Source organism: Nonomuraea sp. NPDC052116 (assembly GCF_040680035.1).
Lineage (GTDB): Bacteria > Actinomycetota > Actinomycetes > Streptosporangiales > Streptosporangiaceae > Nonomuraea > Nonomuraea angiospora_A.
In genome coordinates, this window is record NZ_JBFAWA010000020.1 from 9,646 (window position 1) to 64,277 (window position 54,632).

Annotated in this window: 57 protein-coding genes and 1 pseudogene; 21 read left to right on the plus strand and 37 right to left on the minus strand. The window is 70.1% G+C overall.

Going from position 1 to position 54,632, the window contains the following annotated elements; genetic code table 11:
* Nucleotides 1-364: 364 nt before the first annotated feature.
* The gene (locus AB0L65_RS33655) at nt 365-1,081 is read right to left on the minus strand and encodes a demethylmenaquinone methyltransferase (protein WP_364253590.1); all 717 of its coding nucleotides are present in this window, start codon (nt 1,079-1,081) and stop codon (nt 365-367) included.
* Between the two features lie 107 nt (nt 1,082-1,188).
* On the opposite strand from AB0L65_RS33655, the gene AB0L65_RS33660 reads away from it, so the two are divergent.
* Nucleotides 1,189-2,394: a hypothetical protein gene (locus tag AB0L65_RS33660; RefSeq protein WP_350739831.1), complete on the plus strand. Its 1,206-nt coding sequence runs from the start codon at nt 1,189-1,191 to the stop codon at nt 2,392-2,394.
* Here AB0L65_RS33660 and AB0L65_RS33665 read toward each other — a convergent pair.
* On the minus strand, nt 2,391-2,609 hold the full coding sequence (locus AB0L65_RS33665) for a DUF4229 domain-containing protein (RefSeq protein ID WP_350739829.1): 219 nt from the start codon (nt 2,607-2,609) through the stop codon (nt 2,391-2,393). The genes AB0L65_RS33660 and AB0L65_RS33665 overlap by 4 nt on opposite strands.
* A 257-nt stretch (nt 2,610-2,866) precedes the next feature.
* Between AB0L65_RS33665 and AB0L65_RS33670 the strand changes: the two genes are divergently transcribed.
* On the plus strand, nt 2,867-3,088 hold the full coding sequence (locus AB0L65_RS33670; protein ID WP_026214226.1) for a BldC family transcriptional regulator: 222 nt from the start codon (nt 2,867-2,869) through the stop codon (nt 3,086-3,088).
* Between the two features lie 136 nt (nt 3,089-3,224).
* Here the strand turns inward: AB0L65_RS33670 and AB0L65_RS33675 are convergent, their stop codons facing one another.
* The gene (locus AB0L65_RS33675; RefSeq protein WP_350739826.1) at nt 3,225-3,467 is read right to left on the minus strand and encodes a hypothetical protein; all 243 of its coding nucleotides are present in this window, start codon (nt 3,465-3,467) and stop codon (nt 3,225-3,227) included.
* Between the two features lie 10 nt (nt 3,468-3,477).
* On the minus strand, nt 3,478-4,260 hold the full coding sequence (locus tag AB0L65_RS33680; protein WP_364253593.1) for a hypothetical protein: 783 nt from the start codon (nt 4,258-4,260) through the stop codon (nt 3,478-3,480).
* Nucleotides 4,261-4,674: 414 nt separating this feature from the next.
* On the opposite strand from AB0L65_RS33680, the gene AB0L65_RS33685 reads away from it, so the two are divergent.
* Complete coding sequence (locus AB0L65_RS33685; protein ID WP_185069979.1) at nt 4,675-4,965, plus strand: PLD nuclease N-terminal domain-containing protein; 291 nt, start codon at nt 4,675-4,677, stop codon at nt 4,963-4,965.
* 5 nt (nt 4,966-4,970) lie between these two features.
* Here the strand turns inward: AB0L65_RS33685 and ccsB are convergent, their stop codons facing one another.
* The 6 genes from ccsB to AB0L65_RS33715 form a co-directional block, all read right to left on the minus strand.
* Nucleotides 4,971-5,927, minus strand: coding sequence for a c-type cytochrome biogenesis protein CcsB (ccsB, locus tag AB0L65_RS33690; RefSeq protein WP_364253596.1), 957 nt, complete (start codon nt 5,925-5,927; stop codon nt 4,971-4,973).
* Nucleotides 5,917-7,479, minus strand: coding sequence for a cytochrome c biogenesis protein ResB (locus tag AB0L65_RS33695; RefSeq protein ID WP_364253599.1), 1,563 nt, complete (start codon nt 7,477-7,479; stop codon nt 5,917-5,919). The genes ccsB and AB0L65_RS33695 overlap by 11 nt, the downstream gene beginning before the upstream one ends.
* Entirely contained in the window at nt 7,479-8,201 is a 723-nt protein-coding gene (locus AB0L65_RS33700; protein ID WP_350739815.1) for a cytochrome c biogenesis protein CcdA, read from the minus strand. The genes AB0L65_RS33695 and AB0L65_RS33700 overlap by 1 nt, the downstream gene beginning before the upstream one ends.
* Nucleotides 8,194-8,760, minus strand: a complete 567-nt coding sequence (locus AB0L65_RS33705) for a TlpA disulfide reductase family protein (RefSeq protein ID WP_350739812.1) — start codon at nt 8,758-8,760, stop codon at nt 8,194-8,196. Before AB0L65_RS33705 ends, AB0L65_RS33700 begins: the two co-directional genes overlap by 8 nt.
* A 71-nt stretch (nt 8,761-8,831) precedes the next feature.
* Nucleotides 8,832-9,470 carry a histidine phosphatase family protein gene (locus AB0L65_RS33710; protein WP_363976749.1) on the minus strand — a complete coding sequence of 213 codons (639 nt, stop codon included), beginning with the start codon at nt 9,468-9,470 and terminating at the stop codon, nt 8,832-8,834.
* Between the two features lie 54 nt (nt 9,471-9,524).
* Nucleotides 9,525-10,445, minus strand: coding sequence for a LysR family transcriptional regulator (locus AB0L65_RS33715; RefSeq protein WP_364253602.1), 921 nt, complete (start codon nt 10,443-10,445; stop codon nt 9,525-9,527).
* Between the two features lie 184 nt (nt 10,446-10,629).
* Between AB0L65_RS33715 and AB0L65_RS33720 the strand changes: the two genes are divergently transcribed.
* Complete coding sequence (locus tag AB0L65_RS33720) at nt 10,630-11,490, plus strand: EamA family transporter (RefSeq protein ID WP_364253605.1); 861 nt, start codon at nt 10,630-10,632, stop codon at nt 11,488-11,490.
* On the opposite strand, the gene hemL is transcribed toward AB0L65_RS33720, so the two are convergent.
* The 7 genes from hemL to AB0L65_RS33755 all read right to left on the minus strand — a co-directional run bounded on the left by hemL (nt 11,487) and on the right by AB0L65_RS33755 (nt 19,075).
* Complete coding sequence (gene hemL / locus AB0L65_RS33725) at nt 11,487-12,776, minus strand: glutamate-1-semialdehyde 2,1-aminomutase (RefSeq protein WP_364253608.1); 1,290 nt, start codon at nt 12,774-12,776, stop codon at nt 11,487-11,489. The genes AB0L65_RS33720 and hemL overlap by 4 nt on opposite strands.
* Nucleotides 12,777-12,836: 60 nt before the next feature.
* Entirely contained in the window at nt 12,837-13,466 is a 630-nt protein-coding gene (locus AB0L65_RS33730; RefSeq protein ID WP_364253611.1) for a bifunctional DNA primase/polymerase, read from the minus strand.
* Nucleotides 13,467-13,669: 203 nt separating this feature from the next.
* On the minus strand, nt 13,670-14,653 hold the full coding sequence (gene hemB / locus AB0L65_RS33735) for a porphobilinogen synthase (protein ID WP_363976763.1): 984 nt from the start codon (nt 14,651-14,653) through the stop codon (nt 13,670-13,672).
* A gap of 39 nt (nt 14,654-14,692) precedes the next feature.
* Nucleotides 14,693-16,198 carry a bifunctional uroporphyrinogen-III C-methyltransferase/uroporphyrinogen-III synthase gene (locus AB0L65_RS33740; RefSeq protein WP_364253614.1) on the minus strand — a complete coding sequence of 502 codons (1,506 nt, stop codon included), beginning with the start codon at nt 16,196-16,198 and terminating at the stop codon, nt 14,693-14,695.
* Nucleotides 16,199-16,233: 35 nt separating this feature from the next.
* The gene (hemC, locus tag AB0L65_RS33745; protein ID WP_364253617.1) at nt 16,234-17,145 is read right to left on the minus strand and encodes a hydroxymethylbilane synthase; all 912 of its coding nucleotides are present in this window, start codon (nt 17,143-17,145) and stop codon (nt 16,234-16,236) included.
* The gene (locus tag AB0L65_RS33750) at nt 17,145-18,401 is read right to left on the minus strand and encodes a glutamyl-tRNA reductase (RefSeq protein WP_364253620.1); all 1,257 of its coding nucleotides are present in this window, start codon (nt 18,399-18,401) and stop codon (nt 17,145-17,147) included. Before AB0L65_RS33750 ends, hemC begins: the two co-directional genes overlap by 1 nt.
* Entirely contained in the window at nt 18,398-19,075 is a 678-nt protein-coding gene (locus AB0L65_RS33755) for a redox-sensing transcriptional repressor Rex (protein WP_350739785.1), read from the minus strand. The genes AB0L65_RS33750 and AB0L65_RS33755 overlap by 4 nt, the downstream gene beginning before the upstream one ends.
* Nucleotides 19,076-19,190: 115 nt before the next feature.
* On the opposite strand from AB0L65_RS33755, the gene AB0L65_RS33760 reads away from it, so the two are divergent.
* Nucleotides 19,191-19,427 (plus strand): glutaredoxin family protein, encoded by a 237-nt coding sequence (locus AB0L65_RS33760; RefSeq protein WP_192789467.1) that lies wholly within the window; start codon nt 19,191-19,193, stop codon nt 19,425-19,427.
* Here the strand turns inward: AB0L65_RS33760 and AB0L65_RS33765 are convergent.
* Nucleotides 19,417-20,904 (minus strand): antibiotic biosynthesis monooxygenase, encoded by a 1,488-nt coding sequence (locus AB0L65_RS33765; protein ID WP_364253623.1) that lies wholly within the window; start codon nt 20,902-20,904, stop codon nt 19,417-19,419. The two genes, AB0L65_RS33760 and AB0L65_RS33765, sit on opposite strands and share 11 nt — an antisense overlap.
* A 178-nt stretch (nt 20,905-21,082) precedes the next feature.
* Here AB0L65_RS33765 and AB0L65_RS33770 point away from each other — a divergent pair, with 178 nt between their 5' ends.
* Genes AB0L65_RS33770 through AB0L65_RS33780 form a run of 3 tightly spaced genes read left to right on the plus strand, consistent with a single transcriptional unit; the run spans nt 21,083 to nt 23,307 of the window.
* Entirely contained in the window at nt 21,083-21,721 is a 639-nt protein-coding gene (locus tag AB0L65_RS33770; RefSeq protein WP_350739779.1) for a sigma-70 family RNA polymerase sigma factor, read from the plus strand.
* Nucleotides 21,722-21,780: 59 nt separating this feature from the next.
* Nucleotides 21,781-22,413, plus strand: a complete 633-nt coding sequence (locus AB0L65_RS33775; RefSeq protein ID WP_364253626.1) for a DUF5667 domain-containing protein — start codon at nt 21,781-21,783, stop codon at nt 22,411-22,413.
* Nucleotides 22,414-22,431: 18 nt separating this feature from the next.
* Nucleotides 22,432-23,307 carry an HAD-IB family hydrolase gene (locus AB0L65_RS33780; protein ID WP_319711188.1) on the plus strand — a complete coding sequence of 292 codons (876 nt, stop codon included), beginning with the start codon at nt 22,432-22,434 and terminating at the stop codon, nt 23,305-23,307.
* A gap of 16 nt (nt 23,308-23,323) precedes the next feature.
* Here AB0L65_RS33780 and AB0L65_RS33785 read toward each other — a convergent pair whose 3' ends face one another.
* From AB0L65_RS33785 to AB0L65_RS33825, 9 genes are all read right to left on the minus strand, one after another.
* Nucleotides 23,324-24,340 (minus strand): LCP family protein, encoded by a 1,017-nt coding sequence (locus tag AB0L65_RS33785; RefSeq protein ID WP_364253630.1) that lies wholly within the window; start codon nt 24,338-24,340, stop codon nt 23,324-23,326.
* Between the two features lie 2 nt (nt 24,341-24,342).
* Nucleotides 24,343-24,921, minus strand: coding sequence for a sigma-70 family RNA polymerase sigma factor (locus AB0L65_RS33790; protein WP_364253633.1), 579 nt, complete (start codon nt 24,919-24,921; stop codon nt 24,343-24,345).
* A gap of 59 nt (nt 24,922-24,980) precedes the next feature.
* Complete coding sequence (locus tag AB0L65_RS33795) at nt 24,981-25,775, minus strand: SDR family NAD(P)-dependent oxidoreductase (RefSeq protein ID WP_364253636.1); 795 nt, start codon at nt 25,773-25,775, stop codon at nt 24,981-24,983.
* Nucleotides 25,776-25,844: 69 nt separating this feature from the next.
* The gene (locus AB0L65_RS33800; protein WP_355210228.1) at nt 25,845-26,747 is read right to left on the minus strand and encodes a lysophospholipid acyltransferase family protein; all 903 of its coding nucleotides are present in this window, start codon (nt 26,745-26,747) and stop codon (nt 25,845-25,847) included.
* Entirely contained in the window at nt 26,744-27,739 is a 996-nt protein-coding gene (locus AB0L65_RS33805) for an NAD-dependent epimerase/dehydratase family protein (protein ID WP_357751333.1), read from the minus strand. Before AB0L65_RS33805 ends, AB0L65_RS33800 begins: the two co-directional genes overlap by 4 nt.
* A 22-nt stretch (nt 27,740-27,761) precedes the next feature.
* On the minus strand, nt 27,762-27,860 hold the full coding sequence (locus AB0L65_RS33810) for an AURKAIP1/COX24 domain-containing protein (protein WP_018654693.1): 99 nt from the start codon (nt 27,858-27,860) through the stop codon (nt 27,762-27,764).
* Between the two features lie 184 nt (nt 27,861-28,044).
* Nucleotides 28,045-28,248, minus strand: a complete 204-nt coding sequence (locus AB0L65_RS33815; protein WP_026214222.1) for a helix-turn-helix domain-containing protein — start codon at nt 28,246-28,248, stop codon at nt 28,045-28,047.
* A gap of 312 nt (nt 28,249-28,560) precedes the next feature.
* Entirely contained in the window at nt 28,561-29,343 is a 783-nt protein-coding gene (locus AB0L65_RS33820; protein WP_364253641.1) for a phosphatase, read from the minus strand.
* Nucleotides 29,344-29,355: 12 nt separating this feature from the next.
* Complete coding sequence (locus AB0L65_RS33825) at nt 29,356-30,519, minus strand: acetoin utilization protein AcuC (RefSeq protein WP_350739760.1); 1,164 nt, start codon at nt 30,517-30,519, stop codon at nt 29,356-29,358.
* A gap of 102 nt (nt 30,520-30,621) precedes the next feature.
* Between AB0L65_RS33825 and AB0L65_RS33830 the strand changes: the two genes are divergently transcribed.
* The 4 genes from AB0L65_RS33830 (at nt 30,622) to AB0L65_RS33845 (ending at nt 34,104) form a co-directional block, all read left to right on the plus strand.
* Entirely contained in the window at nt 30,622-31,743 is a 1,122-nt protein-coding gene (locus AB0L65_RS33830; RefSeq protein WP_364253644.1) for a histidine kinase, read from the plus strand.
* Nucleotides 31,740-32,396, plus strand: coding sequence for a response regulator transcription factor (locus AB0L65_RS33835; protein WP_364253647.1), 657 nt, complete (start codon nt 31,740-31,742; stop codon nt 32,394-32,396). Before AB0L65_RS33830 ends, AB0L65_RS33835 begins: the two co-directional genes overlap by 4 nt.
* 80 nt (nt 32,397-32,476) lie before the next feature.
* A complete protein-coding gene (locus tag AB0L65_RS33840; protein WP_364253650.1) occupies nt 32,477-33,367 on the plus strand; it encodes an ABC transporter ATP-binding protein in 891 nt (296 codons plus the stop codon).
* Nucleotides 33,364-34,104, plus strand: a complete 741-nt coding sequence (locus AB0L65_RS33845) for an ABC transporter permease subunit (RefSeq protein ID WP_364253653.1) — start codon at nt 33,364-33,366, stop codon at nt 34,102-34,104. Before AB0L65_RS33840 ends, AB0L65_RS33845 begins: the two co-directional genes overlap by 4 nt.
* 2 nt (nt 34,105-34,106) lie before the next feature.
* On the opposite strand, the gene AB0L65_RS33850 is transcribed toward AB0L65_RS33845, so the two are convergent.
* The 5 genes from AB0L65_RS33850 to AB0L65_RS33870 all read right to left on the minus strand — a co-directional run bounded on the left by AB0L65_RS33850 (nt 34,107) and on the right by AB0L65_RS33870 (nt 39,227).
* Complete coding sequence (locus tag AB0L65_RS33850) at nt 34,107-35,291, minus strand: ABC transporter permease (protein WP_364253656.1); 1,185 nt, start codon at nt 35,289-35,291, stop codon at nt 34,107-34,109.
* Nucleotides 35,292-35,405: 114 nt separating this feature from the next.
* Nucleotides 35,406-36,089: an ABC transporter ATP-binding protein gene (locus tag AB0L65_RS33855; RefSeq protein ID WP_364253659.1), complete on the minus strand. Its 684-nt coding sequence runs from the start codon at nt 36,087-36,089 to the stop codon at nt 35,406-35,408.
* Complete coding sequence (locus tag AB0L65_RS33860) at nt 36,086-37,441, minus strand: HlyD family efflux transporter periplasmic adaptor subunit (protein ID WP_364253662.1); 1,356 nt, start codon at nt 37,439-37,441, stop codon at nt 36,086-36,088. The genes AB0L65_RS33855 and AB0L65_RS33860 overlap by 4 nt, the downstream gene beginning before the upstream one ends.
* Before the next feature lie 34 nt (nt 37,442-37,475).
* Nucleotides 37,476-38,270 carry a pyrroline-5-carboxylate reductase gene (gene proC / locus AB0L65_RS33865; protein WP_350739738.1) on the minus strand — a complete coding sequence of 265 codons (795 nt, stop codon included), beginning with the start codon at nt 38,268-38,270 and terminating at the stop codon, nt 37,476-37,478.
* Between the two features lie 75 nt (nt 38,271-38,345).
* Nucleotides 38,346-39,227, minus strand: a complete 882-nt coding sequence (locus AB0L65_RS33870) for a proline dehydrogenase family protein (RefSeq protein WP_364253665.1) — start codon at nt 39,225-39,227, stop codon at nt 38,346-38,348.
* A gap of 69 nt (nt 39,228-39,296) precedes the next feature.
* Between AB0L65_RS33870 and AB0L65_RS33875 the strand changes: the two genes are divergently transcribed.
* From AB0L65_RS33875 to AB0L65_RS33905, 7 genes and pseudogenes are all read left to right on the plus strand, one after another.
* A complete protein-coding gene (locus AB0L65_RS33875; RefSeq protein ID WP_364253668.1) occupies nt 39,297-39,749 on the plus strand; it encodes a hypothetical protein in 453 nt (150 codons plus the stop codon).
* 199 nt (nt 39,750-39,948) lie between these two features.
* Complete coding sequence (dnaK, locus tag AB0L65_RS33880) at nt 39,949-41,817, plus strand: molecular chaperone DnaK (protein WP_350739729.1); 1,869 nt, start codon at nt 39,949-39,951, stop codon at nt 41,815-41,817.
* Nucleotides 41,817-42,413, plus strand: a complete 597-nt coding sequence (gene grpE / locus AB0L65_RS33885; RefSeq protein WP_364253671.1) for a nucleotide exchange factor GrpE — start codon at nt 41,817-41,819, stop codon at nt 42,411-42,413. The genes dnaK and grpE overlap by 1 nt, the downstream gene beginning before the upstream one ends.
* Nucleotides 42,414-42,435: 22 nt before the next feature.
* Nucleotides 42,436-43,611, plus strand: coding sequence for a molecular chaperone DnaJ (gene dnaJ / locus AB0L65_RS33890; RefSeq protein ID WP_350739723.1), 1,176 nt, complete (start codon nt 42,436-42,438; stop codon nt 43,609-43,611).
* A 3-nt stretch (nt 43,612-43,614) separates the two neighbouring features.
* A pseudogene (locus AB0L65_RS33895) lies at nt 43,615-43,896 on the plus strand (helix-turn-helix transcriptional regulator); the annotation flags it as partial.
* A 74-nt stretch (nt 43,897-43,970) separates the two neighbouring features.
* On the plus strand, nt 43,971-46,541 hold the full coding sequence (gene clpB / locus AB0L65_RS33900) for an ATP-dependent chaperone ClpB (protein WP_364253675.1): 2,571 nt from the start codon (nt 43,971-43,973) through the stop codon (nt 46,539-46,541).
* A 234-nt stretch (nt 46,542-46,775) separates the two neighbouring features.
* On the plus strand, nt 46,776-47,483 hold the full coding sequence (locus tag AB0L65_RS33905) for a hypothetical protein (protein ID WP_364253678.1): 708 nt from the start codon (nt 46,776-46,778) through the stop codon (nt 47,481-47,483).
* A 127-nt stretch (nt 47,484-47,610) separates the two neighbouring features.
* On the opposite strand, the gene AB0L65_RS33910 is transcribed toward AB0L65_RS33905, so the two are convergent.
* Nucleotides 47,611-48,141: a tetratricopeptide repeat protein gene (locus tag AB0L65_RS33910; RefSeq protein ID WP_313044179.1), complete on the minus strand. Its 531-nt coding sequence runs from the start codon at nt 48,139-48,141 to the stop codon at nt 47,611-47,613.
* A gap of 166 nt (nt 48,142-48,307) precedes the next feature.
* Here AB0L65_RS33910 and AB0L65_RS33915 point away from each other — a divergent pair, with 166 nt between their 5' ends.
* Entirely contained in the window at nt 48,308-48,631 is a 324-nt protein-coding gene (locus tag AB0L65_RS33915) for a hypothetical protein (RefSeq protein ID WP_350739711.1), read from the plus strand.
* Here AB0L65_RS33915 and AB0L65_RS33920 read toward each other — a convergent pair.
* The 4 genes from AB0L65_RS33920 to AB0L65_RS33935 form a co-directional block, all read right to left on the minus strand.
* The gene (locus AB0L65_RS33920) at nt 48,628-49,191 is read right to left on the minus strand and encodes a TetR family transcriptional regulator (RefSeq protein WP_350739856.1); all 564 of its coding nucleotides are present in this window, start codon (nt 49,189-49,191) and stop codon (nt 48,628-48,630) included. The two genes, AB0L65_RS33915 and AB0L65_RS33920, sit on opposite strands and share 4 nt — an antisense overlap.
* A gap of 122 nt (nt 49,192-49,313) precedes the next feature.
* Nucleotides 49,314-50,990: an SDR family oxidoreductase gene (locus AB0L65_RS33925; protein WP_364253681.1), complete on the minus strand. Its 1,677-nt coding sequence runs from the start codon at nt 50,988-50,990 to the stop codon at nt 49,314-49,316.
* Between the two features lie 42 nt (nt 50,991-51,032).
* On the minus strand, nt 51,033-52,106 hold the full coding sequence (locus tag AB0L65_RS33930) for a CapA family protein (protein ID WP_364253684.1): 1,074 nt from the start codon (nt 52,104-52,106) through the stop codon (nt 51,033-51,035).
* A gap of 60 nt (nt 52,107-52,166) precedes the next feature.
* Nucleotides 52,167-53,003, minus strand: a complete 837-nt coding sequence (locus AB0L65_RS33935) for a helix-turn-helix transcriptional regulator (RefSeq protein WP_364253687.1) — start codon at nt 53,001-53,003, stop codon at nt 52,167-52,169.
* A 133-nt stretch (nt 53,004-53,136) separates the two neighbouring features.
* Here AB0L65_RS33935 and AB0L65_RS33940 point away from each other — a divergent pair, with 133 nt between their 5' ends.
* Nucleotides 53,137-54,519: an MFS transporter gene (locus tag AB0L65_RS33940; protein WP_364253690.1), complete on the plus strand. Its 1,383-nt coding sequence runs from the start codon at nt 53,137-53,139 to the stop codon at nt 54,517-54,519.
* Nucleotides 54,520-54,632: the final 113 nt, after the last annotated feature.

Here is a 54,632-nt window from a genome sequence, read left to right on the forward strand (position 1 = left end):
CGCGACGAGCTCCTGCGCTCGGGGGCTCATGGTCGCGCCCGCTTCGCCACTCGTTGGCTCCTTCGTCGCTCTCTCGCGACGAGCTCCTGCGCTCGGGGGCTCATGGTCGCGCCCGCTTCGCCACTCGTTGGCTCCTTCGTCGCTCTCTCGCGACGAGCTCCTGCGCTCGGCGGGTGGCTGTTGGCACGGTCACTGGACTGTCCTGTCCTACACGCTCGAAGGCCTCGGGGGTGGTGTGCTGCCTTCGTTCCTTTGTGAACCCCTTCACAAACTTGTCGGCCCGCAGTCTACTGCTTTTCCAGTACATAGTGGCAGTCGGGGTGCTGTTCTGTGATCCAAGAGGAACGGTGTGTCGCGTGTGGTCTCACGCCGCCTTGAACCCTCTGTGCAGGGCGACGATGCCCATCGTGAGATTGCGCCAGGCGACCCGCTCCCAGCCGGCGTCCTGAATGGTCCGGGCCAGTGTGCGCTGGTCGGGCCAATCCCGGATCGACTCAGCCAGATATTCATAGGAATCGTCATTCGAGCCGAACACCTTGGCCACTTTTGGCAGCAGCTTCATCAGATATTCGCGGTAGACGAGATCGAAGGGCCCGAACGTCACGTGGGAGAACTCCAAGATCACCAGTCGGCCGCCCGGCTTGGTGACGCGCAGCATCTCCCGCAGCGCCTGCCGGGTGTCGTGCACGTTGCGCAGCGCCACCGAGATCGTCACCGCGTCGAACGAGTCGTCGGCGAACGGCAGGCGCAGCGCGTCGCCCGCGATGAAGGGCACCCCCTCACCCGACAGCGCGTTGCCGCCGTGGCGGCGCACGCCGGTGCGGAGCATGCCCAGCGAGAAGTCGGACGCGATGGCCCGCGCGCCCAGCGTGGTGAACGCGTCGGTGGACGTGCCGGTGCCGGCCCCCAGGTCGAGCACGAGCTCCCCGGGACCCGCGTCGATGGCCGCGGCCACCGCCTTGCGCCACATCCTGACCTGCCCGAGGGAGATCACGTCATTGACCAGGTCGTAGCGCCGGGCGGTGCGATCGAACATCGCGGCGACCTCGTCCGGCTGTTTGTCCAACTGAGCGCGCGTCATAGGCCAAGACTATGGGAGGCCCTCCGGGCCCGTATCCGCGGCCATGAACGCGGACATTCAACGGAAAGTAACTACGAGACTACTGAACGTCTGCTAAAACTTGGCGAATGCTTGCCCGTGTCGCCCTTGCGGCGATCATCGCCTCGGCTCCCACGGCGCATTTCGGCGTCGTCTCGGCCGACCCGGTAGACAACACCCCGCACGTGCTCGACGGCATCGTCAACGCGATCACGGTCGTCGGCGACACCGTCGTGGTCGGCGGCTCGTTCAGCGAGGTGAGCGACGCCGCCCGCACCACCGCCTACCCGCGCTCCAACCTCTTCGCCTACAACCTGACCACGGGCCGCGTCCTGCCGGGCTTCGCGCCGATCGTCCCCGGCCCCGTGTACGGCCTGGCCGCCGGCGACCAGGGCACCGTCTACGTCGGCGGCGAGTTCATCGGCGTCAACGACTCGCCCGCCAGGTCGCTGGCCAGGCTCAAGCTCTCCGACGGCACGCTGGTGACCGGCTTCGCGCCGCACATCGGCGGCGGCATGGTCTCCACGCTGGCCAGGCAGGGCTCGAAGCTCTACGTGGGCGGCGACTTCACCAGCCCGCGCACCGCGCTGGCCAGGATCGACGTGACGACGGGCGCGGCCGACCCGGCGTTCGGCATCACGCCCGGCGGTTCGCTGACGCCCAGGGTGAAGGTCTACGCGATCGCCGCCACCCGCTACCGGCTCGCCGTGGACGGCTCGTTCACCACGCTGGCCGGCCAGTCCAGGCCGCAGCTCGGGCTCATCGACATCAGCGGCCCCACCGCCAGGCTCGCTCCCTGGCGGACGGAGGCGTACGCGCGCCCGTGCATGAGCGAGTTCCCCTCGTACGTGCGCGGCCTGGACTTCTCACCCGACGGCCACTATTTCGCGGTCGTCACCACCGGCGGCCCCAAGGGCGGGATGTGCGACACGGCCGCCAGGTTCGAGACGTACTCCAAGGGCTCCACCATCAGGCCGACCTGGGTGAACGCCACCGGAGGCGACTCGCTCTACGCGGTTTCCGTGACGGGCGCGGCGGTCTACGTCGGCGGACATCAGCGCTGGCTGAACAATCCGCAGGGGCGTGACTCCGCCGGCCCCGGAGCGGTCTCACGCCCGGGGATCAGCGCCATTCATCCGACTACGGGAATGGCCCTCAGTTGGAATCCCACACGGGAGCGCGGCATCGGTGTGAAGGCGTTTTACGCGCATCGCAGTGGACTACTTGTCGGTAGCGACACAACCAGACTCGGACGGGAGTACCATGCCCGGATTGGCATGTTCCCCCTGCCCTAGTCGTCTTGCGGCTTCGGCCGGTCGATCTTGTTGCTGATGCGTTCGCTCACGGCATCACGCTGCTTGCTGAGCAGGACGTAGCTCGCTATGCCGCTGATCAAGAAAGACACCAGGATCAGCACGAACGGGTTTTGCAGGCCGAGCAGCCACAGCACTCCGAGGGTGACCGCAAAGATGCCGATGCGCGACAGTGTGTAAACGAGAACAGGAGGCACAGGTTCGAGGTTACTCGGACCCGTGGACCGGTCGCTCTTCGCATCGAACGCGAGCGATGCTACTGTTCCCAGTCAGGGAGTTTCGTAAAGAAACACCCACGAGAGCCCCAAAGAGGCTCTATCATATAACAATCGGGCAGTCAGCTGATAACAACCCGTGATCTTTGCAGAAAACCACGGATAAATCAGGCTTCGCTCGACACACTGGTTACCTGTCCGCCCGCTGGCAGGAAGCGGGATGCGAGGGGGAGAGATTGGTGGAGAGTAGCAGCGAGCGTCTGCTGACCCCAGGAGAGGTTGCCGCCCTCTTCCGGGTAGACCCAAAGACGGTTACACGCTGGGCTGCGGCAGGCCGCATCAGCAGTATCCGCACCCCCGGAGGGCATCGGCGGTTCCGCGAGTCGGAAGTGCACGCCCTTCTACGTGGCGAGGACGTTTTGACGGCCGACAGGCCGGCAGGTGAGTCCCCGCGCGTCTGACCGTGCAGACGGTGATCCTGCGACGGCAGGATCACCGCCGGCGCGCCCCACTGTTCGCGTGCTTTCGGCCACACTTCCGTCCGGCAGCATGAGGCGGCGCCAACCGCCGACCGTGGTTGGCGCCTGTCTGGTCGCCTCAGGCGTCCTCCTGCCGCGCCTTGAAGGCCAGGAACTCACGCTCCAGTTCGTCGTTCTCCTTCTCCCACTCGTTGCGGCGCTCGGCCAGTTCCTCCTCTGTCAGCGCCTCCGGCAACAACTGGTCGTAGTCCGGATCACCGGGCAGCACCTCGACGTACGCGTTCCCGATCAGACGCCCGTCTTCGCTGGTCAGGCTCTGCGGCACGCGCAGGGTCCCGTCCGCGAGCCGGATGACGTACATGTCCGATCACCTAGATTCCGTAGCGCCGGTTGAAGAAGAGCATGATGTCCAGCGCCATCCGCGTGTCTCCCCCGAGCATGTCCACGAGGGCCGGACGCTGGCGGGAGGCGATGGCGGCGAAGGCATCGGCGAAGAACTCCTTACGGCCGAGCCCCCCGCCCTGGCGGTGGAACGTCGAGGCCAGCAGCGGCATGGCCGTGTCGTAGAGGCGGACGAAATCAGGGGAGTCGGAGACCCAGCCACCGTACGCCGAGTCGATGTCGTCGATGGCATGGCCGACCTCGTGCATCATAACGTCCGGGGTCGGTGACGGGCGGTCACCTACGACGATCTTCCGGTCGCCGTACGCGCCCGCGCAGATGTCCCAGGTGGCGCGGCCCGACGGGAGCGGGGCGCCGCGTAAGTAGCCCATGTCGTCGAGGTCCGGCACGCCGCCGCGGCCGACGTAGATGCCCTCCAGCCCGGCCGCGAGCTTCTCCTTCAGCCGCTCCGGCAGGCGGGCGAGGCTCTCCACGGCACGTACGACGTCCGCCGACGGCGGGCCCTGCCTGGCGTCCCACTGGCGGTGCAGGATGGACTCCAGCTTGCCGCAGTGGCGCAGGCCGTCGCCCATGGACGGGATGCCGGGCCGGTTGGGCTGGGCCCTGGGCTGGTCGTCGAGCTCGAAGTCGTACCAGGTGTAGCGGGGGCGTTCGACCACGGCGGCCGGCAGTCGCTCGCCACGCTCGCGCAACGAGAACCCGTCCCAGCTCGTCTCGGAGGGCCGTCGTACCTCGTCGCCCGGCCACGCCATCCGCTCACCCCGCTCATTACCCGGCCATCTCGAACCCTCGCGCTCTCCGGGTCGCTCAGGCTGGCCTCTGGGCACGTCGGGCCCCCGCCCGCGCTTCTTGCGCGCCTTGGCCTCCGCGCGGCTCTCAAAAGGCTTCTCACGGGCGTTGAACCAGACGGAACGGTCCGAGTCGGGGGGCGCCTCGCCGCGCCGCGAGAAAAGGTAGGACCCGCGCCGCCACCAACGGCCGCGCCGATGACGGCCCTTGTCGCCAGACGCCTTGGAGTCAGAAAAGGCCATCGCACCTCTCAACGCCCGTGGAGTCCGGCGACTTCGCCGCATCGGCCTCCACGGTACGACGCATGTCTTCCCCTAGTCACCTGAAACGGGACATCGGGAAGCACGATCACGTCGCGGATGGCTTACAGTTCAGGAATGGCAGGTGTACTGATCGGCCTGGCGCTGCTGGTCTTCTGGCTCTTCTCGCTGTTCGACGTGGTCACCGCACCGGAAGATGAGGTTCGGAACGTACCAAAAGCCCTGTGGATCCTGATCGTCGTCCTGATCCCGGTGCTCGGCGGTCTCGTCTGGATGGCGCGCGGCCGCCCGAGGGCCCCGCGCGCCGCGTGGCCGGTGCCCCCGGGTCCGGGCATGCCCAAGGGGCCGGACGACGACCCCGACTTCCTGCGCGACCTCGACCGCCGCATGCGCGGCGACGACGTCTGAGCCGATCAGACGTCGGCGTAGCTGTGCAGGCCGCTGATGAAGATGTTGACGCCGATCAGGTTGAACATCAGGCAGGCGAACGCCACCAGCTGCACGATCGTCGCGGCCCTGCCCCGCCATCCGGCCGTCACCTTGGCGTGCAGGTAGGCGGCGTAGGCCACCCAGGTGATGAACGACCAGACCTCCTTGGGGTCCCAGCCCCAGTAGCGGCCCCACGCCCGGTCGGCCCAGAGCGCCCCCGCGATCACCGCGAACGTCCACAGCGGGAACGAGAACACGATCGCCCGGTGCGCCACCCGCTCCAGGTCGGCCCGCGAGGGCAGGCGTGACATCCCGTCACCGCGCACCAGGTAGAGGACTCCGGCGACGCCGGCCAGCGTGAACAGGCCGCTGGCGATGATCGCGGCGGTGACGTGGATGGCGATCCAGTACGAGTCCAGCGCGGGCACGACGGGCCCGGCCGCCGTGTAGAAGAACTTGACCGCCAGGCCGAGCCCGAGGGCCGCCGTGATCATCACGAAGGCGCCGAGGAAGCGCACGTTGAAGCGGATCTGGGTGCCGAGGAACGCGGTCACGGCGGCGAAGCAGATGGCCACCACGAACTCGTACATGTTGCCCCACGGCCACCGGTCCACGGACATGCCGCGGGTGGCGATGGCGGCGAAGTTGGCCGCCCAGCCGATCCAGGCGAGCACCAGGGCCACCTTGCCGGCCCTGTGCCCCCCATCTGACGGCTCCTTGGACTCCGGGGTGGCGGCGACCACGCCGTCGGCTGAAGGCCCCCCACCCGCTCCGACCGTGACCGGCTGCTTGACCTCGGACCGCTCGACGGCGGCCGCCTTGTCCGGCCGGGACCTGCCGAAGGCGAGCTCGATCGCGAACCCGACCATGGCGAAGAAGTAGAGCAGAACGGCGGCGACGACGAAAAGGTCGCTCAGCTCCGCGAGTTGCTCAGCGGACATCCTTTTCTCCTGCGGATAGAACCTTGACGATGTCGGCGAACTCCTCGGCGAAGCCCGCCGCGGAGCCCTCTGTACGGGTCAGGCCGCCCACCTCGACCACGCCGTTCCCGATCCGCACGAACACCCTGCGGCGGCGGATCATCAGGGACAGCGCGATGGAGACGACGGCCGTGGCGGCGAAGACCAGCACCGGCATGCGCCCGGGGTCGTAGGCCGTCTGGAGCGTGATCCACTCCTTGACCCCGGCGAACTCCAGCTTGCCCGCCCCCTTGGGCAGGTCGATCGACTGGCCGACGGCGAGCGGCTTGGGGACGCTCTTGCCCATGATCAGCGGGGTGAGCTTCTTCATGAGCTCGGGCGGCGCGAGCTCGTACACCGACCGCGGCTGGCCGGAGCGCAGCCCCAGGTCGCCGGTGAAGGCCCCGACGAGCTGCACCTCGGGGTTGAGCGAGCCGGGGAAGGCCGAGGCGTACGTGCCGTCCGTGAGCGGCACGCTGGTGGGCAGGAACTGCAGCAGGAACCCGAGCTGCGACGGCTCGGCGTCGGGCACCTTGACCACGCATCCCGAGGTCATCGTGCCCTTGGCCTCGATGAGGCACGGCACCGGGCCCTCGAAGGCGACCTGCCCCTTGCCGTCGGTGACCTTGAAGACGGGCGCGTAGCCGTTGCCGATCAGGTACGTCTGCGTGCCGTTGATCTCCAGCGGGTCGTTGACCTTGAGGTCGTACTCGCGGGCGGGCGCCCCCGGCGAGTCGTTGACCTTGAGGCGGGCCGTGTAGTCGAGCGCCTGGCCACGCTTCTCGCCCGTCACCTGGTAGGCGACCTTGAAGTCCTCCAGCTGGAAGGAGAACGGCTCCAGCGACTCGGCCGAGACCTGGCTGCCCGGGATGAACCGGTCGTAGGCGGCCACCGTGTTGGCGAACCCGTCGCCCTCGACGACCAGGACGTTGCCGCGGTAGCCGAACAGCGAGCCGAAGCCGACCGCGAACAGAATGCCAAGCAGGGCGACGTGGAAGAACAGGTTTCCGGTCTCGCGCAGGTAGCCCTTCTCGGCCGACACCCACCCGTCGCCGGTCACGACGCGGAAGCGCAGCCTGCGCAGCCGCGCGGCGGCCCCTCCGACCTCCAGATCGCTCTCGAAAGAGGCGAAGTGCGGCAGACGGGAGACGTTCTTCGGCGCGGCCGGCGGCTTGCGGCGCAGCTCGCGCAGATAGGTGGCGGCGCGCGGGATGACACAGCCGATCAGCGAGGTGAACAGCAGCAGGTAGATCGCCGCGAACCAGACCGAGGTGAACACCTCGAAGAGCTGGAACCTGTCGTACCACTCGGCCAGCGTGGGGCTCTTCTGGTAGAGCTGCGCCACCTTGTCGGGGTCGACGCCGCGCTGCGGCACCAGCGAGCCCGGCACCGAGGCGAGCGCGAGCAGGAAGAGCAGGATCAGCGCCGTCTTCATCGAGGTGAGCGTGCGCCAGCCCCACCGCAGCCAGGCGATCAGCCCGAACCCCGCCTGCTGCGCCGCCCGCTCCCTCTCCTCCAGCTCCTTGACGCTCATCAGATCACCGGTACGAATCCGCCGATGAGGCCCTGCATGGCAGCGATCATCTCTCCCCACAGCCCGGTCACGAGCAGCACCCCGACGGCCACCATCATGCCGCCGCCGATCCTGGTGATCAGGCGCGAGTGCTTGCGGATGGCCCGGAACGTGCGCAGGGCCCTGCTGTACGCGAGCGCCGCGCCCACGAACGGCAGCCCGAGGCCCAGCGCGTACGCGACGGCCAGGAGGGCGCCACGCGCGGCGCTGCCCTCGTTGAGCCCGAGCGCCAGCACGACGGCCAGCGTGGGCCCGATGCACGGCGTCCACCCCAGCCCGAACACCACGCCGAGCAGCGGCGCCCCGGCCAGCCCCGCGGCGGGCACCTTGTGGATGCGCACGTCGCGCATCAGCCCGGGGACGAGCCCCAGGAACGCGAGCCCGAGCAGGATGGTCAGCACCCCGAGCACCCGCGTGATGATCTCGATGTGGCCCAGCATGACCGAGCCGAGCCCGCCGAACAGCGCCCCGCTGAGCACGAACACCAGCCCGAACCCGGCCACGAACAGCACCGTCCCCAGCACCAGCCGCCCCCGCTTGGGGTCGGCGCTCATGCCGGTCACGTACGACAGGTAGCCCGGCACCAGCGGCAGCACGCACGGCGACAGGAACGACACGACCCCGGCCAGCACCGCGATCGGCACCGCGAGCAGCAGCGAGCCCGAGGCCACGACGTCACTCATCGCGCACCTTGGTCACGGTGTTGAGCAGGTCGGTGTACTTGACCGCGCCGAGCGCCCTGGCGGCGATCCTGCCCTGCTTGTCGATGATCAGGGTGGACGGGATGGCCGCCGGCGGGACCGTGCCCTGGAAGGCCAGCGCCACCTTGCCCGGCTGGTCGAAGATGTGCGGGTAGCCGGTCTTCTCGGTGCGCTCGAACGCCAGCGCGTCGGCCTGGCGGTCCTTGAAGTCGACGCCGATGAACTCCACGCCGCCGGCCTTGGTCTTGGCCGCGACCTCCTTGAGCACCGGCGCCTCCGCCCGGCACGGCCCGCACCACGACGCCCAGAAGTTGATCACCACGACCTTGCCCTTGTGCGCGGCCAGCGAGGCGGTGGCCCCGTCGAGGGTCGGCCCCTGGATCGCGGGCGCGGCCTTGCGATCGGCCGCGTCGAACACCTGCATCTTCCCGTCGCCGGCGACGAAACGGGTGTCGCCGGCCTGCGGCTGGCCGCCCTGATTGCCCGCGCAGCCCGCGACCAGCAGACCCAGGAGGACGAGAGAGATGGACTTGGCGCGCACGGAGGAAGATCTCCTTGTACTACAACCGGTAGAGCTTGCAACTCTACCGGCGAGCCCCCTCGCTCCGGACATCAGGCCCCGGGAACGGACGGACCGGTCTGAAGCGACCCCGCCGGCTCGCTGTAGCCGATGCTGACGAGGCGGTCGCCGTCGAAGGAGAGGGTGGTGAGGCTCGCCAGCGCGCACTGCCGGCGCCGCGGATCGTGCCAGAGCCGGCGGCCCTCGGCGGCCGACCTGATCGTCCAGATGGGGAGCTGGTGGCTGACGAGCACCACCTCGTGCCCGCGTGCGGCCGCTCTGGCGTCGTCGATCACCGACTTCATGCGCCTGACGATCGACGGGTACGGCTCGCCCCAGGACGGGCGCAGCGGGTTCCAGAAATAGCGGTAGTTGCGCGGGTTGCGCAGGATGGCCAGGCCCTGGCCCACCGGGCGGCCTTGGAGCAGGTTGCCCGCCTCGATCAGGCGCTCGTCCTGGACGACGTCGAGCCCGAGCTTCTCGGCGAGGGGCGCCGCGGTCTCGAGGGCGCGCTCGAGCGGGGAGCTGTAGATGGCGACGATGTCACGGCCGCCCACGGCCTTGGCGACCGTCTCGGCCATGAGCTTCCCCGTCTCGGACAGGTGGTAGCCCGGGAGCCTGCCGTACAGGACGCCGGCGGGATTGTGCACCTCGCCGTGGCGCAGCAGGTGGACGACGGTGGTTTCAGCCATGGTGTGGCCCAGCCTATCCGCTCCCCCTCTATGAGCAGCGTGAGGCCCGGCGGCTCAGTTGACGGCCCAGGCGTTCTCCTGCTTCCTGCTCGCCTCGGCCAGCGCCTCCACCATGGCCCTGATCGCGGGACGGCGCGCCGCGTCCGTGCGCCACACGGCGTAGATGCGCCGCGTCTGGCGCGGCATGATCGGCACGAGCCGCACGCCGTCCGGCACGCAGTCCCGGCCGAGCCGCGGCACGATCGCGCACCCCAGCCCGCCCGCCACCAGCGCGAGCTGGGTCGGGTACTCGTCGGCCATGCACGCGATCACGGGCTCCACCGAGGCGTTGCGCAGGGTGAAGACGAGCCAGTCGTGGCAGACGGTGCCGGGAGACCCGCTGATCCAATGGTCGTCGCGGAGCTGGGCGAGCTCCAACTCCCTGCTGTGGGCCAGCGGGTGGTCGGCGGGCAGCGCGATGTCGGCCACGTCGTCGAGCAGCGTGGCCCTGGACAGGCCTTCGGGCAGGGCCATGGGCCGGTTGAGCCAGTCCTGGATGACGCCCAGGTCCAGCTCGCCCCTGGAGACCTCGCGCACCACCCGCTCCGGCTCGCGCTCGCTGAGCTGGACCCACAGGTCGGGATGGCGCTCCCGGAGCGAGGCGAGCGCGCCGGGCATGAGGCCGCGCACGGCGGTGGGGAAGGCCGCGATGTTCAGCCGGCCGACGACCTCGCCGCGCAGCGCCTCGAAGTCCGCCTCCGCGGTCTCGACCAGGGCGAGGATGCGCTCGGCGTGCTCGGCCAGGAGGCCTGCCGCGTCCGTGAGGCGCACGCCGCGCCCGTTGCGCTCCATGAGTCTGGCGCCGGTCTCGCGCTCCAGCTTGGCGATCTGCTGGGAGACCGCCGAGGGCGTGACCATGAGCGCGTCGGCGGCCGCGCCGACCGACCCGTAGACATGGACCGCATGAAGGGCCTTGAGCCGGTTCAAGTCCAACATGTAAGTCATCCTAAATGGTTTAGCGTAGAAAGTCTCGCTTGTCGTTGAATGTGTAGCGGATGAAAATAGATGCATGAGAATCCTTAAGACGAAGAAGCAGCAGCCGAGCTCCGTGTCCTACCTCAAGGTCCTGGCCGAGCAGGCCCGCGACCAGCGCATCCGCTACGAGAAGCCCGCTCGCTGAGTGCGGTCCCGCCACCTGGCCCTAGCCATCGGCCTCGCCGCCGTGTGGGGCTTCAACTTCGTGGTCATGCAGGCCGGCCTGCGGCACTTCCCGCCGCTGCTGTACGCGGGCATCAGGTTCGCCCTGGCGGCGTTCCCCGCCCTGCTGTTCGCCGGCCGCCCGGGAGTCCCGTGGCGCTGGGTCGCGGGGGTGGCGGCCACCATCGGGGTCGGCCAGTTCGGAGTCCTGCTCGTGGGCATGCGAGCGGGCATGCCGGCCGGACTGACCTCACTCGTCCTGCAGACGCAGGCAATTTTCACCGTGTTGTTCGCGGTGACGCTGCTCAAGGAGCGGCTCACCGCCCGCCGCGTGCTCGGGCTGGGCGTCGCCTTCGGCGGCCTGGCCCTGGTCGCGCTCGACTTCGGGGTGTCGGGCCCGCTCGGGGCCTTCGCCCTCTGCCTGGCCGCAGCGGCCGCCTGGGGCCTCGGCAACGTGGTTCAGCGCAAGGCCGCGCCGCCCGATTCGTTCCGCTTCATGGTCTGGGTGAGCGCCTTCTCCGCGATCCCGCTCCTGCTCCTGTCGCTCTGGCTGGAGGGCGTGCCGGTGCTCGACCCGGCCGCTGAGGGCTGGCTCTCGCTCCTTTACGTGGCGTTCGTCTCCACGCTCTGCGGCTTCGGCGTCTGGGGCTGGCTCCTGCGCCGGTACGACGCCTCCACGGTGGCGCCGTACACGCTGCTGGTGCCGGTGTTCGGCATGTCGTCGGCGGCACTGGTGACCGGCGAGCCGATCTCCTGGCCGAAGCTGGTGGCGGCGGCCCTGGTCATCTCGGGCGTCCTGTACGCGGGCACGAAGCCCCGCCGCGCACTCGCCACCGCCCCTTAGAGCACGGCGGCAGCCGCCTTCGCCGCCGCGGGCAGCGCCTCGGCCACGCGGCTCAGCGCCTCCTCGTCGTGGGAGGCCGACAGGAACCAGGCCTCGTACGCCGACGGCGGCAGATAGACACCCTGGTCGAGCATCGCGTGGAAGAACGCGGTGAACGCGGCCGTGTTCTGCGTCTTGGCCTCGGCGAAGTTCGTCACCTCGGCGTCCGTGAAGAAGATCGAGAACAGGTTGCCCGCCCGCTGCAGCCGGTGCGGCACCCCGGCGGCCGACAGCGCCTCGGAGGCCGCGTCGCCGACGGCGAGCGCCGCGGCGTCCACACGCGCGTAGGCCTCGGCGTCCAGGGCGCGCAGGGTCGCCAGGCCGGCCGCGCAGGCCAGCGGGTTACCGGACAGCGTCCCGGCCTGGTAGACGGGCCCCTCGGGCGCGAGCAGGGCCATCACCTCGGCCCGTCCCCCGAAGGCCGCGGCGGGCAGGCCACCGCCCATGACCTTCCCGAACGTCATCAGGTCGGCCTCCACCGGCTCCAGGCCGTACCAGCCCGCGGGCGAGACGCGGAACCCCGTCAGCACCTCGTCGACGACGAGCAGCGCGCCGTGGGCCGTGCACAGCTCGCGCAGGCGCGCGTTGAACCCGTCCTTGGGCGGGACGATCCCCATGTTCGCCGGGCAGGCCTCCGTGATCACGCACGCGACCTCCGCCTCCGCGAAGGCCGCCTCGACGGCCTCGATGGAGTTGTACGGCAGCACGATCGTGTCCGCCGCCGACGCCCCCGTCACGCCCGGCGTGTCGGGCAGCCCGAACGTCGCCACCCCGGACCCGGCCGCGGCCAGCAGCGCGTCGACGTGCCCGTGGTAGCACCCGGCGAACTTGATCACCTTCGACCGCCCGGTGAACCCCCTGGCCAGCCGCACCGCGCTCATCGTCGCCTCGGTGCCCGAGCTGACCAGCCGCACCTTCTCGACCGGCGCCACCCGGGAGACGATCTCCTCGGCCAGCTCCACCTCGCCGGGGGTGGCGGTGCCATAGGAGAACCCGTGGGCCACCGCCCCGGACACGGCCTCGACGACCGCGGGGTGCCGATGCCCGAGGATCATGGGGCCCCAGGAGCACACCAGGTCGACGTACCGGTTGCCGTCGACGTCGGTGATGTGGGGGCCCTGGCCGGAGACCATGAAGCGCGGCGTCCCGCCGACCGCGCCGAACGCGCGCACCGGCGAGTTGACACCCCCGGGCACGATCCGGCGGGCGCGGGCGAACAGGTCCTCGGAGTTCTGTGTACGGCTCACCCGACCCAGGTTAGCCGGGACACACAGCGGTCTCCGGAGCGGGCACCACGAGGGCCGCGCTCAGTCGGCCAGCCACTCCAGGATGCGCAGCGGGTCGGGCAGCGGCTGCCCGTTGGGGGGCCGGAGCCAGGAGACGGGCTGCCCCGTGGGGAGGGTCGAGGGGGGCGCGAGGACGTAGCTGTCGCGGCAGTGCCACCGCAGCCCCGGCGTGTCGTCGATGGTGGCAGGGTCGCAGTCGAGCTGGCACGACCACCACTCGTCCTCGTCCTCCGGATTGCCCCGCGTGGCCACATAAAACAGGACCCGGTCGCCGTTGGCGGCGACCGGGCCCGGGTGTGCTCCGGCGTTGTCGATCCGGGTGAGGGCCGACAGGCCGATGGCGAGCGGTACGTCGAAGACGTCGAACACGCGTCCGGTGGGCAGGATCACGTTGGCCTCGGGCTCGGCGTGCCACCAGCGCGTCAGCAGCGCCGTGTCCGTCGTGGCCTGCAGGTGCCAGGCGGGTGAGAGCGGATGGGCACCCGGGTCGGGGCAGCCGAGGCGGTCACAGGAGCAGGCGCGTGGCCCGTGACGCAGCGGATAAGCCCCCGGCACGACGGGCCACCCCATGGCGGCGTATTCGAGCACGGTGCCGATGCGTGTCGGCCGCGACCGTTTTCTGGTACGCCGAGCCAGTGGTACCCCCACCATTGGTGTCTCCCGTCGAGTCCCCACAGTGCCTGAAGAGGTCCCGGCTCCGGGCAGCCATACGCGCCACGCGGGACACACCAGCACTTGTCATCGCACTCTAACGCACACGCCCCACGAGTTGACGGGAAACCCCTTGGTTGGCCGCGATGGATCCGCAGCGTAGCGAGGACATCCATCGCGGCACGCGAGCGGAAGCTCGCCAATCAGATGCGCCGTGCCACTTCCGTCGCCCAGTACGTGAGGATCATGTCGGCCCCGGCGCGCTTGATCGCGACCAGCGATTCGGTGATCATGCGGTCCCGGTCCACCCAGCCGTTGGCCGCGGCCGCCTCGATCATGGCGTACTCGCCGCTCACCTGGTACGCCGCCACCGGGACGTCCACCTCGTCACGCACGCGGGTGATGACGTCGAGGTAGGCCCCCGCCGGCTTGACCATGACGGCGTCGGCGCCCTCGGCGAGGTCGAGCCGGACCTCGCGCAGCGCCTCCTCCAGCGGCCCGGCGGGGTCCTGCTGGTGGGTGCTGCGGTCGCCGAACTGCGGCGCGCACTCGGCGGCGTCGCGGAACGGCCCGAAGAAGGCGGACGCGTACTTCACCGAATAGGACAAGATCGGGACATTTTCATAACCGGCCCCGTCCAGGGCGGAGCGGATCGCCCCCACCTGGCCGTCCATCATCCCGCTCGGCGCCACCATCTGCGACCCCGCGGCGGCCTGGGCCACCGCGATCGAGGCGTAGCGCTCCAGCGTGGCGTCGTTGTCCACATCGCCGGACGGGGTGAGGATCCCGCAGTGCCCGTTGTCGGTGAACTCGTCGAGGCAGGTGTCGGCCATGACCACGACCGCGTCGCCGACCTCGGCGTTCACGTCACGCAGCGCCACCTGCAGGATCCCGTCGGGATCGTCGGCGGCCGAGCCCCGTGCGTCCTTCACCGCGGGGATCCCGAACAGGATGATCCCGCCGACGCCCGCCTCCGCCGCCTCGTGCGCGGCCTTGCGCAGCGAGTCGCGGGTGTGCTGGAAGACGCCCGGCATCGAGGCCACGGGGTGCGGCTCGGCGAGGCCCTCCTTGACGAAGGCGGGCAGGATCAGGTCGGCGGCGTGCAACCTGGTGCCCGCCACCATCCGGCGCAGGGCGGGGCTGCGACGCAGCCGCCGCAGCCGGGCCACAGGGTACTGCGCGGTCATACGCCACTCCTCAATCGCGAGAACGCGAAGACTAAGAATTCACCTGGCTCTTCTCCTGGCGCCCCGGCGGTTCTGCGACGGCCGGCGCGGGGTGTCGCCCGCCGCCAGCGCCGCCTGGCGCTGCTTGGCCCCGTACTCGGCCACCGCGGCGGCCAGGGCGGAGGCCGACGGCTGGTCGGCCATCACGTCGACCCGGAGCCCGAACTCCTCGGCCGTCTTGGCCGTCTGCGGCCCGATGACGGCGATCACCGTGACGTTGTGCGGCTTGCCCGCGATGCCCACCAGGTTGCGCACGGTGGACGAGGACGTGAAGAGCACGGCGTCGAAGCCGCCGCCCTTGATCGCCTCGCGGACGGGCGCGGGCGGCGGCGCGGCCCGCACGGTGCGGTACGCGGTGACGTCGTCGCACTCCCAGCCCAGCTCGGTGAGCCCGGCCACCAGCGTGTCGGTGGAGATGTCGGCCCGCGGTAGCAGCACCCGGTTGATCGGGTCGAGCATCGAGTCGTACGGCGGCCACTCGGCCACCAGCCCCTCGGAGGACTGCTCCCCCGACGGCAGCAGGTCGGGCTTGACACCGAACTCGACCAGGGCCTGCGCGGTCGCCTCGCCCACGGCCGCCACCTTGAGCCCGGCGAAGGCCCGTGCGTCGAGGCCGTACTCCTCGAACTTCTCGCGCACCGCCTTGACCGCGTTGGCGCTGGTGAAGGCCACCCACTCGTAGCGGCCCGTGACGAGCCCCTTGATGGCGCGGTCCATCTGCTGCGGCGTGCGGGGCGGCTCGACCGAGATGGTCGGCACCTCCTCGGGCACCGCGCCGTACGCGACGAGCTGCTCGGACAGGCTGCGCGACTGCTCCTTGGTGCGGGGCACCAGCACCCGCCAGCCGAACAGCGGCTTGGTCTCGAACCACGACAGCTTGTCACGCAGCCCCACGGCCTCGCCGACCACGATGAGCGCCGGCTCGGTGAACCCGGCGTGCTTGAGGTCGGGCTGGAGCCGGCCGAGCGAGGACACGACGGTGTACTGCTCGGTGGTGGTGCCGCCGCTGCTGACCGCGACGGGCGTGGTGTCGGGCTTGCCGCCCGCGATGAGCGCCTTGCCGATGGCCACGGCGTCGCCGATGCCGTTGTAGATCACCAGGGTGCCGCGGCAGGCGGCGTGCGCGGCCCAGTCCTGGTCCTGCGCGGCGTCCACGACCCGGAACTCGGGGACGGCGCTCGCGGCCGGGATGCCCGCATAGGTGAGGACGGCGGTCGCGGGCGGCACGCCGGGAACGATCTCGAAGTCCACCTCCGCCGCGGCGCAGGCCGCGACCTCCTCGGTGATCGAGGAGAACAGCATCGGGTCGCCCTCGCACAGGCGCACCACGAGCTGCCCGTGCTTGGCCCGCTTGACCAGATCGTCCTCGACGACCTCGACGCCTTCGCGGCAGTGGCGCAGCAGCGGGCGGTGGGCCTCGTCGCCGAGCACCACGGCGTCGGCCTTGGCGAGCAGCTCGGCGGCGCGGAGCGTGAGCAGGTTGGGATCACCGGGACCCGCGCCCACGAACGCGACGATTCCGGAGGTTGGACTATCGGAGCTCAATGGGAATGCTCCCCCATCAATCTGTCGGCTCCTTCGGCGATCATCTCGGCAGCCAGGAGGCGGCCCAGGTTCGCAGCCTCCGAAGGAGAGCCGGCGGCGGACTTGCGGACCGCCGTGCGGCCGTCGACGGCGACGACCACGGCGGTCAGGTTCAGAGTGTGCCCGTCATCGACCGCGAAAGCACCCACCGGAGCGGAGCAACCGGCCTCGAGAGCCGCCAGCACGGCTCGCTCGGCGGTCACCGCGGAGCGCGTGCGCGGGTCGTCGAGAACACTCAGGAACTCGATGAGGTCGGCCCTGTCGGACCTGCACTCCACGGCCAGCGCGCCCTGACCGGGAGCCGGCAGCAACTCCTCCACCTCGAAGATCTGTGCGATTTCGGCGTCACGGCCGATCCTGGTCAGGCCGGCCGAGGCCAGCACGACCGCGTCGAGCTCACCTGAGGTTACCTTGCCGATACGCGTGTCCGCGTTGCCGCGGATCGGGACGTACTCCAGGTCGGGCCGCAGCGCGCTGAGCATGGCGATCCGGCGCAGCGAGCCGGTGCCGACCCTGGCGCCGGGCTGCAGGTCGGCGAACTTGTGCGGGCCGACCAGCGCGTCGCGGTGGTCGTGCCGGGCCAGGATGGCCGCCAGCGTGAAGCGCGGGTCCTGCTTGGTCGGCAGGTCCTTCAGCGAGTGGACGGCGAAGTCGACCTCGTCCTCGAGAAGCTTGTCGCGCAGCGCGCTGACGAACACGCCCGTGCCGCCGAGCTGCGCGATCTGGGCCTTGGTGACGTCGCCGAACGTCGTGATGCCCACCAGCTCGATCGCGCGCCCGGTGAGCCGCGTGTAGGCGTCGGCCACCATCTGGGACTGCGTGGTCGCCATCAGACTGCGGCGGGTCCCCAGCCGCAGAGCTCCCGACATCACAGCTCCACCTCCCTCACGGCCTCGGGCATCTTCGGATCGAGATTGAACAGCTCACGCAGCGCTTCCGCATAATGATCGCCGCCTGGGCAGGTGGCGAGTTGCTTGACACGCACCGTGGGCTCGTGGAGCAGCTTGTCGACGACCCGCTGCACGGTCATGGCGACCTCGTCGCGCGCCTTCTCGTCGAGGTCGGGCACCCGCATGAGCAGGCGGCCGAGCTCCGACTCGACCACGCTCGCCGCCTTGCTGCGCAGCGCCACCACGGTCGGGGTGACCTTGGCGGCCCGCTCCGCGTCGAGGTAGGCGCGCAGCTCCTCGGCCACGAGCGCGCGGACGGACTCGACGGCGTCGCCGCCGCGGGAGCCGATCCCGGACTCCTGGATGGTCTCCAGATCCACCAGCGTAACGCCGGGGATGGCCCGGACGCCCGGGTCGATGTCGTGCGGCAGCGCCAGGTCCAGCAGGAACGCCGGCCGGCTCAGCATGTCGGGCGTGATGACGTGGCGCCCGGCGCCCGTGCAGGTGATGACGATGTCGGCCCCGGCCAGCTCGTCGGCCACGGCGGCGAAGCCCACCGCCCGGCCGCCGACGGACTCGGCCAGCCGCGCGCCGCGCTCGTACGTACGGTTGGCCACCACGATGTCGGTGACCCCGGCGCGCGCCAGCGTGGCGGCGGCCAGCGAGCTCATGGAGCCCGCCCCGACCACCAGCGCCCGCCGCCCGGCCAGGTCGCCCGCCAGGGCCAGGCCGGCGGAGACGAGGGAGGCGCCCGCCTTGTCGATGCCGGTCTCGTGGTGCGCCCGCTTGCCGACCCGCAGCGCCTGCTGGACCAGCTCGTTGAGGGTGGCGCCGACGGTGCCGTGGCGCTGCGCCAGCTTGAGCGCCTGGCGGACCTGGCCGAGGATCTGGCCCTCGCCCAGGACCATGGAGTCGAGCCCGCACACCATGGAGAACAGGTGCTCGACGGCCCGCTCCTCGTAGTGCACGTAGAGGTGCGGCGTCAGCTCCTCGACCGGGACGCCCGAGTGGACGCCGAGCAGGCCGCTGACGGCGGTGACGGCGGCGTGGAAGCGGTCGACCGTGACGTAGACCTCGACCCGGTTGCAGGTCGAGACCACCATGGCCTCCGCGACGCAGGGATCCTGCTGCACGTCGTACAGGAGTTTGGCGAGCGCGTCACCCGTGATCGAGACGCGCTCCAAAAGCGCCACCGGAGCGGTCCGGTGACTGAGTCCGATAGCCAGAACACTCATTGACTGTCCACCGCCATGAGTGGCCCCCCAGCCTTGCGTTGCTCGTGGAACGCGAGAATCTGCAGTTCGATAGATAGGTCGACTTTACGGACATCGACGCCGTCCGGGACGGAAAGCACAACTGGGGCGAAGTTCAGGATGCTGGTCACGCCCACGGAAATCACACGATCGCACACTTCCTGCGCCGCTGCCGCCGGTGTCGCCAGAACCACGATCGAGACTCCACGCCGCTTGATGACGGCTTCCAGTTCGTCGATGTGCTCAACATTCAACCCCGCGATGGTGTCGCCCACGACTCCGGGGTCGGCGTCCACGAGCGCCGCGACGCGGAAGCCCCTGGAGACGAAGCCGCCGTAGTTGGCCAGCGCGCGGCCGAGGTTACCGACTCCGACGATCGCGACCGCCCAGTCTTGCGTCAGGCCGAGCTCGCGGGAGATCTGGTAGACGAGATACTCGACGTCATAGCCTACGCCGCGCGTGCCGTACGAGCCGAGATGTGACAGATCCTTGCGGAGCTTGGCCGAGTTGACGCCGGCGGCGACGGCCAGGTCCTCGGAGCTGACGGTCGCGATGCCCCGCTCGGCCATCCCGTGCAGCGCCCGGAGGTACAACGGAAGCCTGGCGACCGTCGCCTCGGGTATGCCGCGGTCACGGGGCTGGGACGGGCTCTTCACGTGCCGGAGCTCCAGGGGACGGGCGGTGTGGGGACCGCGTGAACGGAATCGAACCGTCTTTCAGGTTAATCCCTTTGTGAACCGATGCACAAAGTCGCGGCGGTAGCGTGTGGCTATGCATCGCATCACGTTGCTCGGGAAGCCCGGCTGTCACCTGTGTGAGGACGCGCGAGAGATCATCGCCAAGGTGGCGGGCGAGCTCGGGGTGCCGTGGGAGGAGATCAGCATCGAGTCCTCCGAGGAGCTTCAGGAGAAGTACTGGGAGATGATCCCGGTCACGCTGATCGACGGCGTGCAGCACGACTTCTGGCGGGTCGACGAGACCCGCCTGCGGGCGGCCCTCAGTACGTGACCATCGGGAGCGGCACCACCTTCGCGGCGTTGACGTTGAGCTCGATGACGTTGGTGGCCAGCACCATCGCCTGCCGCTCGTTGACGAACCTCTCGACGTGGGGCTGGCGCTGGTGGTCGCGGTAGGCGACCTCGTCGCGGTAGAGCTCGTAGACGATGCGCTGCAGGGGGGCCGACTTGACCGCGTGGCAGGCGTACACGAGCGTGTCGGGCTCGCCGCGGCGCACGGCCTCGACGGTCGCCTCGGCCAGCCGGTCGAACGCCTCCCCGGCCCCGTCCATGATCGTGAAGACGGTGAGCAGGCCGTAGATGGTCGGTGAGGGCTTGCCGGAGCCGGGCTGCTGTTGCTGCTGCTGTTGATGTTGCTGTTGATGTTGCGGGGCGGGCGAGAACAGCTCGGCGCCCGGGTAGACCGCGCCGGTCCCCGGCATCGCGAAGTCGGGGCGCTGCGGCGGCGCCTGGGCGGCGGGCGGCGCGCCGTTCATGATGTAGCCGGTCGAGGGCCCCGAGTCGGGCGGCGGTGACATGCGCGCGGCGTAGTCGACCCCCTGGTCGCCCGCGCGGTATTCGGCCACCAGATCGCCCAGGCCCGACGACCTGCGCGGTGGGGAGGGCGGGAGCCCGGGACCGCCGGGAACGGGCTCAGGCATGCCCCTGGGGCCCGGCGGGGGCTGCATGGGCGCCTCGTCGCGGAACATGGGGCGCTCGTCGTGGTGCTGCGCGCGCTCCTCGCGACGCTGAGAGCGATCGTCCCGGCGCGAAGGCCGCTCGTCGCGGTCGGAGTCGAAATCGTCCTCGTCGTCGTCCTCGTACGGCGCCAGGGGCCGCAGCACGGTGTACCAGACGGCCGCCGCGGCGACGGCGAGCAGCGCCGTGGTGAACAGCGCCGGCACCGTGAACCTCATCGCGCCCACGAGCGCCATCCCCGAGGGGACGATGACCGCCGACGCGTGCAGGTTGTCGGTGTCGTATTCGTCACCCTGGCGCCACTTGATCCCCGCCACGACGAGCATGCCGAGCATGGTCAGGACGGCGACGACGTGCACGCCGAGCAGCAGCTTGTCGGGGATGATCGCCCAGAAGTTGGCGGCCGTCGGCAGCGACTTGCCCATCTCCTCGCTCTTGAGCGGGTCGAAGATGAGGATGGCCACCGACACGATCGTCAGGGCGATGCCGATCAGCCACGCGAGGAACCTCGGCGGCGCCTTCTCCCCCAGCAGCTGGACCATGCCGACGGCCAGCCAGAGCGGCGCCAGCAGCGATCCCGTGATCTGGTAGATCCGGAACGTGACCGAGCCGAACCCGAAGACGTAGCCGATGCCGATCACGGCCAGTGACAGGCAAAGAGACACGACTGCAACGGTCCAGGCGATCAACCACCCCTCAGGCTCGTCGCGAAGTCGTTGAATCAGGGCGCCCACCGCGATCGCGGCCAGGAGCGCACCGGCGAAAGCTATGACGGCAACGAGGATCTCCATGATGACTCCAATGCTGCCGGACGAACCTCCCAGACCGGTAGCCGAAGAGGGAACGGGTCGGGAGACACGGTATCTGCCGATTACGCCTAGTCATGCCAGCACGCTGTGGATTGTGGAATTTCCGGTTGATTTCTAGAGTGTTCGAGCACGCCGCACCCCTTACCCCTAGGGATACCGGATGCCTGACTCGTCACCGTTCGCCGGGCTGCTTGCGCCAACGGTCGCTGTGCCTGCCCGGACGGGCGAGCCCGCCGTGCGCGAAGAAGTGCCCGACGACATTCGCACGCTGGTGCTGCACGCCAAAAGTGGCTGCACCGATTCCTTTGGCACGCTCTACGACCGGTATGTGGATCTTGTCTACCGCTACATCTACTTCCGGGTGGGATCGCACCAATTAGCCGAGGACCTCACCAGCGAGACCTTCCTGCGCGCGCTGCGCAGGATCGGCGACTTCACGTGGCAGGGACGCGACTTCGGCGCGTGGCTCGTGACCATCGCCAGAAACCTGGTCACCGACCACTTCAAGTCCGGTCGCTACCGGCTGGAGATCCCGACGGGCGAGATCATCGACGTACCGCTCGACGGCTCGCACATCCCTGAGAACGCCGTGGTCAACGCGATCATCAACGACAGGGTGCTGCGTGCCGTACGAGATCTCAATCCCGAGCAGCAGGAGTGTGTGGTCCTGCGCTTTTTGCACGGCCTCTCGCTCGCGGAAACCGCGCTGATCATGGGGAAGAAGAGTGGAGCGATCAAAGCGCTGCAGTTCCGTGCAGTCCGGGCGCTGGCCAGGGCACTTAAGCACGATCTGGCGTAACTTCCCCCATCCGCATCTCGTTAGTCAGATGTCACTGCCGGATCAGTCAGGGAGCTGTCATGGGTAGGGCGCGCAGGGAGCGGGAGCTCGTGCTCGAGCACCTCGCGGAGCTGCGCAGCCTGCCGCTCGGGGGCATGCCCGAGCCCGCCTTCCGCGAGCGGCTGCGCGCGGAGATCCTGTCCGGCGCGCTCCTGGAAGCGCCCGAGCCGGAGGCACCCGCCCGCCGCCGTCCGGCGCGCCGGCGGCCGCTGCTGGCGCAGCTGGCCATGCTCGGGCTGGCTGCGGCCATGATGATCTCCTCCTTCGCCACGTACCGGTCGGTGCCGGGAGACTCCCTCTACCCGCTCAAGCGCGCCGCGGAGAGCACGCTCGTACGCCTCAGCAGCGACGACGCCGAACGCGGCGAACGCGAGCTCGACTCGGCCAAGACCCGGGCCAGGGAGGTCGCCACCCTGCTCGGCTCGGCCGAGGGCGGCCCGCTGGTCGGCAGGACGCTGAAGGACATGGAGGAGTCGACGCGCTCGGGCATCAGCAGGCTGGAGCGGGCGGAGCCGCGCTCCCCTAAGATCAAGACCTTCGCCCGCGACCAGAAGAAGGTGGTCGGGCCGATACTCACACAGCTCGACGACTCACAACTTGCCCAGGCGGAGGGATACCTTGACTACATCGAGGGTCTGGTCGCGCCTGACTAGGAAAGTAAGCTGAGCGCCATGTGGCGGCTAATTCGACGAGGACACGAGGTGGCGCCCGAGGCCGCCGGCGAGGCCGCGGCGCAGGCGGCGGCCACCGTCGCCCCGGTGGAGCCGGACCTGCAGGCGGCGGCGTTCTTCGACGTCGACAACACGATGATGCGCGGGGCCTCGATCTACCACTTCGCCAGGGGGCTGGCGACGCGGGGCATGTTCACGACGTCCGACCTGATGAAGTTCGCGGTCGGGCAGGCCGTGTTCAGGCTGCGCGGCAACGAGAACCCCGAGCACATCGCGGTCGCCAGGGAGACGGCTCTGGCGTTCGTGGCGGGCGCCAAGGTCGACGACGTCGTACGCCTCGGCGAGGAGATCTACGACGAGGTCATGGCCGACCGCATCTGGGGCGGCACCCGTTCCCTCGCCCAGAGCCACCTGGACGCGGGCCAGCGCGTCTGGCTCGTCACCGCCACCCCCGTGGAGCTGGCCCGCGTCATCGCGCAGCGGCTCGGCCTGACCGGCGCCCTCGGCACGGTCGCGGAGACCCGTGACGGGATCTACACGGGACGCCTGGTGGGCGACCTCCTGCACGGTCCCGCCAAGGCGGAGGCGGTGCGGGCCCTGGCCCGCCGCGAAGGCCTCGACCTGACCCGCTGCACGGCCTACAGCGACTCGGCCAACGACCTGCCGATGCTGTCCCTGGTGGGCTCGGCGGTGGCCATCAACCCGGACAGCGAGCTGCGGGAGCACGCCAGGAAGCACGACTGGCCCATCAAGGACTTCCGCACCGGCCGCAAGGCCACCCTGACGGCCCTGCCCATCGCGGCCGGCGTGGGCGCCATTGCCGGCGGGATCGCCGCCGGCATCGCCCTGCGCCGCCACTACCGCAACTCGATCTAGCCGTTACGGCGAGCCGTCACCCTCCGAGGCGTTCGAAGAGCTTTTGGGCCTCCGGTTGCCTCCACTGCAGGCGGTTCCTGTCCTCCGGATATGGCTCCCACGGGACCGTCGTGAGGTCCAGCTTGGTGCCCGACAGCTCGGTGGCCAGCTCGTACATCGACTCCAGGTTCAGATCGGTCTTGACCGACCTGCGCACCGCCTCCAGGAACGGCTTGAGCCGCTCGGGCGAGGACAACCCCGACCGGGCCTTCTTCAGCATCGACAGCACGAGGGTCTGCTGCCGCTTCATCCGCTGGACGTCCGACCCGTCGCCGTAGTGCCGCAGCCGAACGTAGCCCAGCGCGGCCTCCCCGTTCAGCAGGTGCTTGCCGGCCGACAGCTTGAGCTTCGACGCCTTGTCGTCCACGGCCTTGGGCAGCATGACCTCGACGCCCCCCAGCGCGTCCACCATGCCCTTGAAGCCCGAGAAGTCCACCTCCACCGAGTGCTGGATCCGCAGCCCGGTCAGAGACTCCAGCGTGCGTTTGAGACAGCCCACCCCGCCGGTGTCGTACGCGGAGTTGATCATGTCGAACCTCGCGGGCGACGAGTCGCAGCGCGGGATCTGGACCATCGAGTCGCGCGGGACGCTGACGACGGTGGCGCGGCCGCGGTCGGCCGGGACGTGCACGATCATGATGGTGTCGGACCGCCTGCCGCCACCGCCGTCCTGTCTGGCCAGCATCGGGCCGTACTTGGCGTTGCCGTCGCCCACACGGGTGTCGGAGCCGATCACCAGCACGTTCCGCGTGCCGCTCATGTCCACGGCCTGCGAACCGGCGGGCGGCGCGGCCGTGTGCCGGCCGCTGACGAGCACGGCGGGCACGGCGACGGCGCTCGCCGTGGCCACCGCGACCAGCCCCGCCGTCCACCAGCCGCCCCACCGGCGGCGGGGACGCGCGCGCAGCAGGCGGTCGCGCTGGCGGACGAGCGTCGCGGGCGGCTCGTTCCCGATCTCCTCCCCGAGGTCCCGGAGCAGCTTCAGGTCGTCCATCGTCACTCCTCCTCCATGGGGTTGGTGTCGCCGAGTGCGGCCCGCACCTTCCGCCTGCCCCTGTTGAGGCGGGAGCGCACGGTCCCGATGGGGATGCCGAGCGCCCGCCCGACCTCCTCGTACGTGAGATCGCCCCAGGCGATGAGCAGCAGCACGTCCCGGTCCCTGGCGGGCAGCGCCGCGAGGGCCCCGGCCAGCTCGGCGCGGACGGCCTGGGCGGTGACCCCGGCGGCCACCCGGTCCGCGGGCGACTCCACGTCGGAGTCGACAGGGGCGCGCAGGAGGGCCCGGTAGCGGGCCGCCTCCTTGCGGTGGTGCCGGGAGATGAGCTTGGTGAGAATGCCGAAGAGCCACGGCCGGGCGTCGGAGTACGCCAGGTCGTAGCTCTTCCTGCGTGAGAAGGCGACCAGGAACGTCTCGCCGACGAGGTCCTCGGCCGGCTCTGGGCCGAGGCGTTTGGAGACGTACCGGTAGAGCATCGCGGAGTAGCGGTCGAAGAGCTCGGCGAACGCCTCGGGTTCGGTCCACGAGGCGCTCACGAGCTCCGCATCCGCACCCCTGGTGGCGGGTTGCGTGATCATCTCCGCCCTTCTTTGGGGGGATCGGTCACGGATGTCTTGCCACAACCCGCCCAGAGGGTTCACAGCTCCTTGAGCTGACCCCCGTCGATCACGAACTCGGCGCCGGCGGTGCTGCCGGAGCGCGGCGACGCGAGCAGGGCGATCGCGTCGGCGATCTCCTGCGGGTGGACGAGCCGACCTGTGACCATCTTCATCATGGTGGGCGCGACCTCGTTGATCACGCTCTCCTTGTCGGAGCCGGCCATGCCCGCGAAGACCTCGGCCGCGCCGCCCTCCCTGGTCCACCAGTCCGTCAGCACCGCGCCGGGCATCACCGTGTTGACCCTGACGCCCTGGGGCCCGTACTCCTCCGAGAGGGACTTGGTGAGCTGGTTGACGGCCGCCTTGGCGGCGCCGTAGTCGACGTTCACGGGGCCGGCCTGCCTGCTCATGGTGGAGGAGACGTTGACGATCGAGCCGCCGCCCCGCTCCAGCATGACGGGCAGGGCCGCCCGGATCATGCGCACGACCGCGAACAGGTTGAACTCGAACATGGCCGCCCAGTCCTCGTCGGACGGCGTCAGGAACCCGGCGCGCGGCAGCGTCGCCCCGGGCGGCGGGCCGCCGGCGTTGTTGACCAGGATGTCCACCCCACCGAACTCCTCCACGGCCCGCGCCATGACCCGCGCGGGCGCCTCGGGGTCCATCAGGTCCACGGGCACGTGCACGACCTTGTCGGGCCACTCGTCCGTACGGGTCCGCGAGGCCGCCACGACGTGGGCGCCCTCCTCGGCCAGGGTGGTGGCCACGGCCAGTCCGATGCCCTTGGACGCGCCGGTGACGACGGCGACGCGGCCGGAAAGCTGAAGATCCATGGGATTCCTCACGATGTTCGGCGAATTCATCTTTGTCGCCCGTTGAACACCGGAGGCACCCCGCAGGTTTCACACGAAGGGCGGGAAGGCGTGTCCTCGGCGCAATCGCAACTCGTTGAGCATCTGCTGGATGACCTCGCGTACGTGGTCGGTGAGGTTGAAGACCACCATCGGGTCGTCGGCCGCGGACGGCTCGTACTCGTCGGTGCGGATCGGCTCGCCGAACTCGATCATCCACTTGGACGGCAGCGGCACCAGCCCGAGCGGCCCGAGCAGCGGGAAGAACGGCGTGATCGGCAGGTAGGGCAGCCCGAGCATCCTGGCCAGGAACTTCAGATCGCCGACCTTGGGATAGATCTCCTCGGCCCCGACGATCGCGGTGGGCACGATCGGCACCCCCGCGCGGATGGCCGAGGCCACGAAGCCGCCGCGGCCGAAGCGCTGCAGCCGGTAGCGGTCGCCGAACGCCTTGCCGACGCCCTTGAAACCCTCGGGGAACACCCCGACCAGCTCACCCTTGCGCAGCAGCCGGTCGGCGTCCTCGGGGCAGGCCAGCGTGTGGCCGGTCTTGCGGGCCAGGTGGCTGAGCACCGGGAGCTGGTAGACCAGGTCGGCGCCGAGCAGCCGCAGCGGCCGGGCCGCCTCGTCGTGCAGGGCCACCTGGAGCATCAGCGCGTCGACCGGCAGCGTGCCCGAGTGGTTGGCGACGACCAGCGCCCCGCCCTCGTCGGGGATGTTCTTCAGCTCGACCGTCTCCACCCTGAACCAGTCGGTGTAGAGCGGCCTGATCAGCTCCAGGACCACCTTGTCGGTCAGCTCGGCGTCGTAGCCGAACTCGTCGACCTCGTAGTCGCCGTCGACGCGCCTGCGCAGGAAGGCCAGCAGCCTGGCCACCCGATCGGGCTCCTCGAACGACGGCGCCGCGCTGATCGGGATCACCACGGCGTCCTGTTGTTCCTGGGGAACGCTCAACTGCGCACACCTCCGAGCGGGTGCAGGCCGTGCGAGCGCAAGAAGTCGTCGAACGCCGCCCCGGTCGTGAACTTGGGCTTCCATCCGAGCGCCGCCTCCAGCGCGGAGGTGTCGACCGCGCGCCCATGGCACATCAGCCTGACCTGCTCGGGCGAGTATTCGACCAGCCCGATCCTGCGTACGGCGTTGCCCAGCGCCTTGAACGCGGGCGAGGGCAGCGGCATCGAAGGCCGGCCCGCCCGCCTGGCGCACTGCGACAGCAGCAGCACGCCTGCCCCGGCCACGTTGAACGTGCCGGGGTGCTCTTCCGTCGCCATCCGGCGCAACACCTCGACCGCGTCGTCCTCGTGGATGAACTGCAGTCGCGGGTCGAAGCCGAACACGGTCGGCAGCACCGGCTGGGAGAAGTAACGAGTCAACGGCGAGTCGACGCCGGGACCCATGAAATTGGCAAAGCGCAGCATCGACACCGTCACGTCGGGACGTCGCCGGGCGAAGCCCCGGACGTAGCCCTCGACCTCGACAGCGTCCTTGGCGTAGCCGTGGGTGGGGCCGTCGTGGGGCTCCAGGTCCTCGGTGAACACCGCGGGATCCCGCGGCGACGAGCCGTAGACGGCGGTGGTGGAGCGGACCACCACGCGCCGCACGGTCGCCGACCGCTGGCAGGCACCGAGCAATTGCATGGTGCCGATCACGTTGTGCTCTTTCATGGCGGCCCTGCCACCGCTCCTCGACGGAGCGCTGACCAGGCTCATGTGCACAACGGTGTCGATGTCGGCAGCCGCGATCACCTGAGCGATGTCAGGGCTGCGCAAATCCACCCGAACGAACTCAGTCCGGCCGAGAGAGATGCCGCCGTCCCGTGTTAGCCAGGGGGGCGGCACGGTGTCAACTCCAATGACGCGGCTGATGTCCGGGTCGGACGAGAGAATGCTCGCCACCCGGGCGCCGATATGGCGCGAGACCCCGGTGACCAGCACGGTGTGGGTCATCAGCGCCTCGCAGCTGCGTAAGTTACTTCTTGTTACGCCGCTGGATGCGCGTCTTCTTGAGCAGCTTGCGGTGCTTCTTCTTAGCCATCCGCTTGCGGCGCTTCTTGATCACAGAGCCCACGGGACCCCCAGGTACTGATAGCAAGTCTGACCGGAGTGCGAGCGCACACCGGCTCACAGACTACCGGCGATCGACGGTGGATCGCCCCACCGGGGGGTGAGAGCCCGGTCGCGCCTTCCGGCGGCCGGGCCCCTCCCGGGACAGCTTTCACGACATTCACGACATGACGGGTCACGTCGCTACTTCAGCCTGCCTCGATGTAGGCCTCCCGCAGATAGTCGTGTACCGCCTGCTCAGGCACCCTGAACGACCGGCCGACACGGATGGCCGGCAACTCGCCAGAGTGGACGAGCCGGTACACCGTCATCTTGGACACCCTCATGACCGTCGCCACTTCCGCGACGGTCAGGAACTTCACCTCACTGAGAGGTCTTTCGCCTGCACCCATCGGACGCCTCTTCCGCACGTGTTTCCGGGTTATCCCCACTGGTGCCATTGCTCACGCACGTGTACTGCCGTCAGCGTAAGTCGGGACTCCGGGTGCGCAAACCCCCTAGTTTCTCAGTCGCCGGAGCCGCCTGTCAGCCGAACCAGCGAAATCGCTGGTGAGCAGCCGGGCAGAGCACCTCACCTGGACGTTGGAACTGTCCAAGTTGCCACACATAAGAGTCGCCGGAGCCCCATCAAAAGTTGGCAAAGGGACAGCGAGCCTCTTGGAATGCAGGCGCGAAAAGACGGTATCGGGAGGGCCGAATTCGACTCAAAGGGCTCGTGAGACCTGAGTGACGATCCGCTCCGTCAGCGGAGCGTAAAAGCGCGGTAGCACATTGTCATCGAGCGGTACGACCACGTCAATCTTTCCTTCGGCCTCGCCGAGGAAGAGTCCGGGGTCATTGCTGTCGGCGAACGCCACTGTGTGCGCACCGGCCTCTCCCGCCGCTCCCGCCCAGCCGTGGTCGGCGATCACGAGGTCAGGAAGCTCTCCGCCGAGCTCGTCGATCATGTGGCACATGGGCGTGGCGTCGTGGGTGTGCACGAACGCGCCCCGGTCGTCGAGCATGGCGACGTCCTGGAGATAGCGGATCTTCCGCCGACGCCCGAAATTGGCCCCGGAGTACGACCATCCCTCGCCCGGCGCGAGCAGTTCGGCCCCGCGCTCGGCGCAGAGCCGCGCCAGCGGCAGGTGCACGGCGAGCAGCCCGGTCGGGTGCCCGGTGGCGAGCAGGACGCGCGGGTTCTCCCGCGACAGCACGGCGGCGATCGACTCGGCCATGTCGTCGAGCGCGTCGATCGTCAGGTCGGGGTCGATGGTGTCCTGGCCCCAGCGGTGGTCGGGGTCGGAGACCACGCCGGCCGACTTGGCCATGAGCGCCAGGATGTCGCGGTACGACCACGGCTGGTCGAAGGTCAGGCCCAGCTTGTAGTGCGGGTCGCCGTTGGCGAGCGAACTGTAGTGGTCGAGGTTGTTCTCTCGGGGGGTCGCGACGTCGCCGGCTATTCGAGTCCGGACAAGGTGCTCTCGTAGTTGGTCGCGGCTAAGCACAGCACTTCCTCGTTAGGGCATTGGATCGAGGCCGTGCAGGGGGAACACCGCATGTCGGGTCGCCATGACAGCACGGTCAATGGGGTCCGCTGGGTCATAACCACCAGAGATGTCACGAAATTCCGGATTGCGGCCATCCGTCATCGTGAGCGGCGGCGTCTCACCCGTACGTTCCCTGACGAACTGGCGCCAGCTCTCGCTCGTCGGGGTGGCCGGATCGACCGGGTGACCCGCCAGCTCGGCGATGAGATGGGTCCACGCCCGCGGCACCACCTGCACCAGCTCGTAACCGCCGCCGCCGGTGGCGATCCACCGGCCCCCGGCGGTCTCGTGGGCCAGGTGGTGCAGGGCGGCGTACGCGGCCCGCTGGCCGTCGACGCTGAGCATCAGGTTGGCCAGGGGGTCGAGCGCGTGGCTGTCGCAGCCGTGCTGGGTGACCAGGATCTCCGGCCTGAACTCGTGCAGCAGCGGCGGCACGACCGCGTGGAAGGCCCGCAGCCACCCCGAGTCGCCGGTCCCCGCGGGGAGCGCGACGTTGACGGACGTGCCCTCCGCCCCGGTCTCCTCCGGGAAGCCGGTGCCGGGGAACAGCGTGCGCGGGCTCTCGTGCAGGCTGATCGTCAGGACCCTGGGGTCGTCGTAGAAGGCCGCCTGGACACCGTCGCCGTGGTGGACGTCCACGTCCACGTACGCGATGCGGCCGGCCCCCTGCCGCAGCAGCCAGGCGATGGCCAGCGCGGGATCGTTGTAGACGCAGAAGCCGCTCGCGGCGGAGCGCATCGCGTGGTGGAGGCCGCCGGCGACGTTGACGGCGTGCTCGGCCGAGCCCTCCCAGACCGCGCGGGCGGCGGCCAGCGAGGCGCCGGCGATCAGCGCGGAGGCGTCGTGCACGCCCTGGAACGCGGGGTTGTCCGGGGTGCCGAGCCCGGCGCCGAGGTCGGGCCGCCCGGAGGCGGACACGCGCTTGACGGCCTCGATGTAGTCGCTCGTGTGGACCATGGCCAGCTCGGCGTCCGTCGCGGGCTCGCAGCCGGCCATCTCGACCTTGTCGAGCACGCCGAGCGCGCGGGCGAGCGCCATGGTCAGCTCGACGCGCACGGGGGCGAGCGGATGGCTCGGGCCGAAGTTGTAGGAGGTGAGAGCGTCGTCCCAGATCACCCGCGCCGACCGGCTCATCCCAACCCCTCCACGTGCCCTCGTCTTGCGCCGACGTTACCGCAGCGCAGACGCGTCGTTGTAGGCGATGATCCGCAAATTTCGTGGCTTAGTGTCTTGGGCGTGCGGCGAACCTTCCTCAAGATCGTGCGCTACTTCAGACGCCCCAAGGTCTTCGACATGACGCTCGTGGTCGTGCTCTCCCTTCCCGGCCTGATCGCGCTGCTCTACACGCTTCCCCGGGGCGACCCGGAAACCGCCCGGTTTGTGGCGTTCTACCTGGCGAGCATGCCGCTCCTGCTCATGCGCCGCCGCAGGCCGCTCGTCGCCGTCGCGCTGGTGACCGCTGTGGACATCGCGAGCATCGCCACCGTTACGGCGCTGAACAGCGGCGTGGCCGCGTCCATCGCGCTCTACAGCGTGGGCCGCTACACCGCGGGCCGCACGACCGCGATCGCGACGGCGGCGGTGTTCGCCGGGTACGCGACGGCGGCGGAAGTGCTCAGGCAGTTCACCGGCGGCTGGGTGATCTCCCTGTTCTCCGTCGGCGTGCCCGTGGGGATCGGGCTGATCGTCCGGCTCAGGACCGAGCTCGCCGAGCGCGGCCGGCGCGAGGCCGCCGACGCGGCCGTGCGCGCCGAGCGGCGGCGCATCGCCAGGGAGCTGCACGACGTGGTCGCCCACCACATCACCGTCATCAACGCCCTGGTCGGCGGCGCGCGGGCGACGCTCCCGCCCGAGCAGGAGGTCACCAGGAACGCGCTGGAGAGCGCGGAGCAGACCGCCCGGCAGGCGATGTCGGAGATGCGCCGCCTGCTGGACGTGCTCAGGGCCGACGGCAGCGAGGGCCCCGACGCCGCGACCGGGGTCGGCGCGGACCGGCTACCCTCGTTGATCAAGGAGGCGAAGTCGGCGGGGCTGCCCGCCAGCCTGGTCGTGACGGGCGAGCCCGTCGCCCTGCCCGCGACCGTCGACCACGCCGTCTACCGGATCGTGCAGGAGGCGCTGACCAACACCCGCAAGCACGCGACCAGCGCCAGGGCCAGCGTGCGGCTGGCGTACGAGCCCCGGGCCGTGGAGGTCGAGGTGGTGGACGACGGCCTGGCGGCGGGCGGCGGCACGCCGGGGTTCGGGCTCGGCGGCATGGCCGAGCGGGTGGCGTTATGCGGCGGCCAGCTCTCGACCGGGCCCCGCCCAGAAGGAGGCTTCCGCGTGCACGCCCGCATCCCCCTGGAGGCGCCGTGAAGATCAAGGTACTGCTGGCCGACGACCACGAGCTGGTCCGCAAGGGCTTCCGGCTGATGCTCGACGCGCAGCCCGACCTCGGCGTGGTCGGCGAGGCCGCGGACGGGGCCGAGGCGGTGGAGCTGTGCCGGCGGCTGCGGCCCGACGTGGTGCTGATGGACCTGCACATGCCTGGTCTCGACGGGGTGCGCGCGACCGAGCTGATCACCGCGGAGCTGCCGGAGGTGCGGGTGCTCGCGCTGAGCACGTTCGACCTGGACGAGAACGTGGTCGCGGCGCTCAGGGCGGGCGCCGGCGGGTTCCTGCCCAAGGACGTCTCCCCCGAGGAGCTCATCGAGGGGGTACGCGTGGTGCACCGGGGCGAGTCGGCCGTCGCGCCGCGCCTGCTGACCCGGCTGATCGGCACGTTCATCCACGTGTCCCGGCCGAGGCCGGTCCCCGCCGAGCTGGACGGGCTGACCGACCGCGAGCGGGAGGTCCTCGTGCTGATCGCCCGCGGTAGGTCCAACACCGAGATCGCCCAGGACCTGTCCGTCTCCCCCTCGACCGTCAAGAACCACGTGACGAGCCTGTTCGCCAAGATCGGCGTCAGGGACCGGGCACAGGCCGTGATCGTGGCATATGAGGCAGGGCTGATCCGCCCAGGAGAGTAGGACCACGCTCCCAGACCCCCTCGCCGGAGACGGTTCCCGGGCAGGAGGAAACCGGGCACGCGCGACGGCACGCTGGGATCATGAGCGCGATACGAGCTACGAACCTGAGCAAGCGCTACGGCGGCACCACGGCCGTCTCAGACCTGTCCTTCGACGTCGAGCCCGGCCAGGTGACCGGATTCCTGGGGCCGAACGGGGCCGGCAAATCGACGACCATGCGCATGATCCTCGGGCTCGACCGGCCGTCCGGCGGCTCGGTGCTCGTGGACGGCCGGCCGTACGGGGAGCTGAGGCATCCGCTGCGCAAGGTGGGCGCGCTGCTGGACGCCAAGGCCGTGCACGGCGGGCGGAGCGCGCACAACCACCTGCTGGCCATCGCCCAGAGCAACGGCATCCCCGCGGGCCGCGTGAACGAGGTGCTGGACGCGGTGGGCCTGCGCGAGGTGGCCAGGCGGCGGGTCGGCGGGTTCTCGCTGGGCATGTCGCAGCGGCTGGGCATCGCCGCGGCGCTGCTCGGCGACCCGGAGATCCTGATCTTCGACGAGCCCGTCAACGGGCTCGACCCCGACGGCATCCTGTGGATCCGCACGTTCATGCGCAAGCTGGCCGCCGAGGGCCGGACCGTGTTCGTCTCCAGCCACCTGATGAGCGAGATGGCGCAGACGGCCGACCACCTGATCGTGATCGGCAAGGGTCGGCTCATCGCCGACACGAGCGTGCAGGAGTTCATCGGGCGCAGCTCGCAGGGGTACGTACGGGTCCGCTCGCCCCGCCTGGCCGAGGTGGCCGAGCTGGTCAAGGTCGGCGAGCTGCACCCCGACCACCTGCGCGTGACCGCGATGAACACGCTCGAGATCGGCACCCTCACCGCGCGGGCCGGGATCCCGCTGGAGGAGCTGACGTTCGTGCAGCCCTCGCTCGAAGCGGCCTACATGGAGCTCACCAAGGACAGCCTGGAGTTCTCGTCATGATCGACATCCTCAGGTCCGAATGGACCAAGATCCGCTCGGTCCGCTCGACGGTGTGGACGCTGGCCGTCACCGCGCTGCTGATGCTGGGCATGGCCACGCTCATGAGCGTGGCCGCGAAGAACTCGGGCGACGGGCCGATCCCCGCATCGGCGGCGATCATGATGGGGCTGGTCGGCACCATGTTCGCCGCGCTGTCCATGGCCACGCTGGGCGTGCTGGTCATCTCCAGCGAATACCGCACGGGCGGCATCCGCACGTCGCTGATGGCCGTGCCCAAGCGCATGAGCCTGCTGACCGGCAAGATCGTGGTGTTCACGGCGGTGTCGCTGGTCGTCAGCACGGTCGCCTCGGCGGCCTCGCTCCTCGTCAGCCTCACGGTCATCCAGCCGCCGGCGCTGGAGACGGGTGACGTGGTCCAGGCCGTGCTCGGGGGCGGCCTCTACCTGACCGCCTGCGGGCTGTTCGGGCTGGGGCTGGGGACGCTCATCCGGCACACGCCGGGCGCGATCGTCTCGGCCATCGCGCTGATGATGGTCCTGCCGCAGGTGACGACCATGCTGCCCGGGCAGTGGGGCAAGACCGTGTCCGACTACTTCACCACCAACGCGGGCGCCCAGATCGTGATGCCCAAGGGCGGCAGCTCGCTCGGCCCGTGGGACGGGTTCGGCGTCTACCTCGTCTGGGTCGTGGTCGCCATGATCGCGGGGGCCGTCCTGATGCAGAAGCGGGACGCCTGAGGTCACTCGGCGCGGAGGGCGATGACGGGGTCCAGCCGGCCCGCCCTCCGCGCCGGCGCCACGCCGAAGAACACCCCGACCGCCGCCGACACCCCGAACGCCAGCGCGATCGACCACCACGTGATCGACGCCGGCACCTCGGTGAACGCCGTGATGGCCAGCGCGCCGCCCACCCCGAGCACGATCCCGGCGAGCCCGCCGATCGTGGTCAGCAGCACCGCCTCGATGAGGAACTGGGCCAGGATGTCGCGCTGCCTGGCCCCCAGCGCCTTGCGCAGCCCGATCTCCCGGGTGCGCTCGCGGACGCTGACCAGCATGATGTTCGACACGCCGACGCCGCCGACCAGCAGCGAGATGCCCGCGATGGCGGCCAGCACGCCGGTGAGCATGCCGAGCACGCTGCCGATCGTGCCGAGCAGCGCGGTCTGCGTGACCGCCGAGAACTGCTCGCCCGGATACCGCGCCCGCAGCGCCGCGGTCACCTTCTCCGACAGCGGATCGATCTCGTCCGGCCCGGACGCGCCGACCGCCAGCCCGTTGATCCGCTCGATCCCGAGCAGCCGCTGCGCCGTCGTCACCGGGATGTGGATCTCCTGGTCGCGGGAGAGCCCGAACGTCTGCCCGATCTCGGCGTACACGCCCACCACCCGGAACCTGGCCCCGGCCACCGTCACCTGCCGCCCGATCGGGTCCAGGTCGCCGAACAGCCGGTCGGCCACCTCCGAGCCGAGCACCGCCACCCTGCGCCGGGTGTCCACGTCGGTCTCGCTCAGCGGGCGGCCCTTGTCCAGGGGGCGCTCGAAGATGTTGACGAGGTTCTGGTCGGTGCCGATCACCGTGACGAACGCCTCGGCCCTGCCGACGCGTACGGTCTCGCCCGACTGCAGCGAGACCGTCACCTTCGACGGGTCGCCCACCACGCGCCGCAGGTAGGCGACGTCGGCCAGGCCCAGCTTGCTCTGCGTCGGGGCGGCGCCCAGGCTGATGCGGCCGGGGACGACGAGGATGATGTTCGTGCCGAGGCCCGAGATCTGCTTCTCGATCTCGTCCTTCGCCCCGGTGCCGATGGCCACCAGGATCACCACGGCCAGCACGCCGATGATGACACCCAGCATGGTCAGCGCGCTGCGCAGCCGGTTCACCCGCAGAGCTTCCAGCGCCATCGCAAAGGCTTCAGCTGTGTTCATGGCCTCACTCCGTTCGGCGCGCTCGGTCGCCCTCGTGCCGCCGCCTTCCCTCGTCGCTCCGGTCGCTTCGCTCCCTGCGCTCCTCAGTCCAGGCGGCGGCGCTCCCTCGCGATCTCACGCCGTGTCCTTCTCGATCAACCCGTCCCGTACGTGGATCTGCCGCCGGGCGTGGGCGGCGACCTCCGGCTCGTGCGTGACGAGCACCACCGCCACCCCGCCCTCGCCGTTGAGGCGGTCGAGGATGGCCATGACCTCGGCCCCGTTGGCGGTGTCGAGGTTGCCCGTGGGCTCGTCGGCCAGCAGCACCTTGGGCTCCCCGACCAGCGCCCTGGCGATGGCGACGCGCTGCTGCTCGCCGCCCGACATCTGGGACGGCCGGTGCTCCAGCCGGTGCCCGAGCCCGACCGCCTCCAGCGCCGTACGGGCCCGCGCGCGCCGCTCGGCCCGGCCGACCCCCCGGTAGACCAGCGGCAGCGCCACGTTGTCCAGCGCCGACGTCCTGGCCAGCAGGTGGAAGGACTGGAAGACGAAGCCGATGGTCTTGTTCCGCAGCTCGGCCAGCTCGGTGTCGGACAATCCGGAGATCTCCACCCCGTTGACCTTGAGCACGCCCGAGCTGGGACGGTCGAGGCAGCCGAGCAGGTGCATGAGCGTCGACTTGCCGGACCCGGAAGGCCCGACGATGGCGGCGAACTCGCCCGAGTCGATCCGGAGCGACACGCCGCGCAGCGCCTCCACGGCCACGCCGTCGAGCTGGTAGCGCCGGGTGAGGTCCACCGCCTCGATGGCGGCCGTCATGGGATCCGCTGCCCTTGCCGTACGGAGTCCGCGCCCTTGACCACGATCCGGTCGCCCACGGACAGCCCGCTCAGCACCTCGACCACCGCGTCTCCCTGGGCCCCCAGCTTGACCACGCGGCGCTCCGCGGCGCCGTTCCTGATCGCCCAGACCACGCTCTCGCGCCCGCTGGAGACGATGGCCGAGGCCGGGGCCGAGACGGCGGAGGGCGACTCGCGCACGGTCAGCCGCGTGACGGCGCTCATGCCCGGCTTGGGAGTGGGCGCCTTGGAGCCGTCGTCGAAGGCGCCGGGCCCGAGCGTGAGCCGCACCGGGTAGCTGACGCCGCCCGTGGTGCCCTCCTTGGGGGTGACGCCGATGCCGGTCACCACGGCCGTGTACGTGGCGCCCGGCACCGCGTCCAGCTCGACGCCGGCCCGCACGCCCTTCTTGACCAGCAGCACGTCGGTCTCGTCGACGTCGGCGTCCAGGATGAGCTTGGAGACGTCGGTGACGGTGACGATGGAGTCGCCCGCCGAGACGGGCACGCCCGCCACGACCGGGCTGCCGGAGGTGGAGCCACCCGTCGACGGCAGGGACGGGAGCTGCTGCCCGCCGCCGGGCAGCTGGCTGAGCAGCCCTTCGACGCCGCCCCCGGCCCCGCCGCCGCCCGAGGCGCGGCCGAGGGTGACGACGCCGCCGAACGGCGCCTTGATCGTGAGCGACCTGACCGTGCTCTCCGCCGCCTTGACCGCGGCCTTGGCCTGCGACTTCGAGGCCGCCTGCAGCGAGGCCATGGAGCGGGACAGCCCGCCCGTCACGCCGGACATCAGGCCGCTGATCGAGCGGTTGAGCTGGACGGTGATCGAGGCCAGGGCCCTGGTCTGCGCCTTGTGCTGGGCCTGGGCGAGGTCGATGGCGTTCAGGAGCTGCCGGCGCGTCTTCGCGTCCTCGACCTTCTTCGCCTCCTTGCGGGCCCTGGCGAAGTGGGCGGCCACCTTGCGGTCGAACGCCCGGGTGTCGAACGACGGCAGCCGGACCTCCGGCGTACTGAAGCTCGCGGGGGTGGCCGCCTTGGAGGCCTGGCGGGCCTGCCGGAGCTGGCTCTGGGCCTGGGGCGAGCTGATCCTGACCAGGATCTGGCCCTTGCGCACGCGGTCGCCCTCGCGGACGTACAGCTTGGCGATCGTGCCCTGGGCGGGCGAGCGCAATGTCGCGGAGGCACGCGCGCCGATCGTGGCGGGGGCCTCCACGACCTCCGTGACCGGGCCCCGGCCGACCTCGCCGACCTGGACCGCGGGCGGCGACTCGGAGGAGCAGCCGGTCAGTACGAAAAGGACGAGCAGCGGCGCGATGCCGCGACGTAACGTCACCCGACCCATCGTAGGAGTGAGGCCGGCCGGTCTCTCAGCCGGAGGCGAGTTGGCGCCCCCGGTCACGGGCGGCCTCGATCGCGGCCAGGAACGCGGCCCGCACGCTGTGCCGCTCCAGCTCCGCGATGGCGGCGATGGTCGTGCCGCCCGGCGAGGTGACGGCCTCGCGCAGGATCACCGGGTGCTCGCCCGAGTCGCGCAGCATCACGGCGGCCCCGACGATCGACTGGGTGACCATGTCGAGCGCGGCGGCCCGCGGCATGCCGAGCAGGATGCCCGCGTCGACCATGGCCTCGACCAGGTAGAAGAAGTAGGCCGGGCCGCTGCCGGACAGGGCCGTGGCGGCGTCCTGCTGGGACTCGGGGATGCGCAGCACCTTGCCGACCGGGCTGAGCAGGCCCTCGGTGCGCTTGAGGTGCTCCTCGCCCGCGTGGGCGCCCGCCGAGATCACGCTCATCGCCTCGTCGAACCTGATCGGCGTGTTGGACATCACCCGGACCACGGGCACGTCCACCCCGAGCCGCTGCTCCACGAACGCCGTCGTGATGCCGGCCGCGGCGGTGATCACGAGCCGGTCGGCGGGGACGTACGGGGCGATCTCGGCCAGCAGCGTGGCCATGTCCTGCGGCTTGACGGCCAGGATGAGGGTGTCGGCGACCTTGGCGGCCTCGGAGTTGGAGACGGTGCGCACGCCGTACGTCTCGCGCAGCGCCTGCGCCCGCTCGGTCCGGCGGCTGGTCGCCATGATGTCGCCTGGCTTGAACCCGGCGCGCAGCAGACCCGACAGCAGGGCCTCGCCCATCTTGCCCGTGCCCAGAATCGCAATCACGCTGGCAGCCTACTAACTGCGGGTAGGTGCCGGGTGCTGTCCCTCGGGGAGAGGGGTCGGGACGCAGGGGGCAGGTCAGCGGCGCGAGAGCAGCGACCTGAGGAAGAAGGCCAGGTTGCGGGGGCGCTCGGCCAGGCGGCGCATGAGGTAGGCGTACCAGTCGGAGCCGTAGGGGACGTAGACGCGCATCCTGGTGCCCTGCCCGGCCAGGCGGAGCTGCTCGTCGGGGCGCACCCCGTACAGCATCTGGTGCTCGTAGCCGGTGGCGTCGCGGCCCTCCAGGACGGCGAGCGTGGAGGCGATCCGCACGAGCCTGGGGTCGTGGGTGGCGACCATGGGGTAGCCGGTGCCGGCCATCAGGACCCGCAGGCACCGTACGAAGGAGCGGTCGATGTCGGCGGGCCTGGTGTAGGCCCCCGGGGCGGTGTACGCGCCCTTGCACAGGCGCACCCGGGCCCCGCCGAGCTTCTCGCAGCGATCCAGCGAGTCCGGCAGGTACGCCTGCACCACCACGCCCACGTCGGGATGGTCCTTGCGCAGCGCGGCGTGCACGGAGTGCAGGCCCGGGATCGTGTCGTGCTCCTCGGCGTCGAGCGTCACCGTGACGTTACGGCCCGCGGCTGCCCGGCAGATCGCGGCGGCGTGGTCGAACGCGAGCCCTTCCGACAGCCGCAGCCCGAGCGCCGTCAGCTTGACCGACACGTCGGCGCCGGCGGGTAGCAGGGCCAGCAGCCGCAGGTATTCGGCGACCCCCTCCTCGGCCTGCGTCTGCTCGGTCACCTCCTCGCCGAGGTGGTCGACGGTGACGAGCAGCCCCTTTCGGGTCAGCTCGCCGATCACGCCGCGCACGTCACCGGCGACGAAGCGCCCGACCACGCCCGCGGTCAGCGGCGACGTCGAGATGAGGCGCTCGGCGCGTTCGCTCTTGGATATGGCAATAAGGGCCTGACGGAGCACGTGAACCACACTAAACCGGGGCATGATGAACCGCGGAACACTCCTGTCCGTCGAATGGGTATGCGTGCAATGACTGCGACTCTCCTGGCCGGTTGTCTGGTGCTCGCGACGAGTTGCGGCGCGGCGGCGCCCGCCGAGCGGGCCTCCACGGCGGTCCCGGCCAAACCGCCCGCCGTGGCCGAGCCGGTCACCACCACCCCGACGAAGAGCCCCGAGAAGGGCCCACAGCCGGTCAAGCCGACCGGCAACGCCATCAACGTCCACAAGGTCCGCTGGACCAAGGCCAGGGCGGTGTCCAAGCGGAAGGTCCAGCTCACCTGGTGGTCGGGCGTCGCCCCGTGCACGGTGCTGGACCGCGTCAAGGTCAAGGAGTCGCCCAAGTTCGTCACGGTCACCCTGTACGAGGGCACCGCGCCCAAGGCCAGGAACGTGTCGTGCATCATGATCGCGATCGAGAAGACCACGACGATCACGCTCAAGAAGCCGATCGGCAAGCGCAAGATCGTCGACGGCTCCAAGTAGGCCGCCATGCGCCCCGACGCCCCGGCCCCGTGCCGGGGCGTCTTCGTGCCCAGGAACCTTCCGCGGATCCACCGCCGTTAGAGGGAATGCCGGCGCGCTCACGAGGGTTGAGTCGAGTAGGCTCAAGTCGTTTGACAAAGACGACCGGCATTCGTACCTTGAGTCCACAAGACTCAACTTTGACTACAAGGACGTACTCATGGCACGTGCGGTAGGTATCGACCTTGGGACGACCAATTCTGTCGTCTCGATCCTCGAGGGCGGTGAGCCCACCGTCATCGCCAACGCGCAGGGCTCGCGGACCACGCCGTCCGTGGTCGCCTTCGCGAAGAACGGCGAGGTCCTCGTCGGTGAGGTCGCCAAGCGGCAGGCCGTCACCAATGTGGACCGGACGATCCGATCGGTCAAGCGGGAGATGGGCACCAACTGGTCCCAGGAGATCGACGGCAAGAAGTTCTCGCCCCAGCAGATCAGCGCCTTCGTCCTGCAGAAGCTGAAGCAGGACGCGGAGGCCTACCTCGGCGAGAAGATCACCGACGCGGTGGTCACCGTTCCCGCCTACTTCAACGACGCCCAGCGCCAGGCCACCAAGGAGGCCGGCACGGTGGCGGGCCTCAACGTGCTCCGCATCATCAACGAGCCGACCGCGGCGGCCCTCGCCTACGGGCTCGACAAGGAGCAGGACCAGACCATCCTGGTCTTCGACCTCGGTGGCGGCACCTTCGACGTGTCGCTGCTCGACGTCGGCCAGGAGGACGGCCACGGCTTCGTCGAGGTCAAGGCCACCTCCGGTGACAACCACCTCGGTGGTGACGACTGGGACCAGCGCGTCGTCGACGAGCTCGTCAAGCGCTTCCAGAACGCGCACGGCGTCGACCTGTCCAAGGACAAGATGGCGCTCCAGCGCCTGCGCGAGGCGGCCGAGAAGGCCAAGATCGAGCTGTCCAGCCAGTCCGAGACCAACATCAACCTGCCCTACATCACGGCCTCGTCCGAGGGCCCGCTGCACCTCGACGAGAAGCTGACGCGCTCCGAGTTCCAGCGGCTGACGGCCGACCTGCTCGAGCGGACCAAGGGCCCGTTCCACCAGGTCATCAAGGACGCCGGCATCAAGGTCTCCGACATCGCCCACGTGGTGCTCGTCGGCGGCTCGACCCGGATGCCCGCCGTGACCGAGCTGGTCAGGGAGCTGACCGGCGGCAAGGAGCCCAACAAGGGCGTCAACCCGGACGAGGTCGTCGCCATCGGCGCCGCCCTGCAGGCCGGCGTGCTCAAGGGTGAGGTCAAGGACGTCCTGCTGCTCGACGTGACCCCGCTGTCGCTGGGCATCGAGACCAAGGGCGGCATCTTCACCAAGATCATCGAGCGCAACACGACGATCCCGACCAAGCGCTCCGAGGTCTTCACCACGGCCGAGGACAACCAGCCGTCGGTGCAGATCCAGGTCTTCCAGGGTGAGCGCGAGATCGCCTCGTACAACAAGAAGCTGGCGACCTTCGAGCTGACCGGCATCGCGCCAGCGCCGCGCGGCATCCCGCAGATCGAGGTCACCTTCGACATCGACGCCAACGGCATCGTCAACGTCTCCGCCAAGGACCTGGGCACGGGCAAGGAGCAGTCGATGACGATCACCGGCGGCTCCGCGCTGCCGAAGGACGACATCGAGCGGATGATGCGCGAGGCCGAGTCGTACGCCGAGGAGGACAAGAAGCGCCGCGAGGAGGCCGAGGTCCGCAACAACGCGGACGGGCTCGCCTACCAGACGGAGAAGTTCCTCCGCGAGAACGACGACAAGGTCCCCGGCGACATCAAGACCGAGGTCAACGACGCCCTGTCCGAGCTGAAGAAGGCTCTGGAGGGCACCGACACCGACGTCATCCGCACCTCCGCGGAGAAGCTCGCCACGGTCAGCCAGAAGATGGGTTCGGCGATCTACGCCGCGAGCCAGGGCCAGCAGGCCGGTGGCGAGGGCGCCCCGCAGGACGCCGCCGCCGGTGACGGCCAGAAGGCCGACGAGGACGTGGTCGAGGCCGAGATCGTCGACGACGAGCCGAAGAAGGACAAGTGATGCCGCCGCGCGACAACGGGCATGACGAGCCGGTGATCCGCGACAACCGCAAGATCGACCCGGACACGGGGCAGGTCAGGGACACCACCGTCGCCGACCAGGCGGCCCAGCCGCCGGCGGCGGAGGTCTTCGCCAACGGCGAGCTGGAGGCCCAGCTCGCCGAGCGGACCGCGGACCTGCAGCGACTCCAGGCCGAATACGTGAACTACCGCAAGCGGGTCGAGCGCGACCGGGCCGCGGTCAGGGAACAGGCTGTCGCGGGCGCGCTGGTGGAGCTCCTGCCCGTGCTCGACGACATCGGCCGGGCCCGCGACCACGGCGAGCTCACCGGGGGCTTCGCGAAGGTGGCCGAGTCGCTGGAGGCGGCCGTCACCAAGCTGGGCCTCAGCGCCTTCGGGCAGAAGGGCGAGCCGTTCGACCCGACCGTCCACGAAGCGCTGATGCACAGCTACTCATCCGAGGTCACCGAGCCGACCGCGATCGAGGTGCTGCAGCCCGGATACCGGATGGGTGACAGGGTGCTGCGCCCGGCGCGGGTGGCCGTCGCGGAGCCCGGGGACGCCACTCCCGCGTCCAATGACGACGACGAAAACTGACAACGAGGACGAAGGGCCGTAGATGAGCACCAAGGACTTCCTGGAGAAGGACTACTACGCCGTCCTTGGTGTGCCCAAGACCGCCACCGCCGAAGAGATCAAGAAGGCCTACCGGAAGCTGGCCAGGCAGTACCACCCGGACACCAACCAGGGCGACGTGACCAAGGAGACCAAGTTCAAGGAGGTCTCCGAGGCTTACGACGTCCTGTCCGACACCAAGCGCCGCAAGGAATATGACGAGGCGCGCACGCTGTTCGGGTCCGGGGTGGGCGGCCAGCGGCCCGGTGGTGGCGGTTTCCCGTTCGACTTCGGCGACCTGTTCGGCGGCACCGGCCAGAACACCGGCAGCGGTGCGGGCGAGCGGCTCGGCGACCTGTTCGGCGGGCTGTTCAACCGTGGCGGCGGCACCACCCGCACGACCACCACGTCCAGGCCGAGGCGTGGCCAGGACATCGAGTCCGAGGTCACGCTGACGTTCACCGAGGCGGTCGAGGGCACCACGGTGTCGCTCAGGCTGACCAGCTCGGCCGCCTGCGCCGCGTGCACCGGCACCGGCGCCAAGGCGGGCACGACCCCCAGGGTCTGCCCCACCTGCGAAGGCACGGGCGCGGCCAGCCGAAACCTGGGCAACTTCGCCTTCTCCGAGCCCTGCCGCGACTGCAAGGGCCGCGGGCTGATCGTGGACGACCCCTGCCCCGTGTGCGAGGGCAGCGGCCGGGCCAAGAGCACCCGCACCATCCAGGCCCGCATCCCCGCCGGCGTGGCCGACGGCCAGCGGGTCAAGCTCAAGGCCAAGGGGGCGCCGGGCGAGAACGGCGGCCCCGCCGGCGACCTCTACATCCTCACGCACGTCAAGCCGCACGCCGTCTTCGGCCGGTCGGGTGAGAACCTGACGATCACCGTGCCGGTCACGTTCACGGAGGCGGCGCTCGGCGCGGAGATCAAGGTGCCGATCCTCAAGGGCATGCCGGTCACGCTGCGCATTCCCACGGGCACGCCCAACGGGCGCACGTTCCGCGTGCGCGGCAGGGGCGTGACCCGCAAAGACGGCACCAAGGGAGACCTGCTCGCCATGGTCGAGGTGGTGGTGCCGAAGACGCTCGACGACAAGTCACGTGAACTCCTCAACGAGTTCAACACCGCGACCGCGGGTGAAGACCCGCGCGCTGAGCTGATTCAGCGAGCCAGAAGCGAGTAGCCGATGGACGCCAATTATTTCGACCTGTCAGATGACACACCTGTATACGTGATCTCGGTGGCCGCGCAGCTGTCGGGGCTCCACCCGCAGACGCTGCGCCAGTACGACCGGCTGGGCCTGGTCAGTCCTGGCCGCACGGCGGGGCGCGGCCGCCTCTATTCGACCCGCGACATCATCCAGCTGCGCGAGGTGCAGCGGCTCTCCCAGGAGGAGGGCATCAACCTCGCGGGCATCAAGCGGATCCTCGAACTCGAGAACGAAGCTCTGCGGCTGCGTGAGGAGGTTCACCGCCTGCGTGCCGAGATGCGCATGGTCAGAGCGTTGATCCGATATGAGCTGCCACCGGGGGCATAGAAAGAATGGACTACAAGCTCACCCAGAAGAGCCAGGAAGCGCTCTCGGGTGCCATGCGGCGTGCCGCCGCGGAGGGCAACCCTGAGATCTCCCCGGCCCACCTGCTGACCACCCTGCTCTCCCAGACGGGTGGCACCGCCGCACCCCTGCTCGAAGCCGTCGGCGCCGACTGGCGCACGCTGCGGGCACGGGCCGAGGAGCAGCTCGCGGCGCTGCCGAAGGCGCAGGGCGCGACGGTGGGGGCGCCGTCGAGCTCCCGCCAGCTCCTCACGGTGCTCAACACCGCCGCCCAGCACGCCAACCGGCTCGAAGACCTCTACGTCTCCACCGAGCACCTCCTGGTCGGCCTGGCCGCCGACGGCGGCCAGGTGGCCGAGCTGCTCAAGTCCCAGGGCGCGACGCCGCAGGCGCTGCTCGACGCGTTCGAGAAGGTACGCGGGCACGCCCGCGTCACCAGCGAGACCCCTGAGGACACCTACCAGGCGCTGGAGAAGTACGGCGTCGACCTGACCGAGCGCGCCCGCGCCGGCAAGCTCGACCCTGTCATCGGCCGCGACTCCGAGATCCGCCGCGTCGTCCAGGTGCTCAGCCGGCGCACCAAGAACAACCCGGTGCTCATCGGCGAGCCCGGCGTCGGCAAGACCGCGGTCGTCGAGGGCCTGGCCCAGCGCATCGTGGCCGGCGACGTGCCCGAGTCGCTGCGCAACAAGCGGCTGATCTCGCTCGACCTGGGCGCGATGGTGGCCGGCGCGAAATACCGCGGCGAGTTCGAGGAGCGGCTCAAGGCCGTGCTCTCCGAGATCAAGGAGAGCGACGGGCAGATCGTGACGTTCATCGACGAGCTGCACACCGTCGTGGGCGCCGGGGCCGCCGAGGGCGCGATGGACGCGGGCAACATGCTCAAGCCGATGCTGGCCCGCGGCGAGCTGCGCATGATCGGCGCGACGACGCTCGACGAATACCGCGAGCGCATCGAGAAGGACCCGGCGCTGGAGCGCCGCTTCCAGCAGGTCTACGTGGGCGAGCCCTCGGTCGAGGACACGATCGCGATCCTGCGTGGGCTGAAGAGCCGCTACGAGGCCCATCACCAGGTGCAGATCGCCGACAGCGCGCTGGTGGCCGCCGCCGCGCTGTCCGACCGCTACATCACCAACCGCTTCCTCCCCGACAAGGCCATCGATCTGGTCGACGAGGCCGCCTCGCGGCTGCGCATGGAGATCGACTCCCGTCCCGTGGAGATCGACCAGCTCCAGCGCAACGTCGACCGGATGAAGATGGAGGAGCTGGCCCTGTCCAAGGAGACCGACGAGGCCTCCGTCCAGCGGCTCGAACGCCTCCGCAAGGAGCTGGCCGACCGCCAGGAGGAGCTCAACGCCCTCGTCGGCCGCTGGGAGCACGAGAAGGCCGGGCTCAACAAGGTCGGTGAGCTGAAGAAGCAGCTCGACGAGGCGCGCGGCGCCGCCGAGCGGGCGCAGCGCGACGGCGACTTCGAGGCCGCCTCCAGGCTCATGTACGCCGAGGTGCCCCGGCTGGAGCAGGCGCTGAAGGCCGCCTCCGACGCGGCGCCGCCGGACAACGCCATGGTCAAGGAGGAGGTCGGGGCCGACGACATCGCCGAGGTGATCTCGTCGTGGACCGGCATCCCCGCGGGGCGGCTCCTGGAGGCCGAGACGGCCAAGCTGCTGCGCATGGAGGATGAGCTGGGCAGGCGGCTGATCGGGCAGCAGAAGGCCGTACAGGCCGTCTCCGACGCCGTACGCCGCAGCCGGGCGGGCATCGCCGACATCGACCGGCCGACGGGCTCGTTCCTGTTCCTCGGGCCCACGGGGGTGGGCAAGACCGAGCTGGCCAAGGCGCTGGCGGAGTTCCTGTTCGACGACGAGCGGGCGATGACCCGGATCGACATGAGCGAATACTCCGAGAAGCATAGCGTGGCCAGGCTCGTCGGCGCTCCTCCCGGCTACATCGGCTACGAGGAGGGCGGCCAGCTCACCGAGGCCGTCCGGCGGCGCCCGTACACGGTCGTGCTGCTGGACGAGGTCGAGAAGGCCCATCCCGAGGTCTTCGACATCCTCCTCCAGGTGCTCGACGACGGGCGGCTGACCGACGGGCAGGGCCGCACGGTCGACTTCCGCAACACGATCCTGATCCTCACCTCCAACATCGGGTCGCAGTTCCTCATCGACCCCAAGCTGGAGAACGGCGCCAAGCGCGAGGCCGTCATGGGCGCGGTGCGGAACTCGTTCAAGCCGGAGTTCCTCAACCGGCTCGACGACGTGATCCTCTTCGACGCGCTGGGCACGGAGGAGCTGGCGCAGATCGTCGACCTGCAGGTCGAGCGGCTGGCGCGGCGCCTGGCCGACCGCCGGCTGGCGCTGGAGGTCACGCCCGCCGCCCGCGAGTGGCTGGCCCTGACGGGCTACGACCCGCTGTACGGCGCCCGTCCGCTGCGCCGCCTGGTCCAGTCCGCCATCGGCGACAAGCTGGCCAAGGCCGTGCTGTCGGGCGAGGTCGTGGACGGCGACAAGGTCAAGGTCGACCTCGGGGACGACGAACTCCTGATCCAGCGCGCCTGACGGCGTTCTCCCGGAGCCCGGGGACCCTGGCGGGGTCTCCGGGCTCCGGCGCGTCGTCCTGCTCCGCGCGTGGTTTCGGCACGTGGTGGCCCTGGCCGGCGTGTCATGTCAGGGTCATCCGGCCACGTCTTTGGTAAGGTCCGGTCCACTCTTCGGACAAGCCGCACGCCCGCGGCCGAATGTGTGACTACGTTCAGCGTTCGTCGGATCACCGAAAACGATCAGGGACGTGACGTGTCATCTCAGAAGATCCGGAGCATCATCGCGGTGGCCACTCTGACCGCGGGCATCACCTGGCTGGCCGCGACCCCCTCGACGGCCGACATGTGCAAGGGCGGGGAGCCGGCCCTGCTGTCGCCCAAGTCGATCGCCACGTACTGTGAGGAGCGCACCCAGGTGCGCCTGGACGAAACCGGCGCCCGCGGCGGCAAGCTGGTCACCACCGAGAGCAACAAGCTCGCCATGGCGGCCGGGGAGATGGCCAGGCAGCTCGGCCTGACGGGGCTGGCCACCGGGCGCGAGGCGCTCGGCATCGCCGACCTGGGCGGGCTGGCGGCGAACTGGGGCATGCCCTCGCTGTTCTCGGCCTCGCCCGCGCTGTTCCCCGTGGTGCCGGGTTCGACCTCGATGAAGGATCTGGCGACCGCGGCCGAGGTGCCCGCGCTGCCCGCCCTCCCTGTGCTGCCGCAGACGCCGCTGGTGGCCAAGCTGCCCGCCGAGATGCCGCTCGGGAACACCGCTCCGCACCAGAACCGCGTCGCGGGCTCCGCCGTCGAGTCGCCGCTGGACCTGAAGGAGCCGGTCGCGGAGGTCGGGTCCCAGGTGGTCGACATCCTGCTGCCCAAGGCGGTGCAGAGCGTCGAGGGCACCTCGATGCTGCCGGGCGGCCAGCCCGCCGTGGACGGGTTCACGGGGCTGGCGCGGGAGCTGGGACTGCGCTGAACCACCCACACCTGATTCACCCGCAGCCGGGCCGCCCCGAAGCGGCCCACACCACCCGACCCGCCCGAAGGCGCCCCAGGGGGCCTGAGCCGTCCTGGGAGCCGAGGCGGGCCGGGTGGTGGGGTGGTCAGCGGGCGAGGGCGTCCAGCTCGTCCTCAGGGAGCCCGAGGTCGACCCGGATGCGGTAGCGGGTGCGCAGGAGCGCCCCCTGCTCCGGATCGTTCTCGTCGCATCCCAGGACCGCCTGGGTGGCCCATTCGAGCCCTCCCTGGAGGTCCCCGTAGGCGACCAGCGTCTCGGCGATCGTATGAGCGGTCGCCGTGGAGACGCCGCCCTCCGCGCGTATGGTCTCGATGACCTCCCTAGCCTCATCGGGCCGGTCGAGCTCGAAGAGCGTGTCGGCGATGCCGGCGCGCGGGTCGAAGCCCGCCTCGCCGCCGTCCTCGACCGCGCGCTGGAAACACTCCATAGCGCGCGCCGGCTGGCCTGCCGCCCGCCATTCTTCGGCAGCGAGGACCAGGATGGACGCCCTGGAGACGTCGCCCGACGAATAGCCGAGCGCTACGTCGTACAGCCGACTGGCCAGGGAACTGTGGTCGTCGGCCAATAGGGCCTGCTCAAGCAGACGATCAAGGTGCTCACGGGTCACATGCGCCACACCGCGAGACTACCGAGCCAGTCGGCGCTTTGCCCGGTCAATGCGCATCGCCGGTCAGTCACAAATTAGGTAACGCCGCGTCCAATAGTGCTGACCCTGAGCGTGTCCGCCCAGGTGACAGGGCATATACGGGTCGCTTTGCTGCTACGCGAGCAAGGGGGCTGTGATGGGCGTGTCCAAGCAGATGACCTTCACACTGGCCTGTGTCGTCGTGTTGGCGGCCCTCGTCCCCGGTGTGGCGGGTTATTTGTCGGCCCGATTGGAGGCCATCGAATCCGCGGAGCGCAACTTGCATGCCCTGGAGGCAAGGCTGCATGTCCGCGAGGCGAGGGAAGCCCGTCCCGCCTCGATGTCGTCACCATGCCTGCGGACGCCGGCCACCCCGCGGTTCCAGCAGGTGCCCGCGATCGCCCTCGGCGAGCACGGGAGACGGGTGCCTGCCTGGCTGGCAGGCCTGATCAAGGAAGTGGCGGACTTCAGGCCGGACTAGCGGACCGGCCAGGACCGCAGCTGGCGCGACAGGAAGCCCCGGATCAGCTGTTTGGCCGCGTCGATGATCTCCGGCGAGCCCTTGGGGTCGCGGCGGAAGGCCAGCTTGAGCACGGCGTCGCCGGCCTCGACCGCCACCAGCACGGCCAGGTCGAGCTCCGGGCTGTCGGCCAGCCCGAACTCCTTGAGCAGCAACCCCCGCAACCGCCCCGCGATCACGGTGTTGTTGTCGGAGTCGGAGTCGAGCAGGTTGAGGTCGACGGCGTCGCCGAAGTGGAGGCTCTTGAAGCCGGGGACCGTCCTGTGCATGTCGACGTACTCGTCGATGATCGCGTCGATGGCCTCCCACCAGCCGCGATATTCCTCCGTGAGGAACCTGCGGTCGACCCTGCGCACGAACTCCTCGACGTTGCGCCGGGTGAGCTCCTGCGTGACGGCCCGTTTGTCGGGGAAGAACTGGTAGATCGACCCGATCGCGACCCCTGCCCGCTCGGCGATGCGAGTGGTGGACAGGGCCTCGTATCCGGTCTCGTCGAGTAGCTCCGCGCACGCGTCAAGCATCCGCTCCACGCGGCGTGCGCTGCGGCGCTGGGCCGGCTGGCGCCTGAGTGCTCTGGGCTGGGCGCAATCATCATCGAGTTGCGGCGAGGACACGCAGTCATCTTCTCCCGGATGGGCGATCGTTACCTGCCAATTCCTGGATTTCTTATGGTTCCGCTCCGACGGGCGAGCGCACGCATCGTTCCAGGCGAAATCCGGGAAAGGGCATACCCGATTTTCCCCTCCAGGTTGACCGGTACGACGGCCTGATTCCGATGTACGGCGCGCAGAATGTGGGCGGCCACCCGCTCGGCGGGATAGCCGCGCCGCGCCAGGCCCCGTACGGCGTCTTCGCGCAGGTCAGCGCCCACGTACGTGGCGTTGCGCGCGATCGGCGTCGAGACGAACCCCGGGCAGACGGCGCTCACCCCGATCCCGTGCCCGGCCAGCTCGGCCCTGAGGCAGTCGCTGAGCATCTTCACGGCCGCCTTGGAGGTCGAGTACGCGGGCAGCAGCCGGGACGGCGCGAACGCCGCCAGAGAGGCGACATTGACGATGTGGCCGCCTTCGCCGCGTTCGACCATGGCGGCGCCGAAGAGCCGGCATCCGTGGATGACGCCCCACAGATTGACGTCGACGGTCCTGCGCCAGTCGTCCACCGTATGATCAAGAAAAGACCCGGCGACGGCGATCCCGGCATTGTTCACCACAATGTCCGGCACTCCATATTGAGCGATGATATTTCGCGAAAAATCTTCCATTTGGTCGATATTCGATACATCGACCTGCACGGCGTGCCCCGTACCCCCGAGGTCCTCGGCGATGGCGTCGGCGGCCCGCGCCGCCGCGTCCGCGTCGATGTCCGCGCACACCACCTCGGCGCCGTGGGCCGCGAACGCCCGCGCCGTCGCCAGCCCGATCCCGGACCCCGCGCCGGTGACCACCACCAGCCGCCCGTCGAAGGCCCGCCGCGACCCCCGCACGGCGTGGGCGCCGTCGGCGAACTCGGCGATCATCCGGGCCACCGCCTCGGGACGGCTCCGGTGCGCCCAGTGCCCGGCCGCCACCTTCCGGTGCCGGAGCCTGGGCACCCACTGCCCGATCGAGGCCAGCAGCGCCGGGGTCACGAAGGCGTCCCGCGTGGCCTCGATGATCTGCACGGGCACGTCGCCGACGCCCGGATCGCCGTCCGCGCCCATGTTCCGCCGGTACATCCAGAGCCCGTTGCGCCCGTCCTCGGCCAGCGTCGGCGCCGGATGTCCCGGCCGTGGCGCGATGCCCTCGCGCCGCAGCGTACGGGAGATGATCCCCGGCATGACCGAGCCCCACGCCAGCTCCGGCACCACCGGAACCTGAAATGCCCCGATATACCAGGACTTGATGCGCTGCGCCGTGACGTCCCACCGCTTCCCGTGCCGCAGGAAATGCGCGGCCTGCCGCAGCCCTGGCCCGCCCAGGCTCGTGAAGGACGCGATCCGTTCCCGGATCCCGGCCCGCCCGATGGCCTCCCAGCCCTGGAGCGACCCCCAGTCGTGCCCCACGAGATGCACCCTGGAGGCGCCCACGGCGTCGATCACGGCGTCAAGGTCGGCGATCAGGTGGTCGAAGTCATAGTCCCGGCTGTCCCGTGGCGCCGCGGACTCCCCCGCCCCGCGCACGTCGTACCGGACGACGTGGTAGCGCTCGCGCAGGAGCGCGGCCACCTCGTCCCAGACGCGATGCGTGTCGGGGTAGCCGTGGAGCAGCAGCACCGTCGGGTTCGCCGGGTCGCCCTCCTCGAAGACCGCCAGCCGCACGTCACCGGACTCGACCCATCGCATCGCGACCTCCTATTGGACGGATCGTCCAGTAGCATAGATCCTTCAGGGGCGCGCGGCCAGCCCGGCGCAGGAGCGCAGCGCCTTCCAGTCCGCGACCGCCTGGGTCCGCGCGGGCCCCGTCATCGGGACGGGCACACCCCCTTGGATGGTGGCCGGGGTCCAGCTGTCCTTGAGCACCTTCCGCCCGTTGATGGTCAGCGTCAGGACGCCGGTCCGGCCCGTGGTGCCGGGGGTGGAGTTGTAGAAGACGAAGTTGCCCATGCCGTAGTTGACGTACGCGTTGTCCAGGTACCCGGATCCGAGCAGGATGTGCGCGTGCCCGCCGACCACCACGTCGGCGCCCGCCTCGACCAGTTTGGGGGCCAGCGAGAGCTGCGCCGGGTTCGGGCACTTCTGCATCTCGGTGCCCCAGTGCAGGTGGACGATCACGGTGTCGGAGTTCTTCCGCGCCTGCCGCACCGCCCGCAACAGGCTGACCTCGTCCTTGGCCGAGGCCAGCCCGCCCTTGTCGGCGGTGGCCGTCCACGACTGGATGAACTCCGCGTCCAGCACCTGCGTGGCCCCGATGATGGCCACCCGGTTGCCGTTCACGGTCTTGCGGAACGGCCTGTACGCCTGCGCCGCGTCCTTCCCGATCCCCACCACGGGGAACTTGCTGGTCCTGATCGCCGCCAGCGTGTCCGCCAGACCGGTCTCCATGTAGTCCATGCCGTGGTTGTTGGCCATGGACACGACGTCGACCCCGGCGGCCTTCAGCGCGGTGAAGGCGGTCGGCGGCGCCCGGAACGTGAACTGCTTCCCCGGCGCCGGCGTCCCGCCCGTGGTGATCGCCGTCTCCAGGTTCACCATGGATAAGTCGGACTTGCGCAGCACGCTCGCGATCGGCCCGAGCGCCGTGCTCGGGCCGGCCAGCCGTCCCCGCAGCATCCCCTCGAAGTGCACGTCCCCGCCGAAGGAGATCGTGTACGGCCGCCGCTTCGGCTTGGGCTTCGCCGTCGGCGACTCGGCCACCTGCTGGTCCACCTGCTTGCTCTGCGGCTCCTTCTCGGGGGCCGATGAGCAGGCCACCAAGGACGCGGCGACGGCGAACAACGGGAGGGCACGGGGGAATCTCATCTGCCGCCACTTCCGCTCGAATCCGGTCGTTTAGGGATTGAGCATGCCATGCAGGGCGGATTACCGCGCAGGCTCCCCCTTCTCCAGCAACCCGCGCATCGCCTCCCGGGTCGCGTCGTCCATCGGCGTGTACACGACCAGCCGGATCTCGGCCACGGCCGTGAGGCTGGTCGTGCTGAAGCGCAGCTCCCCCAGCTCCACGTGCTTGAACCGCTTCACCCTCGGCCCCGGCTCGGCCACGTCCTGCCTGGCCCACAACCGCGCGAACTCGGCGCTCTCCGAGCTGAGCCGGCGGACGAAGTCCTGCCAGCACGGGTCGTCCACGTGGCGGCTGTAGGCGCCCCTGAACACCGCCACGGTCCGCGCCAGCTCCTGGTCGCGGTTGAGCAGCAGGGTCGTGGGAGCGGGGGTGAGACAGGTGTACCAGAGCGAGTTTCGCTCGCCCTCCGGCGCGCTGACCAGCTCGGGGAACACGGCGGCGTAGGCGGCGTTCCAGGCCAGGGCGTCGCACCGGCTGTTGGTCACGGCGGCGGGCATGTCGCCGAGCCGGTCGAGGATCTGCCGCATCTCGGGCGTCACCTGGCCCGAGTCGGTGTCGGCCGGGCTCTGCGCCTGGCCCGCCAGCCGGTAGAGGTGCTGGCGCTCGGCGGCGTCGAGCCTGAGCGTACGGGCGATCGCGTCCAGCACCTGGGCGCTGGCGTTGATCGGGCGGCCCTGCTCCAGCCACGTGTACCAGGTCACGCCGACGCCCGCGAGCTGGGCGACCTCCTCGCGCCGCAGGCCGGGCGTCCGCCTGCGCGGTCCCGGCGCGAGGTCGACCATCTCGGGGGTGATCCGCTCGCGACGCGTACGCAGGAACGCCGACAGGTCGATGCGCTTTGCCTCTGCCACGCTCATGTCTCCACTATGGGGCGAACCACCAAATCCTATCCAGTTACCGCCAGTACCAGTATAAGTGGGCTCTCGTTACTGGTACTGGATCCCCGGCAGACTGCTACGCATGACGCAAACTGCCGCTATTTCCCCTTCTGTGGACACCAAACCGCAGAAGGGGAACCGGGCCAGCGGCCTGCTCCTTGCGATCATCCTCGTGGGGCAGTTCCTGGCCATCCTGAACGTCAACATCGTCAACGTGGCCACCCCGACCATCGAGTCCGACCTGCACTCCTCAGGCGCCGGGCTGCAGATGATCGTCGCCGGATACACCATTGTCTATGCCGTCCTGTTGATCACCGGAGCCAGGGTCGGCGACCTGTTCGGCTACCGCAACGCATTCCTGGGCGGGTTGGCGCTGTTCACGGTGACCACGCTCGGCGCGGGCCTGGCGCCCTCGACGGGCTGGCTGGTGGCCGCCCGCCTGCTGCAGGGCGCCGGGGCGGCGATGATGATGCCGCAGGTCCTGACGTTGATCCAGCGCAACTACCACGGCGCGGCCAGAGGCCGGGCGATGGGTCTGTGGTCGCTGGTGATCAGCGGTGGCATCGTGATCGGTCAGGCTTTCGGCGGGATCCTGCTGGGTCTGGGCGCGGGCTGGCGAGTGGTGTTCCTGGTGCTGGTGCCGATCGGCGCGCTGCTGATGGTGGCCGGGATGAAGGTGCTGCCCGCCGACGAGGGCGGAGGCCGGACGGGCCTCGACCCATGGGGCCTGGTGTCCCTGTCCGCGGCCGTGCTCCTGCTCGTCGTGCCGCTGGTCCTGGGCCGCGAGCTCGGGTGGCCGGCGTGGGGCTGGATCTCGATGGCGCTGAGCGTGGTGACGTTCTTCGCGTTCGTCCGCATCGAGCGCTGGGTGACGGCCCGCGGCGGGCGTCCCCTGGTGGACGCGCGGGTGCTGCGCGCGCCCGGCATGCGGCCGGGGCTGGCGATCCTGCTGTTCGGCCCGGCGACCTGGGGCGCGTTCCTGTTCACCTCGGCCCTGCACCTGCAGGGCGAGCTGCACCTGACGCCGCTGTCCTCCGGCATGATGCTGGTGCCGTGCGCGCTGGCCTTCGGCCTCGTCGGGCTCCTCTGGCCGCGCCTGCCGCTCCGCCTGCAGCGCCCGCTGGTGCCCTTCGGCTACGTGGTGGCCGCCCCCGCCTACCTCGGGCTGGGACTCGCCGCCGGCGGCGGCCTCCCGTACGCGGTCATGAGCGCCCTCGTCGGCGCCGGGCTCGGCGTGCAGGTCGCGGTGACGAACATGGCGACCGAGCAGGTGGACGACGCCTACGCGGCGGACGCGAGCGGCGCGCTGCTCACCGTGATGCAGCTCGGGCAGGTCATCGGCGTCTCCACGGTCGGAACGCTGTTCATCACGCTGAGCCAGGGCCACGGCACGGTGTCCGCCTCGCTGGTCTCCTCCATCGCGATGGCGGGCCTCGCCGTGGTCGCGGGGCTGAGCTCGCTCTTCCTCGTACGGCGCCGCGTACCGGCCGCATAAACCGGGCCCGGGAATTTCCCCCACAAAGCAAGACGGCCCGCGCCCCCATAACCGGGGGCGCGGGCCGTCTTATGCACTCCGGGAAAAGAATTCCCGGAAAGAAACCTCAATCT

Excerpts from the sequence above, each read along its gene's own strand:
- AB0L65_RS33655 (WP_364253590.1), bottom strand. The coding sequence starts at position 1,081 with ATGACGCGCGCTCAGTTGGACAAACAGCCGGACGAGGTCGCCGCGATG.
- AB0L65_RS33660 (WP_350739831.1), top strand. The coding sequence starts at position 1,189 with ATGCTTGCCCGTGTCGCCCTTGCGGCGATCATCGCCTCGGCTCCCACG.
- AB0L65_RS33675 (WP_350739826.1), bottom strand. The coding sequence starts at position 3,467 with ATGTACGTCATCCGGCTCGCGGACGGGACCCTGCGCGTGCCGCAGAGC.
- AB0L65_RS33680 (WP_364253593.1), bottom strand. The coding sequence starts at position 4,260 with ATGGCGTGGCCGGGCGACGAGGTACGACGGCCCTCCGAGACGAGCTGG.
- AB0L65_RS33685 (WP_185069979.1), top strand. The coding sequence starts at position 4,675 with ATGGCAGGTGTACTGATCGGCCTGGCGCTGCTGGTCTTCTGGCTCTTC.
- ccsB (WP_364253596.1), bottom strand. The coding sequence starts at position 5,927 with ATGTCCGCTGAGCAACTCGCGGAGCTGAGCGACCTTTTCGTCGTCGCC.
- AB0L65_RS33695 (WP_364253599.1), bottom strand. The coding sequence starts at position 7,479 with ATGAGCGTCAAGGAGCTGGAGGAGAGGGAGCGGGCGGCGCAGCAGGCG.
- AB0L65_RS33700 (WP_350739815.1), bottom strand. The coding sequence starts at position 8,201 with ATGAGTGACGTCGTGGCCTCGGGCTCGCTGCTGCTCGCGGTGCCGATC.
- AB0L65_RS33710 (WP_363976749.1), bottom strand. The coding sequence starts at position 9,470 with ATGGCTGAAACCACCGTCGTCCACCTGCTGCGCCACGGCGAGGTGCAC.
- AB0L65_RS33715 (WP_364253602.1), bottom strand. The coding sequence starts at position 10,445 with ATGTTGGACTTGAACCGGCTCAAGGCCCTTCATGCGGTCCATGTCTAC.
- AB0L65_RS33730 (WP_364253611.1), bottom strand. The coding sequence starts at position 13,466 with ATGGTGGGGGTACCACTGGCTCGGCGTACCAGAAAACGGTCGCGGCCG.
- hemB (WP_363976763.1), bottom strand. The coding sequence starts at position 14,653 with ATGACCGCGCAGTACCCTGTGGCCCGGCTGCGGCGGCTGCGTCGCAGC.
- hemC (WP_364253617.1), bottom strand. The coding sequence starts at position 17,145 with ATGTCGGGAGCTCTGCGGCTGGGGACCCGCCGCAGTCTGATGGCGACC.
- AB0L65_RS33750 (WP_364253620.1), bottom strand. The coding sequence starts at position 18,401 with ATGAGTGTTCTGGCTATCGGACTCAGTCACCGGACCGCTCCGGTGGCG.
- AB0L65_RS33760 (WP_192789467.1), top strand. The coding sequence starts at position 19,191 with ATGCATCGCATCACGTTGCTCGGGAAGCCCGGCTGTCACCTGTGTGAG.
- AB0L65_RS33765 (WP_364253623.1), bottom strand. The coding sequence starts at position 20,904 with ATGGAGATCCTCGTTGCCGTCATAGCTTTCGCCGGTGCGCTCCTGGCC.
- AB0L65_RS33770 (WP_350739779.1), top strand. The coding sequence starts at position 21,083 with ATGCCTGACTCGTCACCGTTCGCCGGGCTGCTTGCGCCAACGGTCGCT.
- AB0L65_RS33775 (WP_364253626.1), top strand. The coding sequence starts at position 21,781 with ATGGGTAGGGCGCGCAGGGAGCGGGAGCTCGTGCTCGAGCACCTCGCG.
- AB0L65_RS33780 (WP_319711188.1), top strand. The coding sequence starts at position 22,432 with ATGTGGCGGCTAATTCGACGAGGACACGAGGTGGCGCCCGAGGCCGCC.
- AB0L65_RS33785 (WP_364253630.1), bottom strand. The coding sequence starts at position 24,340 with ATGGACGACCTGAAGCTGCTCCGGGACCTCGGGGAGGAGATCGGGAAC.
- AB0L65_RS33790 (WP_364253633.1), bottom strand. The coding sequence starts at position 24,921 with ATGATCACGCAACCCGCCACCAGGGGTGCGGATGCGGAGCTCGTGAGC.
- AB0L65_RS33795 (WP_364253636.1), bottom strand. The coding sequence starts at position 25,775 with ATGGATCTTCAGCTTTCCGGCCGCGTCGCCGTCGTCACCGGCGCGTCC.
- AB0L65_RS33805 (WP_357751333.1), bottom strand. The coding sequence starts at position 27,739 with ATGACCCACACCGTGCTGGTCACCGGGGTCTCGCGCCATATCGGCGCC.
- AB0L65_RS33815 (WP_026214222.1), bottom strand. The coding sequence starts at position 28,248 with ATGGGTGCAGGCGAAAGACCTCTCAGTGAGGTGAAGTTCCTGACCGTC.
- AB0L65_RS33825 (WP_350739760.1), bottom strand. The coding sequence starts at position 30,519 with ATGAGCCGGTCGGCGCGGGTGATCTGGGACGACGCTCTCACCTCCTAC.
- AB0L65_RS33840 (WP_364253650.1), top strand. The coding sequence starts at position 32,477 with ATGAGCGCGATACGAGCTACGAACCTGAGCAAGCGCTACGGCGGCACC.
- AB0L65_RS33845 (WP_364253653.1), top strand. The coding sequence starts at position 33,364 with ATGATCGACATCCTCAGGTCCGAATGGACCAAGATCCGCTCGGTCCGC.
- AB0L65_RS33850 (WP_364253656.1), bottom strand. The coding sequence starts at position 35,291 with ATGAACACAGCTGAAGCCTTTGCGATGGCGCTGGAAGCTCTGCGGGTG.
- AB0L65_RS33855 (WP_364253659.1), bottom strand. The coding sequence starts at position 36,089 with ATGACGGCCGCCATCGAGGCGGTGGACCTCACCCGGCGCTACCAGCTC.
- AB0L65_RS33875 (WP_364253668.1), top strand. The coding sequence starts at position 39,297 with ATGACTGCGACTCTCCTGGCCGGTTGTCTGGTGCTCGCGACGAGTTGC.
- dnaK (WP_350739729.1), top strand. The coding sequence starts at position 39,949 with ATGGCACGTGCGGTAGGTATCGACCTTGGGACGACCAATTCTGTCGTC.
- grpE (WP_364253671.1), top strand. The coding sequence starts at position 41,817 with ATGCCGCCGCGCGACAACGGGCATGACGAGCCGGTGATCCGCGACAAC.
- dnaJ (WP_350739723.1), top strand. The coding sequence starts at position 42,436 with ATGAGCACCAAGGACTTCCTGGAGAAGGACTACTACGCCGTCCTTGGT.
- clpB (WP_364253675.1), top strand. The coding sequence starts at position 43,971 with ATGGACTACAAGCTCACCCAGAAGAGCCAGGAAGCGCTCTCGGGTGCC.
- AB0L65_RS33915 (WP_350739711.1), top strand. The coding sequence starts at position 48,308 with ATGGGCGTGTCCAAGCAGATGACCTTCACACTGGCCTGTGTCGTCGTG.
- AB0L65_RS33920 (WP_350739856.1), bottom strand. The coding sequence starts at position 49,191 with ATGCTTGACGCGTGCGCGGAGCTACTCGACGAGACCGGATACGAGGCC.
- AB0L65_RS33925 (WP_364253681.1), bottom strand. The coding sequence starts at position 50,990 with ATGCGATGGGTCGAGTCCGGTGACGTGCGGCTGGCGGTCTTCGAGGAG.
- AB0L65_RS33930 (WP_364253684.1), bottom strand. The coding sequence starts at position 52,106 with ATGAGATTCCCCCGTGCCCTCCCGTTGTTCGCCGTCGCCGCGTCCTTG.
- AB0L65_RS33935 (WP_364253687.1), bottom strand. The coding sequence starts at position 53,003 with ATGAGCGTGGCAGAGGCAAAGCGCATCGACCTGTCGGCGTTCCTGCGT.